The organism is Agromyces sp. NPDC056389 (genome assembly GCF_042262385.1).
Classification (GTDB): Bacteria; Actinomycetota; Actinomycetes; order Actinomycetales; family Microbacteriaceae; genus Agromyces.
Genome location: NZ_JBHJPN010000001.1, coordinates 1 through 55,446, shown reverse-complemented (window position 1 = coordinate 55,446; position 55,446 = coordinate 1). Strand labels below are relative to the sequence as shown.

The following is a 55,446-nucleotide window of genomic DNA, read 5'->3' as shown; positions in this document are numbered from 1 at the left end:
TACGTGCGACCTCCCCCATCGGGGGCGCCGCCGGCGCGGTTCAGTCGCCGCGGAGCACGCCGAGCGCGTGCGCGAGGTCGGCCGGATACTCCGACTCGAACGTCGTCCACCGGCCGTCGCCCGGGTGGGCGAAGGCGAGCTGCTTGGCGTGGAGCCACTGCCGGTCGAGGCCGAGCTTCGCCGACAGGCTCGGGTCGGCTCCGTACATGGAGTCACCGGCGCACGGATGCCGCTGCGCCGCCATGTGCACTCGGATCTGGTGCGTGCGACCGGTCTCGAGATGCACCTCGAGCAGCGACGCGTAGGGGAACGCCTCGATCGTCTCGTAGTGGGTGACCGCGTGCTTGCCGTCGGCGGTCACCGCGAACTTCCACTCGGAGCGGGGATGACGACCGACGGGCGCGTCGATCGTGCCGGCGAGCGGGTCGGGGTGGCCCTGCACGACCGTGTGGTAGATCTTCTCCACCTCGCGATCGTGGAACTGCCGCTTGAGCTCGGTGTAGGCGCGCTCCGACTTGGCGACGACCATGAGGCCGCTGGTGCCCGCGTCGAGGCGGTGCACGACGCCTTGACGCTCGGACGCCCCGGACGTCGAGATGCGGAAGCCCGCGGCCGCGAGCGCCCCGACGACGGTCGGCCCGTTCCAGCCCACCGAGGGATGGGCGGCGACGCCGGCCGGCTTGTCGACGACCACGAGGTCGTCGTCGTCGTGGATGATGCCGAGGTCGGGTACCGCGATCGGATCGATCGTGAGCCCGCGCGGTTCCTCCCAGCTCACTTCGAGCCAGGCACCGGCGCGGAGCCGGTCGGACTTGTCGACGGATGCCCCGTCGAGCGAGACGCCTCCGGCCGACGCGATGTCGGCCGCGAGCGTGCGTGAGAAGCCGAGCAGCTTCGCGAGTCCGGCATCGACGCGCGCGCCCTCGAGCCCGTCTGGAACGGGGAAGGAACGGTGCTCCATCAGGCTCCGGTCGCGGCTTCGCGAAGCGGAGCATCGCCGTCGGCCGCTGCCGCAGGCGTCTCGCGCTGCACGCTCTCGGCGGCGTCGCGCTTCGCGGGCCGGAGCTCGCGTGAACCGTCGAGGCCGATGCCGCGGATGGTGAGGATCATGAAGAGCACCATGCTCGACACGATGGCGATGTCGGCGACGTTGTAGATCGCCGGGATGAGCCATGGCGTCGAGATGAAGTCGACCACGTGGCCGAGGCCGAACGACGGCTCGCGGAAGAGCCGATCGGTCAGGTTGCCGAGCACGCCGCCGAGCAGGAGCCCGAAGACGACCGCCCAGGCGATCGAGCGGATGCGCCGCGCGAACCACACGATGAAGGTGATGACACCGGCGGCGAGGATCGTGAAGATCCAGGTCATGCCGCTCGCGAGCGAGAACGCCGCCCCCGGGTTCCGCACGAACTGCCACTGGAGCAGTGAACCGAGCACCGGCACGATCTCACCCTCGGTGAGGTTCGAGACGACGAGGAACTTGCTCAGCTGGTCGAGGCCGTACGCCGCCAGTGCGGCGCCGGCCACGACCAGGAGGGCGGTGGCGGAGCCGACCTTCGCGGCCGGCTCAGCCTCCAAAGCCCTGGAACGTCGGTGCCGGCTGCTCAGCGGGCGCACCGACCGGCGACGAGAAGCCCTGGTTGCCGGTGACCTGCACCGGCGCTGCGGTGTCGAGTTCGCGGAGCTGGCCCTCGATGTAGTTCTTCAGCTTCGCGCGGTAGTCGCGCTCGAACACGCGGAGCTCGTCGACGCGCTTCTCGAGCGCGACGCGCTCCTGGTCGAGCACGCCGATCTGGGCGCGCTGCTTGGCCTCGGCCTCTGCGACGACTCGCGCGGCAGTGGCGTGACCCTCGGCGATGAGCGCATCGCGCTTCTCGACGCCCTCGCGGACGTGCTCCTCGTGGAGTCGGCGCGCGAGCTGCAGGAGGTTCGTCGTGCTCGCCTGCTCGTCGAAGTCCGACTGCTGCGAGACGGGCTGCTGCATCGGCACCGCGACCGTGGGCGGCGGAGCCGCCGGCTCGGTGTAGACCGCGGCAGCTGCCGGCGCAGCGGCGGCGGGTGCCTTGGCGGCCTCCGCAGCACGGGCCTCGGCCGCGGACAGCCGCTGACGCAGCTCCTCGTTCTCCCCGTTCAGTCGACGAAGCTCCACCACGACCTCGTCGAGGAAGTCGTCGACCTCGTCTTGGTCGTAGCCTTCCCGGAACTTCGTCGCCTGGAAGCGCTTGTTGACCACATCTTCCGGAGTTAGCGCCATGGCTTTCCACCCTCAAATCTGTCGAACTTGTTCGATCACGTTCAGCTAACGGTAGCAAAGACATCCTCAGAGTCGTGAGTGCCGATCGTCTCGACCTCATCCCTCGCAGGAGATCATCAGCCGGGCATGGACGCCGCCTGCTGCAGAAAGGACACCACGGTCATCGCAACGATCACGACGAGCATGGCCAGACTCCACCCCAGATCCAATGCGACTTGGCCGATGCGGATCGGCGGCACGAGCCGCCGGAAGAAGCGCACGGGCGGGTCGGTGAGGCTGTAGACGGCCTCGACGACGACCAGCCAGGCACCACGAGGGCGCCATGACCGGTTGAAGGTGCGTACGAGATCCAGTACGAACCGCCCCCACATCACGAAGAAGTAGATGAGCAGCAGCAGGTAGAGGATGTTCCAGACGACGAGCAGCGCGCCCACGACGGGCTACGCGTGCGTGAAGAACGACGCGTCCACGTCGCCTTCACTCTCGCCGGTCTCCCCCGAGACGACCACGTGTGCGGGCGAGAGCAGGAAGACCTTGCTCGTCACTCGCTCGATCTTGCCGTAGAGGCCCTGCGAGAGGCCGCTCGCGAAGTCGATGAGACGACGCGCGTCGGCATCCGACATCTGCGAGAGGTTGATGATCACGGGGACGCCCTCGCGGAACGACTCGGCGATCACCTGTGCGTCACGATACTGACGCGGGTGGACGGTCAGGATCTCGTTCATCTCCGCCTGCGGTGTACTCGGTTGAACATGGTTCTTGCGCAGCGGCGTGACCGATGCACCAGCCCTCGGTGCGGGCGCCGCGTTCGCGACCGGGGTCACCGGTGCGGGCGCGTGGGCCTGCGTGGTCTCCTCTTCGAGCTCTTCATCGGCGAGTCCGAGATAGACCATCGTCTTCTTGAGCGGGTTCGACATCGCTGCCTCCGTCTGTGTTCCGTCTCTTCGAGGTTAACCGGCGACCGGCCGATTCCCGGTGATTGCCGTTCCGATTCTCAGGTGTGTCGCACCCTCCATGATCGCGTCGCGAAAATCGTGCGACATCCCCATGGACAGATCCTGTGCGGTCGGCTCGAGTTTCCGCACCTGCTCCGACAACGCGCGAACGCGCGCGAATGCGGGCCGGGCGGGCTCGCCGAGCGGCGCGACCGCCATGAGGCCGCGCAGGCGGAGCCCGGGCGCCTCGAGCACGCGCTCGACGAGCGCCTCGAGCGCATCCGGCGCGACGCCTCCGCGCCCGGGATCGTCGGTGAGGTTGACCTGCACGAAACAGTCGACGGATGCCTCGTCGGAACGCAGCGCGTCGACGAGTGCTGCACGATCGACCGAGTGGATCGCCGAGGCGTACGCGCGCGCCTGCCTGGCCTTCTTGCTCTGCAGCTGCCCCACGAAGTGCCAGCGCAGGTCGAGGTCCGCCAGCTCGGCTGCCTTCGCCTGCGCCTCCTGGTGGCGGTTCTCGCCGACATCGCGCACTCCGAGTTCCGCCAGCTGCGCCACGAGGGCCGCAGGATGGAACTTCGTGACGACGATCGTCGTGATCTCGGCAGGGTCGCGGCCCGCGTCGCGCGCGGCATCCGACACCTGACCGGCCACCCGTGCGAGGCGCCCGGCCAGGGAGTCCGCGGCCGGCGTCGCGTCGCTCACTTCAGGAAGTCGGGGATGTCGAGGTCGTCGTCGTCGGTGTCGAACGCGGGGTCCGAGACGATCTGATCGGCCGTCGCCGTCTCGACCTCGCCCCAGTTCGCCGTCTCGACGAGCTCGTCGATGTCGATCTCGGCGATGACGTCGGCCGCCTCGCTCGAGATGGCGCCGCCGCCGACCGCTGCACCGACGGCGGCGGGCACGAAGTTCGTGCGTCGCGCCTCGACCGGCTTCGCATTCGGCTCGCCGCCGTCGAATCCGGCGGCGATGACCGTGACGCGCACCTCGTCGCCCAGCGTGTCGTCGATGACGGCGCCGAAGATGATGTTCGCTTCGGGGTGCACGGCCTCCTGCACGAGTCGCGCGGCGTCGTTGATCTCGAAGATGCCGAGGTTCGACCCGCCCTGGATCGAGAGGAGCACACCGTGGGCACCGTCGATCGAGGCCTCGAGCAGCGGACTCGCGACGGCGAGTTCGGCCGCCTTGATCGCTCGATCGGCCCCCCGCGAGGAGCCGATGCCCATGAGCGCGGAACCCGCGCCCTGCATGACCGACTTCACGTCGGCGAAGTCGAGGTTGATGAGGCCGGGCGTCGTGATGAGGTCGGTGATGCCCTGGACACCCGCGAGCAGCACCTGGTCGGCGGTGGCGAAGGCCTCGAGCATCGAGATGCCGCGGTCGCTGATCTCGAGCAGGCGGTCGTTCGGCACCACGATGAGGGTGTCGACCTCTTCCTTCAGGCGCGCAACGCCCTGCTCGGCCTGCGTCTGGCGCCGCTTGCCCTCGAAGCCGAACGGCTTCGTGACGACACCGATGGTGAGCGCACCGATCGACTTCGCGATGCGAGCGACCACGGGGGCTCCGCCGGTGCCCGTGCCGCCGCCCTCGCCTGCGGTGACGAACACCATGTCGGCACCCGCGAGCGCCTCCTCGATCTCCTCGGCGTGATCCTCGGCGGCGCGACGGCCCACCTCGGGGTCCGCGCCGGCGCCGAGGCCGCGAGTGAGGTCGCGCCCCACGTCGAGCTTCACGTCGGCATCCGACATGAGCAGCGCCTGCGCGTCGGTGTTGATCGCGATGAACTCGACTCCGCGGAGTCCGAGCTCGATCATGCGATTGACGGCGTTGACACCGCCGCCGCCGATCCCGACGACCTTGATGACAGCGAGGTAGTTCTGGTTTGTCGACATGACCGGCCTTCCGTGCGAACTCTGAACCCTGAACCTCTAGTCGAAGGTTAAAGTTTTGCTGAGTATGCAATTCCTGTGATGACGGTAGGCTCCCGGCGGCCTCTCCCGCGAAAGGATCACCCGCGTGTCGCGAACCGACGGGCGGATCGGCGGAGATCCGACCGATTTCATGCCCCGGCTACCTCGTCACGGCACTCGCCGGCGATGACACGTCGTACTCGCCGACGGTGTCGGGTGGCGCGGCGACCATCAGTCGAGCGAGCACGGCCGCCTTCGCGGCGGACTCCTCAGCACTCCCCCAGACGACGGTCGCACCGGTTGACAACTCGAGTCGCACGTCGTCGGCCGTCGCGGCCGACGCGCCCACGAGTTGTCCGCGAACCTCGGCCGGCAGGCTCCGGATCACCGCGGCCGCGGCTCGGAAGCCCTCCCCCGCGACGCCGCCCTCGGTGACGATCAGCGGTTGCCCCTCCGGGCGTTCGGCCGGACGCTCGATGACGACACCGGCCGCGTCGACGAGTTCGAGGCCCGAGCCCGTGTCGACGACGCCGACCGGCACCCGCTCGACGATGCGCACGACGAGCGTGCCCGGCGGGATCGTCTCGGTCGAGTACGTCTCGATGAGCGGGAACGCCGAGAGCGCCGCGAGCACGTCGGCGCTCGCGATGAGCGGCAACGGCGTGCCGAGCGTGTCGTCGAACGCCGCCTGCACGTCGGCGACCGGGATGCGCGAGGCGCCCTCCACGCGGACCTCGCGGAGCGCCATGAGCGGCGAGTAGGCGCCGACGGCCACGACCACGACGAGCGCCACGATCGAACCGAGTACGACCGACCATGCGATCCGCCGTCGGCGCGAGCGCTTCGTGAACCGCCGCACCTCCTGACGCTCGTACTTGCGACGTTCCCTGCCCGCGGCGGCGAGCTCGCGTTTGGCAGCCCTCGCGCTCTTCTCGGTCGCAGGACGATCCCCAGCCTCGCCGAACTCGGGCGTGGTCGAATGCCCGGGCGTGCCGACGCTGATCGAACTGGCTCCCGCGCCCGCGCCCGCGACGAGCGGCGTCACGGGGGTCGAGACCACGATCGCGATCGGTTCCGTCGAGACCTGATCGGCCGCGGAGCCGGGCCCCGGACCGTTCGACCGGTGAGCGCCGGGCGCCGCGCGGCCGGCACGGGTTCCCGAGGTCGCCGACGGGCGCTGCCCCTGCGAAGCGCGCGCCTCCGAAGGCCGGACTTCGGAAGGCCGCACCTCGTCGGCGGCCGGACGAGACGCGCGGGGCGCACGTGCGGCCGGCCCGTCGAACCCCTGAGGCCGTTTCACGCGGGCTCCGGCGTCATCCGCGCTCGCGCTCGAGCGAGCCGAGCAGCTGGGGCACGATGCGGTAGACGTCGCCGCAGCCGAGCGTGATCACGAAGTCGCCGCTGCGGGCGATGCTCGCCGTGTAGTCGGCGGCCTGCTGCCAGTCGGGCACGAAGGCGACGTGTGCGGGGTCGGCGAAACGCTCGCTGACGAGCGCACCGGTCACCCCGGGCACGGGGTCCTCACGCGCACCGTAGACATCGAGCACGACGGTCTCGTCGGCGAACTGCTCGAGCACCTCGGCGAACTCCTTGGCGAAGGTCTGCGTGCGGCTGTACGTGTGCGGCTGGTGCACGGCGATGATCCGGCCCTCGCCGACCACCGTGCGCGCTGCAGCCAGCGCGGCGGCGACCTCGGTGGGGTGGTGGGCGTAGTCGTCGTAGACGCTGACGCCGCCGACCGTGCCGTGCAGCTCGAAGCGCCTGCCGGTGCCGGCGAACCGGGCGATGCCGGCGAGCGACGCCTCGGGGTCGAACCCGAGCCCGACGAGCACCGCGAAGGCACCCGCCGCGTTGATGGCGTTGTGCAGCCCGGGGATGAGCAGGGTGGCGCGGTAGGTCGAGCCTGCGTAGTCAACGGCGAAGGAGACGGGGCCGTCGGTCTCGACCGAGTGCACACGCACCGTGGCATCCGCTGCCTGGCCGAAGGTGACCACGCGATCGTGCGAGAGCTTCTCGGTGACCCGCTTGGCACCGGCATCGTCCGACGAGACGACGACGAGTTCGCGGGCGCCGTCGGCGAAGGTCACGAATGCCTGCTCGAAGGCGTCGCGCGACCCGTAGTGGTCGAGGTGGTCGGGGTCGACGTTCGTGATGAGTGCGACCGAGGTGTCGTAGAGCAGGAAGGAGCCGTCGGACTCGTCGGCCTCGACGACGAACAGCTCGCCGGCGCCCGCGGCCGACGAGACGCCGAGTCCCTCGATGACGCCGCCGTTGACGAAGTTCGGGTCCTCGCCGAGCGCGAGGAGACCAGTGACGATCATGCCGGTGGAGGTGGTCTTGCCATGGGCGCCCGCAACCGAGACGAGGCGACGGCCCGCGATGAGCGCGGCGAGGGCGAGCGAGCGGTGCAGCACCGGGAGGCCGCGCTCGAGCGCGAGGCGGTACTCGGGGTTGTCCTCCCAGAGCGCGCCGGTGACGACCACGGTGTCGATGTCGTCGGCGAGGTTCGCGGCGTCGTGGCCGATCGCGATCTCGGCGCCGAGCTCGCGAAGGGCTGCGATGTTCGCGGAGTCGCGAACGTCGGATCCGGTGACCCGGTGGCCATCGCCGAGCATGAGTCGAGCGATGCCGCTCATGCCGGATCCCCCGATGCCGACGAAGTGCACGGCGCCGAGTTCGGCGGGGATCTGGGCGGAGAGGTCGGGCTTGATCGTCACGGTGCTGCGGTTCTTCCTGGGTGCGGTCGAGTGCGGACGGGTGCGGGGCGCCGAAGCGCCGGGGTTCGTGCGAACGGATGTCGCGACATCCGCTCACTCAACGTTACGCGCCTTGCGGGCCGGCGCCGGCTGCCTCGCCGAGCGCCTCGTCGACGAGGGCGACCATGCGGTCGGTGCCGTCGCGGAAGCCCACGGATGCCGCGGCGGCCGCCATGGCGCGAAGGCGCTCCGTGTCACCGAGCATCGGCAGCAGTGTCGCATCGACCCATGCAGGCACGAAGTCGGCATCGTCGACGAGCACGGCGCCCCCCGCGGAGACGACGCCCGCGGCGTTGAATCGCTGCTCGCCGTTGCCCACCGGGTACGGCACGAACGCCGCGGGGATGCCGAGCGCCGAGAGCTCGCACACCGTCGCGGCCCCGGCGCGCGAGACCGCTGCGTCGGCGACCGCGAGGGCGAGGTCCATGCGATCGGCGTACTCGACCACGCGGTAGTCGTCGACACCGGGGTCGACGACCTCTGAGTTCGCGCCCGTCACGTGGAGCACCTGCCAGCCCGCAGCCGTGATCGCGATGGCCGAGTCGACCATCGTGCGGTTGATGCGACGTGCGCCGAGCGAGCCGCCCGTCGCAAGCAGCACCGGACGCGAGGCGTCGAGTTCGAAGTGGGCGGCGGCTTCAGCTCGCAGCGCGGCCGGATCGAGCGTCTCGATCTCGCGCCGGAGCGGCATGCCCACGAGCCGCGCCCGCGGCAGTGGCGTGCCCTCGAACGCGACGCCGACCGTCGCAGCGAATCGAGCGCCGAGTCGGTTCGCCAGACCAGGACGGGCGTTCGCCTCGTGGATCGCGACGGGGATGCCGGCGCGTCGCGCGGCGAGGTAGGCCGGTGTCGAGACGTAGCCGCCGAAACCCACGACGACGTCGACGCCGCGCTCGTCGATGATGCGGCGGACCGCGGCGATCGACTCGCGGAACCGCGCGGGGAAGGCCGCCGCCGCACGGTTCGGCCGACGCGGGAACGGCACCTTCGCGATCGTCAGGAGTTCGTACCCGCGCGCCGGCACGAGGCGCGACTCGAGGCCCTCCGCCGTGCCGAGCACGAGCACGGACGCCTCGGGGTCGCGTTCGCGCAGGCGGTCGGCCACGGCGAGCAGCGGGTTCACATGGCCGGCGGTGCCGCCGCCGGCGAGGAGGTACGTCGTCATCGAGCGGCCCGTGTCGCTGCGGGTCGGGCGCGCTTTCGTGCAGCCGCCCGGGCCGCGGCACGCGCCGGGGCCTCGGGATCGCGCGCGACCGACAGCACGATGCCGATCGCGAAGAGCGTGGTGAGCAGAGCCGTGCCACCCGCGGAAACGAGCGGCAACGGGACACCGAGGACAGGGAAGACGCCGAGCACGACACCGATATTGACACACGCCTGACCGATGATCCACACGAGCACCGCTGCGGACGCCGCGCGACCGAACGGTGTGCGTGCACCGCGCAGCACGCGCCCGAGGGCGACGGCGAGCACGACGAACATCGCGATGACGACGATCGCACCGATCAACCCGAGCTCTTCGCCGATGATCGCGAAGATGAAGTCGTTGTCGGCCGCGGGCAGCCACGACCACTTCGCGGCGGAGTTGCCGAGACCGACGCCGAAGACACCGCCGTTCGCGAGGGCGAACGATCCGTGCTGGATCTGCCAGCAGTCGCTGATCGCATCGCCCGTGCCGCCGCTCTCGCAGTTCGCGTCGAGGAAGGAGGTGATGCGCCGCATGCGGTTCTCACTCGACACCGCGACGATCACGAACAGCACGATGGCCGCGAAGATCGGCGGAAGCAGCAGTCGCAGTCGAACGCCGATCAGGAACAGGGCGCCGAGCAGCATGGCCCCCATGATCATGACCGTGCCGAGGTCGCCGCCGAGGAGCACGAGGCCGATGGCGCCGCCCCCGACGAGCACGATCGGCAGCACGCCGTGCACGAAGTCGCCGAGCAGCGCCTCCTTCTTGGTGACGATGAGGCCGAGCCACATGACGAGCGCCACCTTGATCAGCTCCGACGGCTGGAACTGCATGGGGCCGAGCTGGATCCAGTTCGTGTTGCCACCGACCTCGATGCCGAGCGGGGTCGCGATGACGAGAAGCTGCAATGCGCACGCGACGATGAGCGTCGGCCAGGCGAGCCGCATCCAGAACTTCTCGGGCATCCGACTCGCGATGAGCATGATCGGGATGCCGAAGACGGCGAAGAGTCCCTGACGCAGCGCCTGCGCGAAGAAGCTCTCGTCTTCGAGGTGCGACTGCACGACGGAAGCGGAGAGCACCATCACGAGGCCGAAGACGACCAGGAAGAGCGTCGTGCCGAGCAGCAGGAAGTAGTCGGCCGATTCGACGCGGAAGACGCGACCGAGACGGATCCTGGCGGCGGAGACGCCAGTCGGCTCAGGCTCCTGGGAGCGGTTCGCGCGGGGCGGAGTCGCCATCCGCCTCACCTCCCAGCATCGATCCGACCGCGTCGTGGAACCGCCGTCCGCGATCGCCGTAGTCGGCGAACTGGTCCATCGACGCCGCAGCGGGCGCGAGGAGTACGGTGTCGCCCTCTTCAGCGACCGCCGCGGCCATTGCGACCGCGTCAGGCATCACCGTCTCAGTGTCATCCGTGACGACTTCGAAGAGCGGCAGCTCGGGCGCGTGTCGGCGGAACGCCTCGACGAGCGCTGCGCGCTCGACCCCGATCACGATCGCGGCGCGGAGGCGTGCCACGTGGGCGGCGACGAGGGCATCGGCGTCGACGCCCTTCAACAGGCCGCCGACGATCCAGACCACTTTGCCGAATGCTCGCAGCGACGCCTCTGCCGCGTGCGGGTTCGTCGCCTTCGAGTCGTCGACCCAGCGGATGCCGCCGGAGACCGCGACCGTCTCGATGCGGTGCGCATCGAGGCGGAATGTGCCGAGCGCATCGTGGATCACGCCGACCGGCACGCCGAACGAGCGCGCGAGGGCGGATGCCGCGAGGATGTTCGCCACCACGTGCGGAGCGGTGAGCCCCCTCGGCTCCAACTCGTCGAGCGTGATGATCTCGAGTGCGGCGGAGTGACGGTCGTCGAGGAAGGCGCGGTCGCAGAGGATGCCCTCGACGACGCCGAAGTCGCTCGGCCCCGGCACGTCGAGACCGAAGCCGATGGCGCGCGCGCCCTCTTCGACCTCGGCGTCTTCGACCATGCGCCTCGTCGCCTCGTCGGCGCGGTTGAACACGCATGCGACCTTCGTGTTCTCGTAGACGGTCGCCTTCGCGGCGCGGTAGGCCTCGAACGAGCCGTGCCAGTCGAGGTGGTCGTCGGCGATGTTGAGCACGGTGCTCGCCCACGGGTGCAGTGCGCCGGGGCCGGACTTCGGCAGGTGGTGCAGCTGGTAGCTCGAGAGCTCGACGACGAGCACGTCGAACCCGCCGGGGTCGCGCACCGCGTCGAGCACCGGCACGCCGATGTTGCCGCACGGCGCGGCGCGCAGGCCGTTCGCCGCGAGGAACGTCGCCGCCATCTGCACCGTCGTCGTCTTGCCGTTCGTGCCGGTGACGAGGATCCACTCCGCGGTGTTCACCTTGTCGCGCACGCGCCAGGCGAGTTCGATGTCGCCCCAGACCGCGATCGACGACTCGGCCGCCCACGTGAGCACCGGATGGTCGGGGTGGAACCCTGGCGAGGCCACGACGAGCTCGGGCGCGAAGCCCGCGACTTCGGCGGGCACGGCATCGAGCGGATGCCGCAGCAGACCGGCCCCGATGACCTCGAGGATGCGCGCGCGGTCGTCGTCGACCTCGGGCGCGACGACGAGCACCGTGGCTCCGAGCTCGGTCAGTGTGTCGGCGACGGCGAACCCCGTGACGCCGAGGCCCATGACGACGACGCGGAGACCCGACCAGTCGGCGTTCCAGCTGGTCAGCGAATCGAGACGAGCAGCCAGGGGTGCAGCGGCATCCGCCATCAGCTCTGCAGCCACTCGAAGTAGAAGGCGCCGACGCCGGCCGCGACGAGCAGGCCGCCGATGATCCAGAAGCGCACGACGATCGTGACCTCGGCCCAACCCTTCAGTTCGAAGTGATGGTGGATCGGACTCATCAGGAAGATGCGCTTGCCGCGTGTGAGCTTGAAGTAGGCGCGCTGCACGATCACCGAACCGGTCTCGATCACGAAGAGGCCGCCGATGAGCAGCAGGAGCAGTTCGGTGCGGCTGACGATCGCGAGGGCGGCGAGGGCGCCGCCGAGGGCGAGCGAACCGGTGTCGCCCATGTAGATCTTCGCCGGATTCGTGTTCCACCAGAGGAAGCCGATGAGGCCGCCGACGATCGCGGTCGCCACGATCGCGATGTCGAGCGGGTCGCGAACGTCGTAGCAGCGGTACCGGTCGTCTGGATTCAGGCCGACCGAGGCGCAGGACTGGTTGAACTGCCAGAAGCCGATGATGACGAACGAACCGATCGCGAGGATCGAGGCACCGCCCGCAAGCCCGTCGAGGCCGTCGGTGACGTTGACCGCGTTCGAGGTGCCGACCGCGAGCAGGCAGATCCAGATGACGTAGAGAACCACGCCGACGATCGTGCCGAACACCATGAAGTCGAGCGGCAGGTCGCGGATGAACGAGATCTTGGTGTCGGCCGGTGTGACGCCGCGATCGTTCGGGAACTGGAGCGCGAGCAGGGCGAACGCTCCGGCGATGATCACCTGCCCTGCGACCTTCGCCCAGCCGCCGAGCCCGAGGCTCTGCTTCTTGCGCGTCTTCAGGAAGTCGTCGATGAAGCCCACGATGCCGAGTCCGACCATCATGAACAGCACCAGCAGACCCGACGCCGTGGGCTTCTCATCGCTCACGAGGAGCGTCGCCACGAAGTACCCGAACAGCGTGCCGAGGATGAAGATGATGCCGCCCATGGTGGGCGTGCCGCGCTTGACGTGGTGGCTCTGCGGCCCGTCGTCACGGATGAACTGCCCCCACCCGAGCCGCGTGAACAGCCGGATGAACAGCGGGGTCAGAAACAGCGTGAAGGCGAGCGACAACGCCCCAGCGGTCAGCAGTGCTCTCACGCGAACCATTCTCCCAGTCGGTCGCCCAGCAGGCGGATCATCAGTGCTGCCCCGCCGCTCATGCGAACCATTCTCCCAGTCGGTCGCCCAGCAGGCGGATCATCAGTGCTGCCCCGCCGCTCATGCGAACCACTCTCCCAGTCGGTCGCCCAGCAGGCGGATCATCAGTGCTGCCCCGCCGCTCATGCGAACCATTCTCCCAGTCGGTCGCCCAGCAGGCGGAGACCCGCCGAGTTGGACGATTTCACCAATACCGTGTCGCCGGGGCGCACCGACGACGTGACGAGGTCGAAGGCCTCGTCGGCGGACTCGACGAACGCGGATTCGCCGTCCCATGAGCCCTCGTTGATCGCCGTGATGTGCAGGCGACGCGCGCCCGCCCCCACCACGACGAGCTGCGAGATGCCGAGTCGCACTGCGAGCAGGCCGATCCGGTCGTGCTCCTCGCCCGAGAACTCGCCGAGCTCGCTCATCTCTCCGAGCACCGCGATCGTGCGGGCCTCGGGGTTCTTCACCTGTGCGAGCGTCTTGAGCGCCGCCGACATCGAGTCTGGGCTCGCGTTGTACGCGTCGTTGATGATGGTGACGCCGTCGCGACCGCCCATGACCTGCATGCGCCAGCGTTCGGCGAGGGTCACCTGCTCGAGCGCGGCGACGACCGACGCGAGAGGGACGCCGAGTTCGACGGATGCCGCGATCGCCGCGAGTGCGTTCATGACGTGGTGCTCCCCCAGGACCGAGAAGCGCACGTGCGCGGTCTCGCCACCGGCGATCGTCACGGTGAACTCGGTGCCGCGGGCATGGGCGCGGATGTCGGTGGCGCGGACATCGGCGGACTCGCCGAAGCCGAACCAGACGACGCGCGCCGGCGTGAGTCCCGCCATGGGCACCACGCGGGGGTCGTCGGAGTTCAGCACCGCGACATCCGTCTCGAGGAGGTCGGTGACCATCTCGGACTTGGCGCGCACGGTCTGCTCGATGCCGCCGAACTCGCCGGCATGGGCGAGCCCCACCTTCAGCACGATGCCGACGTCGGGCCTGGCCATGCGCACGAGGCGCGCGATCTCGCCGACGCCGGAGGCGCCCATCTCGGCGACGAGGAACTCGGTGTCGTTCGTGAGCTCGAGCATCGTGATCGGCGCACCCACCTCGTTGTTGAACGAGGCGCGCGCTGCGACGGTCGGGCCGACCTGCTCGAGCACGGTGCGGAGGAGGTTCTTCGTGGTCGTCTTGCCGTTGGAGCCGGTCACGCCGACGATGCGGAGGCGACCGAGTGCGCGTACCCGCCGCACGACCTCGGTCGCGAGGGCGCCGAGGGCGTCGACCGAATCGGCGACGATGATCTGGGGCACCGCCAGGTCGAGCGCATGCTCGACGATCAGCAGTGCGGCGCCCCGCTCGGCGGCGGTGGGCGCGAAGCGGTGGCCGTCGTCGAACTCGCCGCGCTTGGCGACGAAGACGCCGCCGGGCTCGACCTCGCGCGAGTCGGTCGTCACGACGCCGTCGATCACGGTGTCGTCGGCCGCCGCCGTGCCGTCGAGTCGGAGCATGCCATCGACGGCCGAGGCGATCTCGGCCAGCGTCAGGGCGATCATGCGAGCCACCCCGCGTCGCGCAGTGCCTGCCGGGAATCGTCTCTGGCGGAATACGAGATCTTGACGCCCTTCACTTCGTGGTAGTCCTCATGGCCGGGGCCGGCGTAGAGGATCGCGTCGCCTTCGCCCGCGAGGGCGAGCGCGACGCGGAACGCCTCGCGCGGATCTGCGATCTCGTGGATCTCGCGGTCGGGGACCGCCTCGCGTGCGCCCGCGATGAGCGCGGCGCGGATCGAGGCCGGGTCTTCGAACCGGGGGTGGAAGTCGGTGATGACGACCGCATCGGCACCTCGTGCCGCGATTGCACCCATCTCGCCGCGCTTCGTGGTGTCGCGGTCGCCGTCGGCGCCGAACACCATGATGATGCGCCCGTCGGTCGAGCGACGGATCGCACCGAGCGTCTGCAGGAACGCGTCGGGGCTGTGGCCGTAGTCGATGTAGACGACCGGGCCGCGGTCGCCCGAGATGCGCTCTGCGCGGCCGGGGATGTACGCGTCGACGCCTCCGTCGCGCTCGAGCGCCTCGGCGATGCGGTCGAGGTCGTACCCGGCCTCGACGAGCATGACGATCGCGAGGGCGGCGTTCGCGGCCATGTACCAGCCGAGGAGCGGCACACGTGTCTCGAGACGCCGACCGCCGGGCCCCTCGAGCAGGAACGAGGTGTGGTCGGCGCCTTCTTCGAGCACCGTGATGCGCCAGTCGGCCTCGACGCCGTCGATCGAGGTGAGCGTCGTCACCGGGATTCCCGACTCCGCGAGGAGGCGCCGGCCCCACTCGGAGTCGACGGTGACCACGCCGCGCCGAGCGCGTTCGGGCTGGAAGAGGTCGCGCTTCGCTTCGAAGTACTCGTCCATCGAGGCGTAGTCGTCGAGGTGGTCGTGCGTGAGGTTCGTGAACCCGACGACGTCGAAGACGAGGCCGTCGACGCGGTGGCGGGAGAGCGCCTGAGCCGACACCTCGATACCGACGGCGCGCACATCGACCTCGCGCATCCGGGCGAGGAGCGCATGCAGTTCGCTCGCCTCGGGGGTGGTCAGCGAGCTCGTGACGGCCTCGTCGCCGATGCGGCGCTCGGCGGTCGAGGTGAGCCCTGCGGTGACGCCGAGCTGGCGGAGCATGCCGTAGAGCAGGTACACGACGCTCGTCTTGCCGTTGGTACCGGTGACCGCGAACATCGTGGCGGGGTTGTCGGCGGTTCCATGGATCCAGGCCGCGACGTCGCCGAGTGCGGCGCGCACGTCGTCGGTCACGAGGATCGGCAGGCCCGCTCGGGCAGCGCGGTCCGCGCCGGCCGGGTCGGTCAGCAGCGCGACGGCGCCCGATTCGCGGGCGGCGGCGGCGAAGTCGGCACCGTGGGCGTTGCGGCCGGGAACTCCGACGTAGAGGTCGCCGGGCTGCACGGTCTTCGAGGAGAGCCCCGCGCCGGTCACCTCGAGACCGTCGATCTCGCCGAGCACGGCGAATCCGAACGCTTCGGCGAGGCCGGAAAGCGATCGAGGACTCGGGTGCTTCGGCCGGAGAGCCGTGAGAGGCGATCCGGTCACGAACCCAACTTTCTCACCAGGTTGCTGGCAGCTCGGGCGCCTGGGCGCCGGATGGAACGGTCCGGTACTTCTTCAGCACCTGGCTCATCACCTCTTGGAAGACGGGAGCGGATGCGGCGGACGAATTCATCTTAACGGGATTCATGATGCTCACCGAAACGACGAACTGCGGATCGTCGGCCGGGGCGAAGCCCGAGACCGAGACGAGGTACTCCTTGCGATAGCCGCCGTTGCCGTCGGGGAACTGGGCGGTGCCGGTCTTCGCGGCGACCCGGTAGCCCGGAATGTTCCATTCGTCCGAGAGCCAGGCGTCCTGGTAGACGCGCTCGAGCATCTGGCTCGTCTCGTTCGCGGCCTCTTCCGAGATCACGCGTTCCCCCTGCGTCGGTGCGGCCGTCGCCGTGCCGTCATCGCTGACGCAGCCGTCGACGAGAGTGACGGGCATGCGCACTCCGCCGTTCGCGATGGTCTGGTAGACGCTCGCGATCTGCACCGCCGTCGTGGTCAGGCCCTGACCGAACATCGTTGCGTACTTGGTCTGGTTGTCCCAGTCCTCGTCGGGGTCGCCGTGCAGGTCGCCGGGCTCCTCCGCCGGGAAACCGACCTCGGTCGTGGCGCCGAGTCCGAACTTCAGCATGTCGTCGTAGCGTGCCCGATCGGTCATCAGCTCGCCGAACTGCGACATCCCGGTGTTCGACGATTCGATGAGCACGCCCGTGAGCGTGAGGTTCTGATCGTCATGACGCGAGCTGTCGTTGACGTTCGCGCCGTTCGGGAAGATGATCCGGTACGGGGCGACGATCTTGCTGAACGGGTCGGCGAGACCTGCGTTGATGACGGAGGCCGCGGTGAGCGCCTTGAACGTCGACCCCGGTTCGAACGGTGCGGTGAACGAGCGCGATCCGCGATCCTCCTCGTCGATCGCCGCCGGATCGTTCGGATCGACCGTCGGCACATCGGCGACCGCCAGGAGTCGTCCGGTCTTCGCCTCCATGACGGTGACCGTCGCCCATTCGGCTCCGGTCTCCTGCACACGGGCCTCGGCGATGCGCTGCACGGCCCACTGCAGGTCGGTGTCGATCGTCAGCTTCAGCGTGCCGCCGTCGTGCGCCTGCTTGTGCACGATCTCGGTGCCGGGGATCCGCACCCAGTCCTGCAGGCTGTGCAGGTAGCTGACCTTTCCGTCCTCACTCGCGAGGCACTGGTCTTCCGAGAGTTCGAGGCCCGCGAGCGGGTCCCCGTCCTCACCGACCCAGCCCACGAGGTTGCCGGCCACGGCTCCGTTCGGGTAGCGCCGGCTGGGGTGCTGATACGGCTCGACCCACGGGATCCCGAGCGCCTTCACCTTCTCGTACGTCTCGGTGTCGACGAGCTTGGCCACGTACGCGAAGTCGGAATCCGGGTCTTCTGCCAGAGCCGCGCTGATGATGCCCTGCACCTGATCGCCCGTGAGTCCGACGACCGCGCCGAGCTCGGCCGCGACCTGCTCGAGCGGGACGTCGACCTTCCTCGTCTTCTCGGGGTCGTCGGGGTCGGCCACTTCGCGTGCGACCGGCCCCTTGGACGCCTGCTTGGGCGACAGCGCGATGTCGTAGCGCATGACGCTGTCGGCGAGCACCTTGCCGTTCACGTCGACGATGTCGCCACGCGCCCCGTACACGGTGACCGGCTCGGAGCGCGCCTCCTGGGCCTGTTCGTTCAGCTCGGCCGCGCGCACGATCTGGATGTCGACGAGGCGCACGACGAAGACGCCGACCAGTGCGACCAGCACGGCGGCGGAGAGCAGGATCCGCCGCATCGGGTGACGGCTGGTTCGATTCATCGAGTCGGTCCTTGCAAGCGATCGATCGGTCAGTGCGTGGCGGGCGTCGGAAGCCCACCGTCGGGTGTCCCGGTCGGAGTCTCGGGTGCGGCACCCTCGACCTGACCGGGAGTTCCCTCGGTCGGAGTCTCCCCCGCCTGCGGCTGGTCGCCGAGCGGCACGCCGTCGATCAACGCATTCGGGACGAGCGGAGCTGATGCCCCGGCCCCGCCCTCGGCCGCCGTCGGCTGGCCGAGCACGGCACCGTCCGAGAGCCGGAGGTAAACCGGGTCGGAGTTCGGCACCATCCCGAGTCCCTCCGCCTTGGTGGCGAGGAACTGGGGCGATTCGACGCGGTCGAGGTCTTCGGAGAGCTTCTGCTCGTCACGGGTCAGCGTGGTCTGCTGCATCTGCAGCGCGTCGATCTCATACGCACCCTGCGTCACCGCGATCGAGAGCAGCAGCTGCGCCACGATGATGACCGCGACGCCGCCCAGCGCGATGACCGCATAGGCGAGTCTCGGCTTCGTCCGGGTGGCTCGCTCGGGTGCGGGGCGGAGCCGCCGCTGCGGACGCTCGGGACCGACCCGCCGTGGCGCGGGGACGGACTGAGCCTGCACTGCGCTCATGATGCCCTCCGCACGCGCTCCGCGGCTCGGAGCCGCACGGGCTTGGCCCGCGGGTTCTCCGCCTGTTCGTCTTCGCTCGCGAGTTCGGCGCCCCGCACCAGGAGCTTGAACTCGGGCCGGTGCTCGGGCAGCTCCATCGGCAGGCCGGCCGGAGCCGACGAACTCGACGCCGCGGCGAGCGAACGCTTCACGATGCGGTCTTCGAGCGACTGGTAGGCCAGCACGACGATGCGACCGCCGACGGCGATCGTGTCGAGCGCCGCGGGCATCGCCCGCTCGAGCACCGAGAGCTCTTCGTTGACCTCGATGCGAAGCGCCTGGAACACGCGCTTCGCAGGGTGCCCCTGACGCTGCACCGCGACCGGCGTCGCCGCCTGGATGACCGCGACGAGCTCGGCCGAGCGCGTGATCGGCGATTCGGCTCTTGCCCGGACGATCGCCCGGGCGTACCTGGCGGCGAGCTTCTCCTCGCCGTAGTCGAGGAAGATGCGGCGGAGTTCGTCTTCGCTCTCCTCAGCGATCACCTCGGCTGCCGTGCGTCCGCTCGTGACGTCCATCCGCATGTCGAGCGGCGCATCCTTCGAGTAGGCGAAGCCGCGCTCGGCGCGGTCCAACTGGAGGGACGAGACGCCGAGGTCGAAGAGCACGCCCTGCACCTCGCGGAAGCCCTCGCCGCGAACGGCCTCGATGATGCCGTCGTAGACCGTGTGCACGAACCGTGCACGGTCGCCGAACTTCGCGAGGCGTTCCCGCGCGATGCCGAGCGCGTCGGTGTCGCGATCGAGGCCGACGACGGTGAGTTTCGGGAACCGCTCGAGGAACGCGGCCGTGTGGCCGCCCATGCCGAGGGTCGCGTCGACCATCACGGCACCGTCGCCCTCGAGGGCGGGGGCCAGGAGTTCGAGCGTGCGCTCGAGCATGACCGGTGTGTGAATGCGTTCGATGTCCATGATTCCGCCTTGCCTTCGTGGCCTCGGGTTCCGATCCCCATCCGTTCGTCCTGATGCGGGGAAGTGCACCAGGCGCGGCCGGCTGGGAGTCGGAGCCCGAGGACTAGAAGAGTCCGGGGATCACCTCCTCCGCCGTGTCCGCGAAGGCCGCCTCTTGCTCGGCGAGGTAGCTCGCCCATGCCGTCGCGTCCCAGATCTCCACCCGGCTGCCCGTTCCGATGACCGTGAGGTCGCGGTCGAGGCCCGCATACGCGCGGAGCGTGGCGGGGATGGTGACGCGATGCTGCTTGTCGGGGGTCTCCGCGGAAGCCCCCGAGAGGAAGACGCGCATGTAGTCGCGCGCCTGCTTGCTCGTTACCGGGGCTTGGCGGATCTTGTCGCTCATGTTCTCGAACTCCCGCGCACTGAACACGTAGATGCAGTGCTCCTGCCCGCGCGTGAGCACGAGGCCGCTCGAGAGCTCCTCCCGGAACTTCGCCGGAAGAATGACGCGGCCTTTCTCATCGAGCTTTGGTTCGTAGCTACCGAGGAACACCGCACCACCCCCTTTCCTCCGGCCAGAATCCAGGTAACCCCACTTTACTCCACTCTCATCCACCGATCAACGACATTCGCTCGTTTTGGCGTGTTGCGGGCTTCGAGTTCCCTGTGAACACTGGGATCGGACTGGTGGAGCGGAGTGGAGGAACCGGGATCGGAATCGACGAATCGAGCCCGATCTCAGCGATTCAGGGCAGCGGATGGCGCGCCGAGACCACGGTCACCGGCCCGATCGCCTCAGCGCGCGCACGAAAAAACGGGCCGATCCGAAGATCGACCCGTTCAGGTGGTGCGAAGTGGAGGGATCAGCCCTGGCCGTCCTGGCGGCGGTCCCAACGTTCGTTCATGCGGTCCATGAAGCTGCCGCCCGAAGCGGCGCGACCTCGACGGCCGGCCGTCGAGGGCTCGGAGGGGGCGGCTGCCGCGGCGCCGCGTTTGGATGGGGTGATCGCGACGAGCACTCCTGCGAACATGAGCGCGAAGCCGATGACTCCGACGATGAGGAGCTGCGATGCGACGCCCGCGATGAGGGCACCTGCACCGGCGACGGCCAACAGCACTCCGAGCACGATGGCCCGGTAGTTCGGTCGTCGACCACGAACACCGCCGACCGCTTGCACGAAGTCGGCGTCATTGCGATAGAGGTTCCGCTCCATCTCCTCGAGAAGACGTTGCTCCTGCTCTGAAAGCGGCATCTCATTCCCCTCAGGCTCGGGATCGACGCATCCGAGTCCATTCTAGCCCTGCTCAGCCTCGCTAGGCTAGGCGGGTGGCTCACGGTTCCCGACTGGTCGATATGGTGCACGAACGCATCGAGGGTTTCCTCGCCGAACGCACTTCCATTCTCCGCGAGATCAGCCCCGACCTCGCACCGCTCGATGCGTTCTCAAGGCGATTTCTCAGCGGAGGCAAACGCTTCCGGGCGCTGTTCTGCTACTGGGGCTGGGAAGCCGTCGGCGGGCGGGGTTTCGATCCGTTCGCCCCGGAGGGCGGACGGGACAAGTTCCCCGTGGTGTCTGCGGCATCCGCTCTCGAGCTCTTCCACGCGGCGGCGCTGCTGCACGACGACATCATCGACAACTCCGACACCCGCAGAGGCGCCCCGTCCGGACACCGTCTCTTCGAGCAGCTGCATGCGGATTCCGGCTGGGCGGGCTCGGCGCCCGAGTTCGGCCGCGCTTCGGCGATCCTCCTCGGCGACCTGTTGCTCGGCTGGAGCGATGAATTGCTCGACGAGGGGCTCGCGGCGCTCCCCGACCGCGACGCGGCACGCATGGCTCGCTCGGAGTTCATGCGCATGCGCACCGAGGTAACCGCCGGTCAGTACCTCGACATCCTCGAGGAGCGCGCGTGGCGGAGCCAGGCCGAGTCCGAGCAGCGGCTCCGTGCCGAGCGCGTGATCGTCTACAAGTCCGCCAAGTACAGCATCGAGGCTCCGCTCGTGATCGGCGGCGCCATCGCCGGCGCCTCGACGGCGCAGTTCGACTCGCTTCGCGCATTCGGCCTGCCGCTCGGCATCGCGTACCAGCTCCGTGACGACCTGCTCGGCGTGTTCGGCGACCCCGAGGTCACCGGAAAGCCGAGCGGGGACGACCTCCGCGAAGGCAAGCGCACGATGCTCATCGCGATCGCCCGCGAGCGACTCGCGCCCGGCCAGCGCCGACTGCTCGACGAACTCCTCGGAGATCCCGACCTCGCACCCGAACAGGTCAGGATGCTGCAGCAGACGATCCGCGAGTGCGGTGCCGTCGACGAGGTCGAGGCCCTCATCACCGCGAACGTCGACACGGCCGCGACAGCGCTCGAGGCGGCGCCGATCAGCAGGGACGCCCGGGCGGAACTCGGCTCACTCGCGCGGGCGGTCACTCGCCGCACGAGCTGACGCTCCGAGCACTTCAGGCGATCGCCCGACGGCGGACGTCGCCCGTCGGCGGATCAGGCGAGCGCCTGCGCCACTCGGCGAACCTCGGCCTTGCGCCCGGCGAGCAGCGCGGCGATCGGCGAGGTGCCGAGGCTGTCCTCCTCGGCGAGCATCCACTCGAGCGCCTCTTCGTCGGTGAAGCCGTTGTCGGCGAGCACGTTCGCCGTGCCGTACAGCTCGGGCAACGGGGCGTCGTCGCGCAGGAACACCGCGGGCACCTTGAGCACCCCATCGACGCGGGCGGCGAGCAGGTGGCGGTCGTCGATGAGTCGACGAATGCGGCTCGGGCTCTGCCCGAGCATCTCGACGAGATCGGGAACGGTCAGCCATTCGGTTTCGGCAGCATCGGTCACGTGTCAAGACTGCCACGAGCCGGGCATCTTGCGGAACCATCGATGACGACACGCCCCTGCGCCCTCCCGCCGACCGCTTCACGAGACTCGCGGGGAGGTGTTTGACTCCCCCATATCGCTATGCGACGGTTGCCGCGGGGGCCGGGAGCACCATGCCGGGCGTAAGGGGGCAACGATGATGTATGACGCCGAGACTGCGAACGGAGACGTCGACCATCCTCGTCGGCAGGCGCGCGAGGCGAACGATCGGCGCCGGGGCATCCGCCGCCTGATCACGCTGCCGCTCGCCGTCGTCTCGACCATCGCCGTCACGCTCGGCATCGCACAGCCCGCCGAGGCGGCGCCGCAGTCGGCCAAGCGCATGCCCAAGGCGAAGGCCGCGAACGACGGACCCGCCCGGAACACGGCGTCGGCGCCCGCATCGACCGGGGCCGTGCCCGCGGAGGTCACCGTGGCCGACGGCGACACCGTGAGCAGCATCGCAGAACGGTACGGCGTGGCCACCGCCGACGTCCTGGCGCTCAACGGGCTCGGCTGGTCGAGCCTGATCTTCGCCGGGCAACGTCTGGCATTGCCCGGGGGCGTCGCCGCCCCTGCGCCGGTGCCGGTCGCCGCCGAACTCCCCCGTCATACCGTCGTCGCCGGCGACACCATGAGCGGCATCGCCGCCGCGTACGGGGTCGCACTCGACCAGATGCTGAGCGCGAACGGTCTGAGTCGCCAGAGCCTGATCTTCCCGGGACAGTCGATCGTGCTGCCTCCCGGCGGCGCGGAGGCCGTGGCACCGCCCGCGCCCGCGCCGGTTCCGCCCACGCCGAACGCCGAGGAGTACACCGTCGTCGACGGCGACACCCTCTGGGACATCGCCGTGCGGCACGACCTCGAGGTCGCCGAACTCGTCGCGATCAACGGCCTCGAGCCCGCCGCGGTGATCCGCGCCGGCCAGGTGCTGCGAGTGGCACGACCGGTCGCCGTCGTCACCGTCGCTTCGGTGAGCGTCGCACTCACTGAAGAGATGCGCGGCAACGCGAGCATCATCGTGGACGTCGGGCGCGCACTCGGCGTGCCCGACCAGGGCATCGTCATCGCCCTCGCCGCCGCCGCACAGGAGTCGGGCCTGAAGAATCCCGAGTACGGAGATCTCGACTCGCTCGGGCTGTTCCAGCAGCGCCCGAGCCAGGGCTGGGGCACCGTCGAGGAGGTGCTCGACCCGGTGCGATCCGCAACGGCGTTCTATGGCGGCGCAGCGAACCCCAACGCCGGACGCACGCGCGGGCTGCTCGACATTCCCGGGTGGGAGGCGCTCACCCTCGCCCAGGCCGCGCAGGCCGTGCAGTTGAGCGCCCACCCCGACCACTACGCGAAGTGGGAGACATCCGCGCGGGCGTGGCTCTCGGAACTGGGCTGAGCGGGCCTCCCCGGATCACGATGGGGTTGCGATCGGCGCGCCGTCGGCGTTTGCAACGGTTACGGCATATAGCTCTTCGTAGACTCTCAGAGTGACCACTGCGCCCGTCGACCCCATGATCGGCCGTCTCATCGACGGCCGCTATCAGGTGCGCTCCCGAATCGCCCGGGGCGGCATGGCGACGGTGTACCTCGCGACGGACCTGCGCCTCGAGCGCCGCGTCGCGATCAAGATCATGCACGGTCACCTCGCCGACGACAACACCTTCAAGACCCGGTTCGTGCAGGAGGCCCGCTCGGCCGCACGACTCGCGCACCCGAACGTCGTGAACGTCTTCGACCAGGGTCAAGACGCCGACATGGCGTATCTCGTCATGGAGTACCTGCCGGGCATCACCCTGCGTGAGCTGCTGAAGGACTACAAGAAGCTCACCCCCGAGCAGACCGTCGACATCATGGACGCCGTGCTCGCCGGCCTCGCCGCCGCGCACAAGGCCGGCATCGTGCACCGCGACCTGAAGCCCGAGAACGTGCTGCTCGCCGACGACGGCCGCATCAAGCTCGGCGACTTCGGCCTCGCGCGCGCCGCGAGCGCCAACACGGCGACAGGCCAGGCACTGCTCGGCACGATCGCCTACCTCTCCCCCGAGCTCGTCACCCGCGGGGTGGCGGATGCCCGCAGCGACATATACGCCGTCGGCATCATGATGTACGAGATGCTCACCGGTGAGCAGCCCTACGTCGGCGAGGCGCCGATGGCGATCGCCTACCAGCACGCCAACGACCAGGTTCCGACCCCGAGCTCGAAGAACCCCGCGGTTCCGGTCGAGCTCGACGAACTCGTGCTGTGGGCCACCAACCGCGACCCCGAGGCTCGCCCGAACGACGCCCGCGAGATGCTCGAGCGACTGCGCGAGGCCGAGCCGTCCATCCGATCCTCGCACCGTCCGCTGCACACGCAGGCGACGATGGTGCTGCCCGGGGGGGCGCTTCCGGTCGCTGCGGCGACCGCCGAGACACGCGTGCTCGGCGCAGGCGGGGCGCCTTCCGCCACGTCGACGCTCGAGGCATCCGACGGCGACGACACCGAGGCGCTCGCGAAGAGCGCCGAACGCCGCAAGCGCCGCGGCTACTGGATCGTCGCCCTCGTGCTCCTGCTGACCGGTCTCGCCGCCGGCACCGGCTGGTACTTCGGAGCCGGTCCCGGCGCCCTCGTCTCGGTGCCCGAGACGGCGACGTTCACGCCCGCTGCTGCGACGGACGTCCTCGAAGAGGCCGGGTTCTCGGTCGAACCCGCCGAGCGCAACGACCCGGTCGTGCCCGCGGGTCAGGTGTCGGGCACCGACCCCGCAGGCGGCGAGCAGGCCCAGCGCGGCTCGACCGTGACGCTCTTCGTCTCGAAGGGACCGAGCATCCTCGCGGTACCCGAGGTGCGCGGTTCGCCGTCGGCCGATGCCCGTGCAGCACTGAACGACTTCACCGTGGTCGAGCCGAACGTGCTGCAGTTCTCTGCAGATGTGCCGGCCGACACGGTCCTCGACGTGCTCGATGTCGAAGGCAGCTCCGTCGGCGCGGAGTACGCCGAGCTCGGAGAACTCACGCTCGTCGTCTCCGCCGGCCCGATTCCCGATGTCGTCGGCCTGTCCGCCTCCGATGCGGAGGCGGCACTCGCCGCCGTCGAACTCCAGGTCGCCTACGGCGAACCCGAATTCAGCGATGACATCGCGGCGGATCTCGTGCTCTCGCAGTCGGCGACGAGCGATCCCGTGCGCCCGGGTGACACGCTGACGCTCATCATGTCGAAGGGCCAAGACCTCGTCGAGGTGCCGAACGTCATCACCGGACAGACCGTGGCCGCGGCGCGGGCGCAGCTCGAGGCGCTCGAATTCGAGGTCGGCTCGAATGTGCCGGCCTTCCTCGAAGGCGCGGTCATCGCGTCCGTTCAGGATCCTGCCGCCGGCACGAAGCTCAAGCGCGGCTCGAAGGTCAACGTCAACTTCGGCTGAGCCGGGCCGAGACGAGCTGCACGACGCGGCGCCGCGCGCTGCCGAGCTTCGCACGACATCACCCTCACGTCCTCGAGGATGCCGTCGTTTCTCGCTGTGTTGCCGACGACGGGAATGCAGAAGCGGGGCATCCGAGCCGGATGCCCCGCTTCTGCTCGAGTCAGCGTGCCGCGAGCTCCTCGGCCACGAGGAACGCGAGCTCGAGGGACTGCAAGTGGTTCAGCCGCGGGTCGCAGAGCGACTCGTAGCGGGTGGCCAGCGTCTCTTCATCGATGTGCTCGGAACCGCCGAGGCACTCGGTGACGTCGTCGCCCGTGAGCTCGACGTGGATGCCGCCCGGGTGGGTGCCGGCATCGCGGTGCGCCTCGAAGAAGCCCTTGACCTCGTCGACGACGTCGTCGAAACGACGCGTCTTGTAGCCGTTGGGCGTCGTGATGCCGTTGCCGTGCATGGGATCGGTGACCCACAGCGGGTTGGCGTCGCTCGCCTTGATCGCCTCGAGCAGGGGCGGCAGCGCATCGCGGATCTTGCCGGCGCCCATGCGCGTGATGAACGTGAGTCGGCCCGGCTCGCGCTCGGGGTCGAGCTTCTCGACGAGCTCGAGCATCGTCTCGGGCGTCGTCGTCGGGCCGAGCTTCACGCCGATCGGGTTGCGCACGCGCGAGAGGAAGTCGACGTGCGCGCCGTCGAGCTCGCGGGTGCGCTCGCCGATCCAGATGAAGTGGCTCGACGTGTCGTACGGCGTGCCCGTGCGCGAGTCGATACGGGTCATCGGCCGCTCGTAGTCCATGAGCAGACCCTCGTGGCCCGTGTAGAACTCGGTGTGCTTGATCGCCTCGAAGTCGGCGCCGCAGGCCTCCATGAACTTGATCGCGCGATCGATCTCGCGAGCCATGTTCTCGTAGCGGGCGTTCGCCGGGTTCGCCGCGAAGCCCTGGTTCCAGGAGTGCACCTGACGGAGGTCTGCGAACCCGCCCTGCGTGAACGCCCGGATGAGGTTCAGCGTCGACGCCGCCGTGTGGTAGCCCTTGATGAGCCGTGCGGGATCGGCTGCACGCGACTCGGGGGTGAAGTCGTAGCCGTTCACGATGTCGCCGCGGTAGGCCGGCAGCGTGACGTCGCCGCGGGTCTCGGTGTCGCTCGAGCGGGGCTTGGCGAACTGGCCCGCCATGCGGCCCATCTTCACGACCGGCATCGAGGCGCCGTAGGTGAGCACGACCGCCATCTGCAGCACCGTCTTCACACGGTTGCGGATCTGGTCGGCCGTGGCACCGGCGAAGGTCTCGGCGCAGTCGCCGCCCTGCAGCAGGAACGCCTCGCCACGCGACGCGGCGGCCAGCCGGTCGCGGAGGATGTCGACCTCGCCCGCGAAGACGAGCGGCGGCAGGGTCGCGAGCTCAGCGGATGCCGCGTGCGCAGCTTCGACGTCGGGCCACGTGGGCTGCTGCTTGATGGGGAGGGTGCGCCAATAGTCGAGGCCGGCAATCACGGAGGGATCTGCATTCACGACCGGCTCGACGAGCTGTACCACGGGGAACGTCCTGAGGGTTCGGGGCGCGCTTGGCGCCGAAAAGAGAAACGGCGACGCACGTCGCGTCCCCGCAGAACCGAGCCTATCGCGATTGCGAGGCGCGCTTCTCCTTCACCGAACTGGCGTAGACGTCGACGTATTCCTGGCCGCTCAGGCCGCGGAGGTCGTAGACGAGCTCGTCCGTCACGGAACGCAACACGAACCGGTCACCCTCGAGCCCCTCGAACCGGCTGAAGTCGACCGGTTCGCCGAGGATGATGCCGATGCGCCGCACCTTCGGCAGGCGCGAGCCGATCGGCATGACGTGCTCGGTGCCGATCATCGCGACCGGGATCACGGGTACGCCCGCTTCGAGCACCATGCGTGCGACACCCGTGCGGCCTCGGTAGAGCTTGCCGTCGGGGCTGCGGGTGCCCTCGGGATAGATGCCGAGGATCTTGCCCTCGCCGAGCACCCGGAGACCGGTCTCGAGCGATGCTTCAGACGCCTTGCCGCCGGAACGGTCGATCGGCAGCTGGCCCGCGGCCTGGAAGAAGACCTTCGTCGCCCAGCCCTTCAGCCCCTTGCCCGTGAAGTACTCGCTCTTGGCGAGGAAGACCACGGGACGGTCGACGATGAGCGGCAGGAAGATCGAGTCGATGAACGAGAGGTGGTTCGATGCGAGCACGACCGCGCCCTCTTTCGGCACGTTCTCGAGGCCGACGACCCACGGCCGGAAGATCGAGAGGAGGATCGGGCCGATCACGAGGTTCTTCATGATCCAGTAGAACAACGTGAACCTCCTTCCCTCTGCAGCACCGACTCAGCCTAGCGTCGCGCGGCTCAGGCGTGCTCGGCGACCCACACGCGAGCGAGGTCGGCCGCGCCGACCACACCGGCGTCGTTGACGAGTTCGGCGATCACGAAATCGGGCTCGGGGTGATAGCCGCGGGCGGGCAGGTGCTCGAGATAGGCGGCGCGGATCGGCTCGAGCAGGAGCTCGCCGGCGACGGCGACGCCGCCGCCGAAGACGAAGCGCTGCGGATCGAGCACGGCGGAGAGGCTCGCGGCGGCCTGGCCGAGCCAGTGGCCGAGCTGCCGCACGGCCGCGATCGCGCCGGCATCGCCCGAAGCGATCAGCTCGCCCACGAGTCGGCCGTCGAGTTCGCCGTGCTCGGCTCGCACGCGCGCCAGGCCCTGGCCGATGCCACCGGCGTCGGCGATCTCGTTCGCCATGCGCAGCAGCGCCCGACCCGAGCCGTACTGCTCGATGCATCCGCGCTGGCCGCACCCGCACGCGAGGCCGTCGGGAACGACGCGAAGGTGACCGAGCTCCGCTCCTGCTCCGAAGCCGCCTCTGAACAGGCGGTCGCCGGCGACGATCGCGCCGCCGACCCCGGTGCCGATCGTCAGCATGACCATGTCGCTCACGAGGCGGCCCGCGCCGAACCGGAACTCGGCCCAACCCGCCGCATTGGCGTCGTTGTCGACGACGACGGTCGTACCGACCCGCGCCTCGAGCTTCTCGCGGAAGGGTTCGTTGCGCCAGTCGATGTTGGGCGCGTAGTAGACGGTGGACTGGGCGGCATCGACGAAGCCCGCCGCCGCCACGCCGATCGCGACGATCTCCTCTGCTGCGCGAGCGCGGAGCGATTCGATCATCTGCACGACCGCGTCTTCGAGGAGCGTCGCGTCGCCTGCGGGCGTCGGCACGCGCTCGCTCGCGACGATGTTGCCGAGCTGGTCGACGATCGCGCCGGCGATCTTCGTTCCACCGATGTCGATACCGATCGCATGCACCGGAAGGCTGCCTTTCAGAAGGGGGACGAAGCGTGATGGAGCTGAGACCTGGGGCGGCCGTGAGCAACGACTAGAGTGTAATCGACCCCAATGCCGAGGTTCGCGCTGGTGCCCGAGCCGCGTGCAACCCTCCCGGTGCCGAAGGAGCTACCGTGATCGAATTCGCTACCCCACCCGTGGTCGCAGCTGACCCAGAAGCGAACACCACCGACCTGCTCGTCGACCGCGTCGCCGCGACCCCCGACTCCGTACTGTTCTCGCTTCCCACCGCCGACGGCGGCTGGTCGCCGGTCACCACCAAGGAGTTCTACGACCAGGTGATCGCCCTCGCGAAGGGTCTGGTCGCCGCCGGCATCCAGCCCGGCGACAAGATCGGCCTGATGTGCAAGACCCGGTACGAGTGGACCCTGATCGACTTCGCCACCTGGTTCGCGGGTGCCGTGCTCGTGCCGATCTACGAGACGAGCTCCCCCTCGCAGGTGCGGTGGAACCTGAGCGACTCGGGTGCCATCGGCGTCATCGTCGAGACCCCCGACCACTTCGCCCGGTTCGACGAGGTCCACCCCGACCTTCCCGCCATCCGCGGCGTCTGGCAGATCGACCTCGGCGACCTCGACAAGCTCGTCGCGGGCGGCACCGACGTGACCGACGAAGAGATCGAGCGACGTCGCAACCTCGCCGTCGGCTCCGACATCGCGACGCTCATCTACACCTCCGGCTCGACCGGCAAGCCCAAGGGCTGCGTCCTGACGCACTCGAACTTCGTCGAGCTCTCCCGCAACGCCGCGGTCGCACTCGACGAGGTCGTGCTCGACCCCAACGGCGCCTCCACGCTCCTCTTCATCACGACCGCGCACGTGTTCGCCCGCTTCATCGCGGTCCTCTCCGTGCACGCCGGCGTGCGCGTCGGCCACCAGGCCGACACGAAGCAGCTCCTGCCCTCGCTCGCGAGCTTCAAGCCGACCTTCCTCCTCGCAGTGCCTCGAGTGTTCGAGAAGGTCTACAACGCCTCCGAGCAGAAGGCGGAGGCCGGCGGCAAGGGCAAGATCTTCCGTGCGGCCGCCGAGACCGCCGTGGCGTACTCCATGGCGAAGGAGGCCGGCTCGGTGCCCCTCGGTCTCAAGCTCAAGTTCAAGGTGCTCGACGCGCTCGTGCTGTCGAAGCTCCGCGCGGCCATGGGCGGCAACGTCAAGTACGCCGTCTCGGGCTCTGCGCCGCTCGGTCCGCGCCTCGGTCACTTCTACCACGCGCTCGGCATCACGATCCTCGAGGGCTACGGCCTCACGGAGTCGACGGCGCCCGCAACGGTGAACCTGGCGAGCAAGTCGAAGATCGGCACCGTCGGCCCCACCCTTCCGGGTGTCTCGGTGCGGCTCGCCGACGACGGCGAGGTCCAGATCAAGGGCATCGACGTCTTCAAGGAGTACTGGAAGAACCCCGAGGCGACGGCCGAGGCGTTCGACGGCGAATGGTTCAAGACGGGTGACCTCGGCTCCTTCGACGCCGACGGCTTCCTCACCATCACCGGTCGCAAGAAGGAGATCATCGTCACGGCCGGAGGCAAGAACGTCTCCCCCGCCGCGCTCGAAGACCCCATCCGTGCGAACCCGCTCGTCGGCCAGGTCGTCGTGGTCGGCGACAAGAAGCCGTTCATCTCGGCGCTCATCACGCTCGACCCCGAGATGCTCCCGGTGTGGCTCAACAACAACGGTGAAGACGCCGGCATGACGGTCGACGAGGCCACGGTCAATCCCGCGGTGCTCGCCGAGGTGCAGCGGGCCATCGACGCGGCGAACGAGACGGTGTCGCGTGCGGAGTCGATCCGCAAGTTCACCATCCTCGCGACCGAGCTCACCGAAGCCAGCGGCCACCTGACGCCGAAGCTCAGCATCAAGCGCAACATCATCCTCGAGGACTTCAGCCCGAACATCGAGGCGATGTACTCCGGAGCGCCGGCGACCGAGGGCCACTCGATCGTGCACTGAGCAGCCCGAACATGACGAAGGCCCCGCGGTTTCCGCGGGGCCTTCGTCATGCCATGGGGTGTCAGAACCAGTCCGACTCCCGCACCTCTTTCATGGCGAGTCGGCGCTCGTCCTTCTCGAGGCGGTCGAGATAGAGCAGCCCGTCGAGGTGATCGGTCTCGTGCTGGAGGGCCTGGGCCATGAGCCCGGTGCCCGAGAGCTCGATCTCGTTGCCGTCGAGGTCGATGCCGCGCACACGCGCGAACGGATGCCGCGGCGTCTTGTGCCAGAGGCCGGGCACCGAGAGACATCCCTCGTCGATCAGTTCCTTCTCACCCGTGACCTCGAGCTCGGGGTTCAGGATGTACCCGACTTCGCCGTCGACGTTGTAACTGAAGGCGCGCAGGTTCACGCCGATCTGGGATGCCGCGACGCCGGCGCGGCCGGGCAGCCTGACGCTGTCGAGCAGATCGGCCACGAGACCGCGCACGCGATCGTCGACCTGTTCGACGGGGGCGGAGACGGTCTTCAAGACAGGGTCGCCGAACAGGCGAATGGGGCGTTCCGGCAAGGGTTCTCCGTTTCAGTGCTCGCGCTCGGCGGGCATGCCTTCCACCACGAGCGCCGCGAGCTCTCGAGCCGCGTGCTGGGTGACGGGTCGCAGCTCGTGCCAGTTCACGACGGAACCTGCGGCGAGCTGGGGGTCGTATGGGATGCGCACGATCTCGCGCACCCTGGATTGGAAGTGCGCTTCGATCTCGTCGACCTTCACGAGGTGCGTGCCCTGCGTGGCGAGGTTGATCGCGACGACCGCGTTGCGCACGAGTTCGCCGTAGCCGTTCGCTTCGAGCCAGGTGAGCGTCTCCGACGCGAGCCGTGCCTCGTCGACGCTGCCGCCCGAGACGATCACGACGGAATCCGCGCGCTGCAGCGTCGCCCGCATGACGGAGTGCACGATGCCGGTGCCGCAGTCGGTGAGCACGATCGAGTAGTACCGGGCGGCGAGGCCGGCGACGACGTTGTAGTCGTTGTCGTCGAACGCCTCGGAGAGCGTCGGATCGGTGTCGGACGCGAGGATGTCGAGGCGCGTCTCGTCGCGTGAGACGAATCGCGAGAAGTCGGTGTAGCCGCCGATCGACGAGGCCTTCGCCACGACGTCGCGCACCGTCTCACGAGTCTGCCGGTCGACGCGCTCGGCGAGCGTGCCCCGGTCGGGGTTCGCGTCGATCGCGATGATGCGATCGTCGCGAGCGTCGGCGAGAGCCATGCCCAGGAGCGCGGTGATCGTCGTCTTGCCGACGCCGCCCTTGCGCGTGAGCACGGGCACGAACCGCGCGCCCCCCTCGAACCGTCGCTGGATGCGCTGGCTCATGGCCTTGTACGCCTGCACCTTCGGCGAGTCGCCGAGGTTCACGAGGTGGAGAGAGGCCTCGTAGACGAGTCGGTTGAAGCCGCCCTGCGGTGCCGGACGGGTCGTGCGGTTCAGGTCGATGAGCCGGTCGGCGGTGAGCGAATCAGCCGTCTCGGGCACCTCGGCGGGCAGTGCGGGCTCGCCCGGGACGTCGACGATCGCGACATGGCTGCCCGTATCGGTGCTCACGCGCTCTCGCCGCGTCTTCGTCGCGTCGGAGGCGAGCAGCGCACTGTAGGGCGACGGTTCCCGCCGCGACGCCCCTCGATAGCCTGCACCGGCAAGAGCCGGGGTGATGACCTCGACCGACGTGGTGCTCGTGCCGCCGCCGACGAGACTGCCGGGGTTGACCGCGACGTCGTCGATGGCCACCGCCACCTCGTCGTCGGGCATCTCGTGCACCGGTGCCGGTGGCAGGTCGACGCGAACGCTCGGGTTCGCCGCCGCGTCGTCTGCCGAATGCGCACCGGACGCCGCCGACCTGCGAGCGCGGTCGAGTGCGGACGTGCCTGCTCCCGAGCCTCGACGCGCCGCGACGCCGTCGTTGAAATCGTCTTCAGTCACCGATACCCCTCCTCATCAGTGCCAACCGCTACCCAGCCTAGCGCGGGCGAACCGCCGAGCGAGGGTGCATCGCCTAGCGAGGGCGCACCACGACGAGCAGGTCGCCCGCCTCGACCTGCTGCGTCTTGGGGATCGCGACACGCTCGACGACGCCTGCGACCGGCGAGGTGATGGCGGCCTCCATCTTCATCGCCTCGATGGAGGCGACGCTCTGGCCGGCCGCGATCTCGGTGCCCGCTTCGACCTGCAGCGTCACGACGCCGGAGAACGGCGCAGCGATCTGCCCGGGCTGGGAGGCATCCGCCTTCTCGGCCGTGCGGGTCTCGACGACGATGGAGCGGTCGCGGACGAAGACCGGGCGGAGCTGGCCGTTCAGGATCGTCATGACCGTGCGCATGCCCTTGTCGTCGGCCTCGCCGATCGCCTCGAGCCCGGCGTAGAGCCGCACTCCGGTCGCGATCTCGACGACGTGCTCCGCACCCTGCCGGAGTCCGTACAGGTAGTCGGCGGTGTCGACGACCGACAGGTCGCCGAACAGTTCGCGGATCTGCTCGTACTGGCGGGTCGGTGCAGGGAACAGGAGCGCGTTCAGCATCGCACGACGCGTCGTGCTGTCGGCTTCGAGGGCTTCGCGCTGCTCGGCCGTGAGCTCGGTCACACCGATGCGGACGTCTTTGCCTGCGAGCACCTTCGTGCGGAACGGCTCGGGCCACCCGCCGGGCAGGTCGCCCAGCTCACCGGCCATGAAGCCGATGACCGAATCGGGCACGTCGTACTTCTCGGGGTTCGCCGCGAAGTCGTCGGGGTCGGCCTTGACGGCGGCGAGGTGCAGGGCGAGGTCGCCCACGACCTTCGACGACGGCGTGACCTTCGGCACGCGGCCGAGGATGCGGTCGGCCGCGGCGTACATGTCCTCGATGAGCTCGAAGTCGTCGGCGAGGCCGAGGGCGATCGCCTGCTGGCGCAGGTTCGACAGCTGACCACCGGGGATCTCGTGGTGGTACACACGACCAGTCGGGCCCGGCAGGCCCGACTCGAACGGGCGGTACAAGCGGCGCACGGCCTCCCAGTACGGCTCGAGGTCGGAGACGGCGTCGAGCGAGATGCCCGTGTCGCGCTCGGTGTGCGCGAGCGCGGCGACGAGCGACGAGGCGGAGGGCTGGCTCGTGGTGCCCGCCATCGGCGCGCTCGCGACGTCGACGGCGTCGACGCCGGCCCGACTCGCGGCGAGGAGCGTCGCCAGCTGGCCGCCGGCGGTGTCGTGGGTGTGCAGGTGCACGGGAACGTCGAATCGCTCGCGCAGGGCGCTCACGAGCTTCTCAGCAGCCGTGGGCCGCAGGAGACCCGCCATGTCCTTGATCGCGAGCACGTGCGCGCCCGCCCCGACGATCTGATCGGCGAGCCTGAGGTAGTAGTCGAGCGTGTAGAGATCTTCGGCCGGATCGAGCAGATCGCCCGTGTAACACAACGCAACCTCGGCCACCGCATGGCCGGTCGAGAGCACCGAGTCGATCGCCGGTCGCATCTGCGAGACGTCGTTCAGCGCGTCGAAGATGCGGAAGATGTCGACACCCGTCGCAGCCGCCTCGCGCACGAACGCGTCGGTCACCTCGGTCGGGTACGGCGTGTAGCCGACCGTGTTGCGCCCGCGGAGGAGCATCTGGATGTTGATGTTCGGCAGGGCCTCGCGAAGGGCGGCGAGGCGATCCCACGGGTCTTCGCCGAGGAAGCGGAGGGCGACGTCGTACGTCGCGCCGCCCCACGCCTCGACCGAGAGGAGCTCGGGGGTCATGCGCGCGACGTACGGTGCGACGGCAACGAGATCGCGCGTGCGCACTCGGGTCGCGAGCAGCGACTGGTGCGCGTCGCGGAATGTGGTCTCGGTCACGGCGAGCGGCGTCTGGGCGCGGAGCGCCGCCGCGAAGCCGGTCGGGCCGAGCTCGAGGAGGCGCTGGCGCGAGCCTGCCGGAGCCGGAGCCGAGAGGTCGATCACCGGCAGCTTCTCGGCCGGGCTGACGGTCGTCGGAGCCGGTCCGTTCGGCTGGTTCACCGTGACGTCCGCGAGCCAGTTGAGGATCTTGGTGCCGCGGTCCTTCGAGACGCGTCCACGCAGCAGCTGCGGACGCTCATCGATGAACGAGGTGCTGAGGTCGCCGGCGACGAACGCCGGGTCTTCGAGCACGGCCTGCAGGAAGGGGATGTTCGTCGAGACGCCGCGGATGCGGAACTCGGCGAGAGCACGCTTCGCGCGAGCGACCGCGGCCGGGTAGTCGCGGCCGCGGCACGTGAGCTTGGCGAGCATCGAGTCGAAGTGCGGGCTGATCTGGGCGCCCGGGTTGATCGTGCCGCCGTCGAGGCGGATGCCCGCGCCGCCCGGCGACCGGTAGGTCGTGATCTTGCCCGTGTCGGGGCGGAACCCGGCGGTCGGGTCCTCGGTCGTGATGCGGCACTGGAGTGCGGCACCGCGGAGCCGGATCGAATCCTGCTGCAGACCGAGCTCGGCGAGCGACTCCCCCGCGGCGATGCGGATCTGGGAGACGACGAGGTCGACGTCGGTGACCTCTTCGGTGACCGTGTGCTCGACCTGGATGCGCGGGTTCATCTCGATGAACACGTGCTCGCCGGCACGCTCGCCCGCGGTGTCGAGGAGGAACTCGACCGTGCCGGCGTTGACGTACCCGATCGACTTGGCGAACGCGATCGCATCCCGGTAGAGCGACTGGCGCACGTCGTCGGAGAGGTTCGGGGCCGGAGCGATCTCGATGACCTTCTGGTGGCGGCGCTGCACCGAGCAGTCGCGCTCGAAGAGGTGCACGGTCTCTCCCGAGGCGTCGGCGAGCACCTGGACCTCGATGTGACGGGGCCGCAGCACGGCCTGCTCGAGGAACATGGTCGGGTCGCCGAAGGCGCTGTCGGCCTCGCGCATGGCCTCTTCGAGGGCTGCGCGAAGGTCTTCCTTCGCCGCCACGCGACGCATGCCGCGACCGCCGCCGCCGGCGACCGCCTTGGCGAAGATCGGGAAGCCGACCTCGTCGGCCTGGGACACGAGCTCTTCGATGTCGCGCGAGGGCGGCGTCGACTTCAGCACCGGCACGCCGGCGGCGATCGCGTGCTCCTTCGCGGTGACCTTGTTGCCCGCCATCTCGAGCACGCGCTTGGGCGGGCCGATGAAGGTGATGCCCGCGGCTTCAGCCGCCTGCGCGAGTTCGGGGTTCTCGGAGAGGAATCCATAACCCGGGTAGATCGCGTCGGCGCCGGACAGCTGCGCCACGCGGATGATCTCCGCGACGTCGAGGTACGCGCGCACCGGATGACCCGGCTCACCGATCTGGTACGCCTCGTCGGCCTTCAGCCGGTGCAGGGAGTTGCGGTCTTCGAACGGATACACCGCGACCGTCTTCGCACCGAGTTCGACGGCGGCTCGGAACGCTCGAATGGCGATCTCGCCGCGGTTGGCAACCAGGATCTTCGTGAACATGCAGACCTTTCAGACTGGATTCCGCACAGCGAACGTTTAGGTATCGCCCGAGTAGTAAAGGTAACGTATCTGCCGTGCACGTACTCAGCGTCAGTTCTCTGAAGGGCGGTGTCGGGAAGACCACCGTCACCCTCGGACTGGCGTCGGCGGCGTTCGCCCGCGGCGTCCGTACCCTCGTGGTCGACCTCGACCCGCAATCCGACGTCTCGACCGGCATGGACATCCAGGTCGCCGGCCACCTCAACGTCGCAGATGTGCTCGCCTCCCCCAAGGAGAAGATCGTGCGCTCGGCGATCGCGCCGAGCGGATGGGCCCGTTCCAACCCGCAGTCGACGATCGACGTCATGATCGGCAGCCCGTCGGCGATCAACTTCGACGGTCCCCATCCGTCGATCCGCGACATCTGGAAGCTCGAGGAGGCGCTCGCCAATGTCGAGGCCGACTACGAACTCGTGCTCATCGACTGCGCACCGTCGCTGAACGCGCTGACCCGCACTGCGTGGGCCGCGAGCGACCGCGTCGCCGTCGTGACCGAGCCCGGGCTCTTCTCGGTGGCCGCAGCCGACCGCGCGCTCCGAGCGATCGAGGAGATCCGGCGGGGGCTCTCGCCGCGACTCCAGCCGCTCGGCATCATCGTGAACCGTGCGCGCGTGCAGTCGCTCGAACACCAGTTCCGCATCAAGGAGCTGCGCGACATGTTCGGCCCCCTCGTGCTCTCCCCGCAGCTGCCCGAGCGCACCTCGCTGCAGCAGGCGCAGGGCGCCGCGAAGCCCCTGCACATGTGGCCGGGCGAAAGCGCCGAAGAGATGTCGGCGAACTTCGATCAGCTGCTCGAGCGCGTGCTGCGCACGGCCCGCATCGGAGAATTCGCCGGGCTGCCGCTCGAAGCTCCGAGTCCTACCGCCTGATCTGACGTGCCTGCGGGGCGCTCGCGGGCACGCCGATCGTCTCTGGGACCGCTCGGCCGCGCAGAGCGCGACTCAGGAGATCTTGCGCGAGCGCGCGCCGCGTCGCGCGGCGAGTTCGTCCATCGGGTCGGCCGGTTGCGTGCCGATCTCGACGAGCGTCGACTCCACTTCGCGGAGCACCTTGCCCACGGCGATGCCGAACACGCCCTGGCCGCGGTTGACGAGGTCGATGACCTCGTCGTCGGACGTGCAGAGGTAGACGCTCGCACCGTCGCTCATGAGCGTCGTCTGCGCGAGGTCGTCGATGCCGGCCTCGCGGAGCTGCGTCACGGCCGTGCGGATCTGCTGCAGCGAGATGCCGGTGTCGAGCAGTCGCTTGACGAGCTTCAACACGAGGATGTCGCGGAAGCCGTAGAGACGCTGCGAACCGGAGCCCGCTGCACTGCGAACCGTGGGTTCGACGAGTTGCGTGCGGGCCCAGTAGTCGAGCTGGCGATAGCTGATGCCTGCGGCGCGGGCCGCGACCGCGCCCCGATACCCCGTTGCGTCGTCGTGCTCGGGCATGCCGTCGGTGAACAGCAGCCCGAGGTCGTACCGCGAGCGTGGAGTCCGGTCGAGCTCACTCATCCGATTCGCCCCTCACTCTTGCGCCGGCACCCCGTCGGCGCGAGTCCCACGCTACCGAGGGCAGCAGGCTCTGTCGAACACATCCGGCCGAACGTCACGGCGTGTCGCGAGATCATCGCGCGAGTCGACCGAGCGAGGCTCGAACCACGCTCGCGTGCACGGCCTCGAGATGCTCCGCGAGTTCGAGGCCGCGCTCGACGGCCCGGGCCTTGTCGGCGGGATCCGCTCGTCGTGACGGCGTGATCGCACGCTCCACGAGCGCCGCCTCGCGTTCTGCCGCTGCACGCACACCGCGAAGGTGTCGCGGCTCGATGCCGACGGCCCGGAGCGCCACCAGCGAGCGCAGCACGCCGAGGGCCTCATCGCCGTAGTACTCGGCCGCGGGAAGGAGTGACGCCGAGACGGCATCGTCGAGCAAGCCCGCCGTCGCCCTCGCCTCGGCGATGAGCTCGTCACGCCGGAACCTGCGGGCTCCCGCGAGGAACGCCGCAGCGCTCGTGGCGCCGGGCAGCGCCGGAGTCTCACCCGCGTCGATCGCCTCGAGGTGGGTGCGGATGACCTTCAACGGAAGGTAGTGGTCTCGCTGCATGGAGAGCACGACCGTGATGCGCTCGACGTCGGCCGTCGAGAACTTCCGGTATCCGGCCGCGGTGCGTGCCGGTGAGACGAGACGCTGTTCTTCGAGGAACCGCAGCTTCGACGGGGTCAGTTCTGGGAACTCGGGCTGAAGCCGTGCCAGCACCTGACCGATGCCCAGCAGTGGCGCCTGGCCGCTCGCGCGCGTCGACGCAGCGGGAGCCGCCACTATTCGCTCGCCACCGGAGCCAGGTCGCGCCGGGATGCGTAGAAGGTGAGCCGGAACTTGCCGATCTGCACCTCTGCACCATCGCTCAGGAGCGCCGTCTCGATGCGGACTCCGTCGAAGTACGTGCCGTTCAGGGAGCTGAGGTCACGCACCTCGAACGCCGAACGGTGCCGAACGAACTCCGCGTGCCTGCGGGAGACGGTCACGTCGTCGAGGAAGATGTCCGCGTCGGGATGACGACCCACGACGGTCACATCGGTGTCGAGGAGGAACCGGGCACCGCTGTTGGGTCCGCGACGCACGATGAGCAGCGCAGAACCCGAGGGCAGCGCGGCGATCGCCTCCTGCTCTTCAGCCGAGACATCGGCGTCGAGCGCGCTCAGTTGCGCTGCCGCCTCTCGACTGAATCCGATGGTCGTGTCGGTGGCCCCGCCGACCGTAGCGTTCGTCGACGTGGTCGTCGAAGGCTCGCTCCCGGTCTCGGCACCATCGGCCTGAGTGTTGTCGCTATCCGCCACACTAACCTCCCTGTCCCAGCGTATCCGATCGAGGCTCGTCCGCCACCCGCGGAATGCGGATGACGCGAGCGGTCTCGATCGCGTAGATGATGCCCGCCCACCAGTACAGGAACGCACCCCACAGGGTGATCGCCCAGCCGATGGGCTGGCTGACGACGGCGACGGCGGGGAAGGCGAGTCCGAGCATGATCACCGGCAGGCCGAAGAACAGGGCGAAGGTCGCGACCTTGCCGAGTTGATGCACGGGCAACGGCCCGAATCCGTGGTTGGCGAGCACGACGCCCAGCACGAGGAGGAACACGTCACGGGCGACGATGACGATGACGATCCACCACGGCACGAGGCCTTGTGCGGCGAGGCCGACGAGCGCGGCGAAGATGTACAGCCGGTCGGCGGCGGGGTCGAGCAACTGACCGAGACGGGTCACCTGTCCGAGCCTGCGTGCGAGGTACCCGTCGAGCAGGTCGGTGAGGCTCGCGACGACGAGCACGATCAGCGAGACCACGTAGTCGCCGCGCACGATGAAGACCAGGAAGACCGGAACGAGTGCCAGTCGGAGCATGCTGAGGATGTTCGGGATCGTCCAGATCTCCGAACCGACCTCCCCCGAGCGTTCCCCAGCCACGGTCCGATCCTATCGATCCGTAGAATGCCGCCATGGGTCCGCTCATCGTGTGTCTCGTCATCTGCGCCGCGATCACGCTCGCGACATGGATCGCCTCGCTCGCCACTCGCGAGTACTCGTGGGTCGATCGCATCTGGTCGATCGCGCCGATCGTCTACGTGTGGGTGTTCGCCGTCTCGTCGGGGTTCGCCGGCCGGCTCGTGCTCATGGCGGTGCTGGTCTCGGCATGGGGCATCCGCCTGACCTTCAATTTCGCACGCAAGGGCGGGTACCGCCCCGGCGGCGAGGACTACCGCTGGGCGGTGCTGCGCGGCCGGATGTCGCGTGCCGGGTTCGCCGCGTTCAACCTGCTCTTCATCTCGATCTACCAGAACGCGGTGATCCTGCTGTTCTGCCTCCCGGCCGCGACGGTGTTCACCGCCGGAGTGGTGCCGCTCGGCACGGCCGACGTGGTACTCGCCGTGCTGTTCCTCGCGCTGCTCGCCGGTGAGACGGCCGCCGACCAGCAGCAATGGGCGTTCCACCGGTGGAAGGCCGCCGAGCGAGCCGCGGGCCGCACCCCGCAACCGGAGTTCCTGCGGACCGGGCTCTTCCGTTTCTCACGGCACCCCAACTTCTTCTTCGAGCAGGCCCAGTGGTGGGTCTTCTACGGATTCGCCGTGGCGGCGACCGGCGTCTGGCTGCACTGGACCATCGCGGGAGCAGTGCTGCTCACGACACTCTTCATCGGTTCGACGATCTTCACGGAGTCGATCACGCGAGCGAAGTACCCCGACTACGACGACTACCGCGCGCGCACCTCGCCGATCGTGCCCTGGTTTCCGCGGCGGGCGATGACCCCGGCCGATGAGCGCACCGGCTGACGCGGGCGCGCCTCAGAGACGAACGGCGAGTCCGGACCAGGCTTCGGCGAATCGCGGATGCAGCGGCAACTCGGTGACCCGGTCGATCGCGATCCACCGCAGTTCGATGCTCTCAGGGTCGCTGACGACGGGAGCGAACCGCGCTGCGACATCGGCGACGACGGTCGTGTACGACCAGTAGCCGAGGTCGAGCACCGTGCTGAACCGCACCTCGAGGAGCGCCGGAGGCACGCCCGCCTCTTCGCCGGCCTCACGGACGGCGGCCTCCACGGCGCTCTCGTGCTCGTGTCGCGCACCCCCCGGCATGCCCCAGGTGCCGCCGAAATGGCTCCACAGCGCCCGATGCTGCAGCAGCACCTCGCGCTCGGGATTGACGACCAGCAGGCCGGCAGCTCCGTACCTGCCCCAGTACTTCGCGCCATCGGGGCCCACGACCCATTCGTCGCCGCTCGCTCCGCTCATGAGACCAGCATGCCGCACGAACATCCCGTGCCGGTGCGGCGCGTAGGCTGTCGACATGAACGGCGAGTCCCCCGTGCGCGTCGATGCCTGGCTCTGGGCGGTGCGGCAGTTCAAGACGCGATCCGCGGCCACGGCGGCATGCCGGGCCGGGCATGTGCGAGTGAACGGCGAACGCGCGAAGGCGGCGCAGTCGGTGCGTCCCGGCGACGAGGTCCGCGTGCGCGTCGACGGGTTCGACCGAATGCTCGTCGTGCGGCAGACGCTCGTGAAGCGGGTCTCGGCGACCGTTGCCGCGACGGCGGTCGACGACCGCACGCCTCCCCCGCCGCCGCGCGAGACGGTGGCCGTCGTCGCGACCCGCGACCGGGGCGCAGGGCGCCCGACGAAACGGGAACGGCGCGACCTCGAGCGCCTTCGCGGGCGCTGATCGCACACGGCGTAGCCTGATGGTCGTGCACACCGAACTGAGCCACGAACCCGACGCCCGCCGATACGTCCTGCGGGTCGACGGCGACATCGCGAGCGTGCTCGACTACCGGGAGCTCGGCGACTCGGTCGCGTTCACTCGCACGTTCACGAACCCGCCGTACCGGGGCAGCGGCCTGGCCGGCGAGCTCGTCGAGTTCGCGGTCGACGATGTCGAAGCGAACTCGACGAGGCGCATCGTGCCGAGCTGCTGGTACGTGGGCGAGTGGTTCGACCGCCATCCCGATCGAGCCGGCCTGCTCGACCCGCGCACCGTCTGACCCGAGGTAGACGCCCTGACCCGAGGTAGACGCCGTCGCAGTTCGAACGGATACCGGTCGACGGCACTCGAGCGCCGTCCACGGCATCCGTCCGAACGTTCGCGACGTCGGTGCTGCGAGGGGACCCGCCCCGCGCTCGCCTTTCTCAGCGACTCAGCGCTTGCGATGCGTCGCTTCGGTCACCGCGTCACTGTTCGACCGGTTCTCGACCTTGGCCTTCTTGTCGGCGCGCTTCTCTTTGAGGGTCTTGCTTGCAGCCGTCTTGGACGACGACTTCTTCGGCGACTTGTCTGACATGGATGACGCCCTTTGATCGGAGGCCTGGGCGGCCCCGTGCCGGCAACCCTACGCGAGATACCCGGGGCTCAGTACCAGTTCATCGACTGCGAGTGCGACCACGCGCTGCAGGGCGTGCCGTAGCCGCGCGCGATGTAGTCGAGCCCCCAGCTGATCTGCGTTGCCGCGTTGGTCTGCCAGTCGGAGCCGGCCGAGGCCATCTTGCTGCCCGGCAGCGACTGCGGGATGCCGGTGGCACCGCTCGACGCGTTGTAGGCGGTGTACGACCAGCCCGACTCCTTCTGCCACAGCTGGTTCAGGCACTGGAACTGCGATTCGTTCCAGCCGTACTTCGACGCTGCGAGAGCACGGGCGGTGGCTCGCGCGCCGTCGGGAGTGTTCGCCTGAGCGAGTGCAGCGGCTGCCGCGGCGGCCTGCTCGGCCTGCACGCGGTCGAACTCCGCGGCCGCGGCCTCGGCCCTCGCCGTTTCGGCGCGCGTCTGCTTGGTCAGGTCCACGATCGAATCGATCGGGAGTCGCTCGTACTCGCCGAGCGACGCGACGGATGCCGCGAGGCCGCTGGCGTCGACCTTGCCGTCGACTGCGGCGAGCGTGGCATTGGCGACCGTGAGCGTGTCCTCCGCGCTGTGGCGCGTGCGGGCCTCGGCGATCGTGGAGTAGGCGCCGAGCTGTTCCGAATGGACGCCGGTCGATTCGGCGAGTGCGGTCGTGGCGTCGATGCTGGCCTGCGTGCTGATCGCCGACTGCACGGTGAATCCGGTGCCGACGACGAGGCCGGCGGCGATGACGGCGCCGGCGGCGATCAGCCGCTTGCGTCCGATGCGGCGCTTGCGGATGCTGCGGCGAGGGTGTCGTTCTTCGGGGGCGGTTTCGGTTTCGGGCGTGGTGATGTCGTTGCGCATAGATTCTGGGTTGCTCGGATCAGGTTGGGGGACGCCCCCGAGCGAGGGCAGAAGTCAGACACTCTGCCCCGAGTTTCTGAAGGGTTCCTCATTTCTTCCTGTGCAGACCATGAAGACGGCTCCCTGAGCCGTGGATACTGGGAGGATGCCCAGCAACACTCCGCAGCACCGACCCGCCGACGCCGACCGGTGTCCCTGTCGGAGCGGGAGCACGTTCGGCGAGTGCTGCGGCCCGCTGCTCGCGCGCACCGTCGAGGCTCCGACCGCAGTGCAGCTCATGCGTTCGCGGTACACGGCCTTCGCGGTCGGCGACGCCGAGTACCTCCGAGCGACGTGGCATCCCGAAACGCGACCGGCCGATCTCGACCTCGACGATGAGACGACGTGGCTCGCCCTGGAGATCGTGGCGACCGAGCGCGGCGGCCCGTTCGATCGCGACGGCGAGGTCGAGTTCCGCGCCACGCACCGTTCGGCCGACGAGCGCGGAGTCCTGCACGAGCGGAGCCGGTTCCTCCGCGAGAACGGCCGATGGTTCTACGTCGACGGCGACGTCTGAGCGCCCACGCTCAGTCGCGCCCGCCTCAGTCGCGCTCGGCTTCCGTGCTGAATCCGTCGCGCAGCGCGCGTTCCTCGGACCCCTCGAGTTCTTCGAAGACCGTGATCTGGAGCCCTGCCGGCGCATCGAGACGTGAGTTGAGCGAGCGCCACGGCGTCTCGACCGGTTCGGCGACGACGGCTGCGCCGGCCTCTGCGAGGCGCCGAGTGGTGCCCGCGCCATCCGTCACCTCGAAGGCGAGCCGGATGCGCTGGCTCGGGCGGCCGTCGGCCTCGAGCTCGTCGATCACGCGCTTGTGGGTCGGATTCGCGATCTCGAGTGTCGCCCTCCCGGCCTCGAGGATCGTCACCCGATCGTCGTCGCCCTCGGCGTACGCCATCAGCTCGGGCATGCCGAGCGCATCGCGGTAGAACGCCACCGCCCGTTCGTAATCCTCCGCCTCGATCACCACGCGGAGTTGCAGGACCGGTGAGTGCGCGGCATCCGTCATGACTGCATCATCCCAGATGGGGGCGCTCCCGGTCAGGACGCGTCGCGGGCGACGGGCCAGCACCGCGTCGTCACTCCGATCGCATCCCACACGTTGATGGCGATGATGAGCGAGACGAGCGCAGCCGTGCGCTCCTCGCCGAAGACGGAGATCGTTGCGGCGAGGTCCTCCTCCGGCACGTGGGTCTCCGAGAGTCGGGTGATCGACTCGGTGAGGTGGAGGGCGGCCCGTTCGGCCGCGGTGAACAGCCCCGAGTCTCGCCACACGGCGACGGCGTGCAGCTTCTGCTCGGTGACCCCGGCGGTGCGCGCATCCTTCGAGTGCATGTCGACGCAGTAGACGCATCCGTTGATCTGCGAGGCGCGGAGCCGCACCATCTCGCGAAGCTGCGTGTCGAAGCCGACCCGGTCGAGTTCGGCGGTGGCGGCATGATCGAGCGAGGCGACGGCGCGGGAGAAGCGCGGAACGATCGCGTCGAAGTCGAGGCGGACGGGGATGTCGACGAGTGCATCGGTGATGGTCATGGTTCGACGGTACGAGACGAGCGGCCCACTGCTACAGTCCAATTCCATGGGAGATTCCTGGGCCATTCCCGGTCTCGATCTGCATCTCGATCTCGACCGGCGCCGGAAGGCGGCATCCCTTGAAGAGGGGCTGCGCGCTGCGGTGCGCGACGGGCGGCTCGAGGCGCGCACCCGGCTGCCCGCGAGTCGCACCCTCGCCGCCGACCTCGACATCGCCCGCAACGTCGTCGCAGAGGTCTACGGCGGTCTCGTCGCCGAAGGGTGGCTGGAGGCCCGCGTCGGCGCCGGCACCTGGGTCGCCGAGCGTCCCGGAGCCGGAACGGCGGTGTCGAGCGTCGAGACGCCGCCGAGTCCGCCGTGGGCGGGCCTCGACCTGCGTGGCGGCATTCCGGATGCCTCGTCGTTCCCCCGCCGCGAATGGGCGGCGTCGGCGCGGCGCGCGGCACTGGATCTCCCGGCGTCCGCATTCGGGTACGGCCCGCCCGAGGGCTCCCTCGCCCTGCGCTCCACACTCGCCGAGTACCTCGCTCGCACCCGGGGCGTCTGGGGCGATCGCGCTCGCATCGCCGTCACCCGAGGGTTCGGCGCCGCCCTGGCGACGGTCGCGCGCGCACTCGTGGCCCAGGGCGCACGGCGGATCGCCGTCGAGGAATACGGTCACGAGGAGCATCGGGGCATCCTCCGCACCGCCGGCCTCGAAGTGGTGCCGCTCGCCGTCGACGAGGACGGCGCCGTCGTCGGCGGGTTGGGCGGCCTCTCCGTCGATGCTGTGCTCCTCACTCCGGCGCACCAGTTCCCGACCGGTGTCGCGCTCTCCGCATCGCGACGGCTCGAGGTCATCGCCTGGGCGGAGCGCACCGGCGCCCTCATCGTCGAAGACGACTACGACGGCGAGTTCCGCTACGACCGTCGGGCGATCGGCGCGCTGCAATCGATCGCCCCCGACCTGGTCGTCTACCTCGGCACGGCGTCGAAGAGCCTCGCCCCGGCCGTCGGCCTCGGGTGGGCCGTGGTGCCCGAGCGCCTGGCCACGGAGTTCGCCGCGCAGCTCGTCGCGGTGAACGGCATCGCCGACGTGTTGAACCAGTCGACGCTCGACGCCTTCATGAAGGCGCACGAGTACGACCGGACCGTGCGCCGTCGTCGCGCCGAGTATCGCTCACGCCGCGAGTTCCTCGAGGTTCGCGTCGCGGCAGAACTCCACGGATGCCGGGTGAGCGGGATGCGTGCCGGCCTGCACTGCCTCATCGAGATGCCGGCCGGCCTCGACGAACGCGGTATCTCGGCCGCTGCCCTGCAGCTCGGCGTTCGGCTCGACGGACTCGGCTCCTTCCGGCTCGGCGTTCCCGCGGCACCTCGGGCGCCTGCGATGGTCGTCGGCTACGGAGCACCGGCGCCGCACCGCTTCGAAGCGGCCGTCGACCGTGCGATCGCCGCGATCCGTGCGGAGCTCGAGCGGTCGACCGCGACCGATCGCCCCTGACAGCGACCGCGTCCGAGGTCGCGCGCGGTGGCGTCAGCTCGCGTGCGGACGGGCGTGCTCGTCGAAGAACGCCGCGAGATGACCGGCGAGCAGTTCGGGCTCCTCGTGAGCCATGAAGTGACCGCCGACCGTCGCCGGATGCCACACCCTGATGTCGCTGCAGGCGCGTTCGGCGATGCTCTTCGGGACGTCCCGGATGATCGCCTCGGCACTGAGCGTGAAACCGGCCGGCACGGTGATCACGGGTCTCGGCGCGTTCGCCGGGAAGTCGAAGTACTGGCGGAACGAGGTGCCGATCGAACCGGTCGACCAGTACAGGGTCGCGAGGGTGAGGAGCGTCTCGCGATCGAACCGGCGCTCGAGGTCGCCGCCGGCGTCGCTCCAGTCGCGCAGCTTGTCGATGATCCAGGCGAGCAGCCCCGCCGGCGAATCGATGAGCGCCGCCCCGATCGTGTCGGGCCGCGTGCCCATGATGGCGCTGTACCCCTGATCGCCCTCGTCGAACTCGGCTTCGGCCTCGAGCACCGCACGCTCCGCAGGCGTCAGCGGCTCCGTGAACGCCGCAGGGAACGGCGGATGGATCATGTACAGCCCGAGCACCCGGTCGGGATGCTTCGCGGCGATCCATGCGGCCACGGTGCCACCGATGTCGCCGCCGAAGACGCCGAACTTCGCCTCGCCGACGAGCTGCAGCATCAGCTCGGACATCAGGTCGGCCATGATCTCCCGCGTCAATGGGGCTTCGGGCAACTCCGAGAAGAGGAAGCCGGGCATCGACGGGATCACGAGGTCGAATCGGAGGCCGCGCGACTCGCCGGCGGCGTGGAGCGCACGAATGAGCGGCAGCATCTCGAGAAAACTCGACGGCCAGCCGTGCATGACGAGCAGCGGGATGGGCTCGCCGTCGGCCGCACCGGCGCTCGCCCGAACGAAGTGCAGCCGGGTGCCCTGCACCAGTGCCAGTCGGTGGTCGAGCCGGTTCAGGCTCCTCTCGACCGCACGCCAGTCGAAGGTCTCCGCCCACTCGGTGACGAGGCCCGCGAGAGCACCGGGATCGACCCCGCCGGCCCATGGGCGGCTGCTGCTGGCATGGATGAACCTCGTGCGACGCAGTCGGTCGCGCAGGTCGACGAGCTCGGCGTCGGGGAGGTGGATCGTGAACGGATCGCCTGCTGTGGTCATGCCCGTGCCTCCCGCTGCGCGTCGAGTGCATGATAGGCGCGTTCGACGGCGCCGCCGAGCGCCTCGACGGGGATGGACCAGTCGTCGTGGGAGCCCAGGGCTTCGTCCGGAGTCAGCCCCGACGCATGCGCCGCACGGAACCGATCGGCGATGAGTCCCAGCTGCGTCGCCTGCCGCTCCACGAATGCTCGGTCGACGACTCGGCCGTGGCCGGGCACCACGCGATCAGTCGGCCGCATGGCGGCGGCGAGGTCGACGAGCACCCCGGGCCACTCGAGCGGATAGCTGCCCGACCCGTACATCACGGGCCCCGACTCCTCGATGAGGTCGCCGAGGATCCAGACGCGCTCGTCGGGCACGAAGAGCACGAGGTCGGTGTCGGTGTGCGCCGGCGACTGCGGTCGGAGTTCGACCACGCGGTCGCCCAGATTCAGCATGTGCGGCTCGACGAGCGGATGCGTCGGGGGTGTCAGCACCACGTCGTCCCACTGCCGATCGGGCTCGCGGCTCGGATCCGCACGCCAGGCCACGAGACGCGGCCCCTCGAACTCATCGAAATGGGCGACGATGTTCGCATGGCCGTAGATCGCGGCATCCGTCGCCGTTCCGGGCCCGAAGACCTGGTTGCCGAAGGTGTGGTCGAAGTGCGCGTGCGTGTTCACGACCCAGCGCACCGGGCGGTCGAACCGTGCCGCGATGTCGTCGGCGAGCTCCTCGGCCTCGCTCGGCTGCACACGAGTGTCGACGAGGAGCAACCCGTCGGAACCCTCGATCACGACGATCGAGATGTCGAAGGGGTCGTACCGGCGCTGGTGAACGCCTCGAGCCACGGTGCGCCATGCTTCCATGCCTCGAGCGTAGCGACGCGCCGGCGCCTGAACGCTGCGCCTGGGGCGAACGCGGCGCAGATCGGGCGCAGATCAAAGGAAATGCAGAGCTTCGCGTCGTAGCGTGGCATCCGTGACCCCGCTCGACGGCACCCCGCCCACCCGGCACTCGACTCCGCCCATGCTCACGGCGCGCGCGCAGCGCACGCTCGAGACCATCGACGGCCAGACACTCGATGAGATGCGCGCCCTCCGCGACGAGACCGAGCGCTTCATGCTGCGATACAAGTTCGGCATGGACGAGGTGATCACGAAGCTCTCGATCCTGCGCGAGGAGTTCAATCAGACGCACGACTACAACCCGATCGAGCACATCTCGAGCCGGTTGAAGAGCCTCGACAGCGTCGTCGAGAAGATGCAGCGCAAGGGCATCGACCCGACGTTCGACACCATCCGCGAGACGATCACCGACATCGCCGGCGTGCGCGTGACGTGCAGCTTCGTCTCCGACGCCTACCGCATCTTCGAGTTGCTGACCGCGCAGCGGGACATCAAGGTGCTGCGGGTGAAGGACTACATCGAGGAGCCGAAGTCCAACGGCTACCAGAGCCTCCACGTCATCGTCGAGGTGCCGGTGTTCCTCTCGACCGGGGCGCACCCGGTCGCCGTCGAGGTGCAGATCCGCACGATCGCAATGGACTTCTGGGCGAGCCTCGAGCACAAGATCTACTACAAGTACGACCGTCAGGTGCCGCAGGAACTGCTCGATGGGCTGACGGATGCCGCGCACACCGCCGCAGAGCTCGACGCGCGCATGGAACGGCTGCACCGCGAAGTGCACGGGGCGCCTCGGTCGCCCATCGGCGCCGACGTGCATCCCGTCGCCGGGCGGCCGGGCAACGCCGTCTGATCGCGCCGTTCAGCCGCGAGCGAGTGCGGCGAACTCCCGCGACCCGTTCTCGGTGACCCGCAGCGAGCGATCGCCCCGGCGACGCTCCACCCAGCCTTCGGCGATCATGCGTTCGAGCAGGTGAGCGCCGAGCCGCCCGGCGACGTGCGGGCGGCGCTCGGTCCAATCGAGGCATCCGCGCAGCGCCGGCCGCCGCGACGAACCGATGACGCCGACACCCTCGGCGATGCCGAGCCGGCGCGCGAGCGGCGCACCGGGGTCGAGCACGCCACCGGGCTCTCCTGCGACGAGCGGCGCGATCGCCCCCTCTCGCACGAGCGCGTCGGCGAGGTCGAGCGCGAGCCGCCCCGCGAAGTGGTCGTAGCACGAGCGTGCGAGGGCCAGCCGCTCCGCTGAGGCGGACTGCGCGTACGACGAGACCGTGCGGCGGGGCGCGATCAGCTGCAGCGCCTCGACGGCGTTCGCCACGTCGGCGCCCGCGAGCGTGAAGTAGCGGTGCCGCCCGAGCTTGCGATGGGTCACGAGGCCGCCGGCGAGCAGCTGCGCGAGATGCGTGCTCGCGGTCGAGGCGCTCACCCCTGCGACGGACGCCAGCTCGCTCGCGGGCAGCGACCTGCCGTCGAGGAGCGCCACGAGCATCGCGGCACGGGCGGGCTCTCCCATGAGTCGGGCGGGTTCGGCGAGATCGGCGTCTCCGTGCATGCCTCCACGATACGTCGGTGACACTTCGCCCGGCATCGAAGCGTCGTGGGCATAGCGTCGAATCATGATCGAGATCATCGAACGGGCCGAGGTCGAACGCATCCTCGGCGACCCCGCATCGCACGTTCCCGAGGCCGCCGTGCCGCCGGGCGCCTCGGCATCGCCGCTGACACGGTTCCGCGCCGACGTCTCGCGCTTCGTGAACGGCGCCGCGCACGACGCCCGGCGAGCGCGTCTCGACGATCTGCTCGACGGCGTCGATCCGGCCGCCCTCGCCGGTGCGGCCCGTGTGCGAGCACGTGCGGGCACTCCCACCTGGCACATCCCCGTCGAAGTGCTCGCAGAGGCCATCGGCTTCGACGACGTCGACGGGCTGCCGCTGCTGGCGGCGACGGTGGCGGCCGCCTACCCCACCGGCGAGTCATCCGACCGCGATGCAGCGGATGCCGCCGTCTCCGCGCTGCTCGACGCGTCCGGCTCCACCGACCCCGGCGAGCGGGCGCTCCGCGTACAGCTCCTGGTGCAGGCGCACACGGCGACCACGACGCTCGTCGAGCGCGCCCTCGCCCTCGCCCGCTCGCAGGATCCCGCCGTGTCGACTCGGACGTTGCTGGAGTCCGTGCTCCGCGACGACTCCCCCGTGCCCGTCACGCGGCGACTGGTCCCAGCTCGATTCGGCGGTGACGAGTCACTCGTCACCCTCCGCCTCGACGGCCCCGACCGCGAGGCGACCGACGACCGCCCGGCCCGGATCCTCGCGTTCGGCGCCGGCCACCGAGCCTGCCCGGCACCCCACCATGCCCTGGCCATCGCCGCCGCGATCGTCGAGGCGATGCGCGCCGGCGGGCGCCGAGACGAGGAGATCCCCCGTGATGCTGACCACCACTGAGTTCCGCGCCCTCCATCGACCCGGTTCACCGGTGCTGCTGCCGAACGCGTGGGATCTCGCGTCCGCGCGATGGCTCGCCGCCGCCGGCCACCGTGCGATCGGCACCACGAGCCTCGGGATCGCCGTCGACGCCGGCAAGCGCGACGGCGCCGGCGAGATCGCCGCCGAGTCCCTCGCACTTGCGAGAGCGGCTGCGGCACACGGCATCGCACTCAGCGTCGACCTCGAGGCCGGCTTCTCGGACGACCCCGACGAGGTGGGCCGCTACGTCGGAGAACTCGCTGCGATCGGCTGCGTCGGCGTGAACATCGAGGACTCGACCGAGCACGGCGACCTGGTCGACCCCGAGCACGCCGCGGCGAAGGTCGCTGCGATCTCGGCAGCGGCACCCGGGCTCTACCTGAACGCCCGCACCGACGGGTACTGGGTCGCGAGCGAGCGCGATGCCGCAGATCGCTTCGACGACGCGGTGGCCCGTGCCCGGCGATATCTGGCGGCCGGGGCATCCGGTGTCTTCGTGCCGGGTGCCCTCGAGACGGCGACCGTCTCAGACCTCGTCCGCGCGATCGAGGCCCCGCTCAACGTGCTCGTACAGGCGGACGTGCCGCTCTCGCGGCTCGCCGAACTCGGCGTCGCACGGGTGAGCACTGGCTCGCTGCTCTTCCGCACCGCGCTCGGATCGATCACCGCAGCCGTCGAGGCGCTCGTCGCCGATGCCGAGACGTCGAGTGGACCGCCCGGCACGCCGCCAGGGGCGCCCACTGCCCCGTCGTACGCCGCGATCGCGGGGCTGCCCCTCGCACCACGCTGACTCAGGGTTGCTGCTTGGCCCGGCTCGGCTGCACGCGCATCGGTTCGCCCGGCATCTTCGGGAAGTCGGGCGGGAAGGGCAGTTCGCCGAGACCGTCGTCGAGATCGCGCTGCCACCATTCGAGGAGCGTGTCGATGCGGCCGGGTGCGTCGTGCATGCCGTGCCACGGATCGCCGACCCGTCGGAGTCGATCGGGCACGGTGCGCACCGTGTGGTCGCCCGGATCGGTCGAATCGAGTTCGTCCCACTCCAACGGGCACGACACCGATGCCTTGGGCAGGGGGCGCGGGCAGTACGCGCCCGCCATCGTGCGGTCGCGGTTCGCCTGGTTGTAGTCGATGAAGATGCGGTCGCCGCGCTCCTCCTTCCACCAGTTGGTGGTCACCTCGTCGGGCATGCGCCGTTCGAGCTCTCGCCCGAGGGCGATCACGGCGTGACGCACGTCGAGGAACTCGTGTTCGGCCTCGATCGGCGCGAAGACGTGGATGCCGCGACTGCCCGAGCTCTTCACGAATGCCGTGAGCCCGACCTCGCCGAGCAGCTTCCGGAGCTCCACGGCGACGGGCACCGCCTCGGCGAAGCCCGTGCCGGGCTGCGGGTCGAGGTCGATGCGCAATTGGTCGGGGTTGTCGGGGTTCTCGGCCCGCGACGCCCACGGGTGGAAGACGATCGTGTTCATCTGCGCGGCCCAGACCGCCGCGGCCGGCTCGTCGATGACGAGCTGCGGATGCGTGCGCCCGCTGGGGTAGGTGACCGGCACCGATCGCACCCACTCGGGCGCCCCCTTCGGCGGGTTCTTCGAGAAGAACTGCTCGCCGTCGACGCCGCCCGGGAATCGCTGCAGCGAAACCGGTCGGTCGCCGTTCGCCTCGACGAACGGCTCGCCCACGGCGATGAAGTACTCGGCGAGCTCGAGCTTCGTGATGCCGGCCTCGGGCCAGATCACCCGCGACGGACTCGAGATCCGCACGTCGCGATCGCCGTGCGGACCAGGGACGGAGAGAGTGACGGCGTCGGCCATGCAGGCGACGCTACTCCCCTCGCACGTGTGACGTCACGCGGGCTGCGACACGACTACGCGGCACCGCGGCGCGTCACGCGATCTGCGCGGTCGCCTGCGTCGCGTATCGGCGCGCCGCCCGCTCCCTGGCCTTGGCGGCCTCCTCCTCGCGGTTCTTCGGCGGCGCGGCGGTCACGAGGTCGTCGAGCAGGTGGCGGGTCACATGCGCGATCTCGGCCACTGCGCGGTCGAACGCCTCGGCGTTGGCCTTCGAGGGTTTCGTCGAACCGCTCACCTTGCGCACGAACTGCAGCGCCGCGGCGTGCACCTCGTCGTCGGTGGTCGCCGGCTCGAAATTGTGGAGGGTGTGGATGTTCCTGCACATGCCCCGAGCTTAACCCGCAGCGTCGAGGATGTCTCGGCTCAGTGCCGCTCGTCGCGTGCAGCCCGGGCCGCCTCGCGGGCGGCATCACGTGCCGCGTCGGCAGCTGCCGCCGCTTCGGGCGTCGGTGCCGTGCCGCCGAGCGAGCGCGGCTGCCACCACTTGCCGGTGCCGTCGACCGGGTACTCGGCCTGCAGTCGATCGACCATGCGCTGCAGCGTCGCACGGAGCCGCTCGGTGACGGTGTGCGGGTCTTCATCGGCACCGACGGCGATCGGCTCGCCGAACGCGAAGCTCACCGGCACCCCGAATCGCTCGAAGAACCGGACCTTGTGCCCCTTGGTCATGAGGCGATGGCCGCCCCAGACGGCGACCGGGATGATCGGCACGCCGGCCTCGGCCGCGAGACGGGCCGCGCCGGTCTTGAGCTCGCGCACGGTGAAGGACGCGCTGACACCCGCCTCGGGGAAGACGCCGAGGAGCTCGCCGTCGCGCAGCGCGGTGACCGCTTTCGCGTAGGCGGCGGCACCGGCCTTCATGTCGACCGGGATGTGCTTCATGCTGCGGAGCATCGATCCGACGATCGGCTTGTCGAACACGCCCTGCTTCGCCATGAAGCGGATGCGACGGCGGTTGGCGAGCCAGGTCGCCCACTCGACGAGGGCGAACTCGAAGTAGCCGAAGTGCGTCATGGCGACCACGGCGCCGCCCGTCGTCGGCACGTGCTCGGCACCGGCCACGCTGCGCTTCAGGCCCCAGAAGCCGAACAGCGCGCGCCCCGCGACGATCGCCGTGCTGTAGATCGGGTCACTGGGGCGTCGCGTCATGTTCCCAGCGTACGGCGTGGCGCTGAGCGCAGCCTGCGCTCGCGCGATCCTACTGACGCGTCACATCGACGCGTGATGCGCGCCGGCGACCGGCTGCAGTCGGAAGAGCCGCACGACCCGGCCCGACTCCCGTTCGTATGCGCGGTATCCCGGCCACTGCGCCTCGATGAGCGCCCACGCGGCGTCGCGCTCGTCGTCGGCGATGCGGCTCGCGCGCACCGGCATCCGTCTGCCTCGCACCGTGATCGCCGCCTCGGGATGCGCGAGCAGGTTGTACGTCCAGCCGGGATGACGGTCTCGGGCGAAGCTCGTGCCAGCGACGATCGCGCGGCCGTGCCCGTCGGGCGTGTACATGAGCGCCGAGTCCCGGGGCTCGCCCGATTTCGCGCCCGTGGTGTGGAGGACGAGCGACGGCACGAGCAATGCGCTGAGCTGCACCCGCCCGCCGGACACCGCGGCGACGACCCGCTCGATCGGCGGGAGGAGTCGCGGAGCGCACCAGCGGAAGAGTCGGGTCCGGGTCAGCGGCGAGACCACGGAGCGGACGAGATGCAGCACGGTCGGCATCCACCCATTGTGTCGTGCCGGGAGGTCCACGTCACGAGCCCGCGGCGCGCTCCTTCTCGACCGCCTCGCGCGCGGCGACGAGTTCGGCCGCGGCATCCGTCGCCCGTCGCTCGGCTCGCTGCATGCGGCGGATGGCCATCGTCGGGGCGCCGTACCGGGCACTCACGCGATCGTGCTCGTCGTCGACACCGGTCACGATGTAGGCCCCGGCGATGAGGATGACCTGGCTCGAGAGGTTCAGCCAGATGAGCAGCGCGATGAGCGAGCCGAACGAGGCGAGCAGCGGGTTGCTCGTCGCGCCGCCCACGAAGAGTCCGGAGAGCACCTGCAGCACCGAGAGTCCGACGGCGCCGAGCAGTGCTCCGCTCCAGAGCGATCTGGCGCTCGGACGCATGCCCGAGAGCACGCGGAACATGACCGCGATGAGCAGGGCGTCGATCAGGTAGGTCACCGCGATCGTGATGATCCGGGACGACGCGTCGAAGACCGCGTCGTGGCTCGAGATGCCGAGCCAGCCGAGCATCGTGCCGAGTGCCGACGTGCTGAAGACCGTGACCGCGGCCGCCGCGGCGAATGCGGCGCCGAACCCGATCGCGAGGAGCAGGTCGCGGAGCATGACCCAGATGAAGAAGGTCTGGTCGTCGGGCTGCGATCCGAGCCGGCGGAAGGCGGTGCGGAGCGATCCGATCGCACCGATCGCGGCGCCCACGAGGCCCACGAGGGCGAGCACGCCGGCGATGCTGAGCGTCAGCGGCTGCACGACGTCTCCGGGCGCGATCAACCCGCCCTCGCCGAACAGTCCGGGAATCGCCGCATCGACCGTCTCGACGATCGCGTCGAGCGCGTCGGGATTGCCCGAGAGCCAGATCCCGGCGATCGCGAAGCCGAGGAACACGCCCGCGAAGATCGAGAAGAGCACGCGGTAGGTCACGCTGTCGGCGAGCATCGCGCCATGGCGCTCGAGGTAGAGCAGGAACGCCCGCACCGGCTTCAGCGCAAGGGCCCAGGCCGTCGCCCGAGTGCCGAACGCGACCAACCCGGCGAACGGCTTCCGCTTCGCAGGCACTCGGTCGTCTCCCCCGTGCTCGCTCATGCCGTCAGGCTATCGAGCCGCGGATGCCTCGCGCAGGTGGTTGACACGGAGGTACGGAAACGGCGACGACACCGGGCGCGGGGCCCGGTGT

57 protein-coding genes are annotated in these 55,446 nt (G+C 69.6%); 13 read left to right on the top strand and 44 right to left on the bottom strand.

Annotated elements, in window-relative coordinates; all coding sequences use genetic code 11:
• Nucleotides 1-40: 40 nt before the first annotated feature.
• The 20 genes from ACFCVM_RS00285 to ACFCVM_RS00190 all read right to left on the bottom strand — a co-directional run bounded on the left by ACFCVM_RS00285 (nucleotide 41) and on the right by ACFCVM_RS00190 (nucleotide 20,640).
• On the bottom strand, nucleotides 41-961 hold the full coding sequence (locus ACFCVM_RS00285; protein WP_375832553.1) for an RluA family pseudouridine synthase: 921 nt from the start codon (nucleotides 959-961) through the stop codon (nucleotides 41-43).
• Entirely contained in the window at nucleotides 961-1,578 is a 618-nt protein-coding gene (gene lspA / locus ACFCVM_RS00280; RefSeq protein WP_375832551.1) for a signal peptidase II, read from the bottom strand. The genes ACFCVM_RS00285 and lspA overlap by 1 nt, the downstream gene beginning before the upstream one ends.
• Entirely contained in the window at nucleotides 1,568-2,254 is a 687-nt protein-coding gene (locus ACFCVM_RS00275; RefSeq protein WP_375832549.1) for a DivIVA domain-containing protein, read from the bottom strand. The genes lspA and ACFCVM_RS00275 overlap by 11 nt, the downstream gene beginning before the upstream one ends.
• Before the next feature lie 116 nt (nucleotides 2,255-2,370).
• A complete protein-coding gene (locus ACFCVM_RS00270) occupies nucleotides 2,371-2,688 on the bottom strand; it encodes a YggT family protein (protein ID WP_375832547.1) in 318 nt (105 codons plus the stop codon).
• A 6-nt stretch (nucleotides 2,689-2,694) separates the two neighbouring features.
• Entirely contained in the window at nucleotides 2,695-3,171 is a 477-nt protein-coding gene (locus ACFCVM_RS00265; protein ID WP_375832545.1) for a cell division protein SepF, read from the bottom strand.
• Between the two features lie 33 nt (nucleotides 3,172-3,204).
• A complete protein-coding gene (locus ACFCVM_RS00260) occupies nucleotides 3,205-3,897 on the bottom strand; it encodes a YggS family pyridoxal phosphate-dependent enzyme (protein ID WP_375832543.1) in 693 nt (230 codons plus the stop codon).
• A complete protein-coding gene (ftsZ, locus tag ACFCVM_RS00255; RefSeq protein ID WP_074259252.1) occupies nucleotides 3,894-5,084 on the bottom strand; it encodes a cell division protein FtsZ in 1,191 nt (396 codons plus the stop codon). Before ftsZ ends, ACFCVM_RS00260 begins: the two co-directional genes overlap by 4 nt.
• Before the next feature lie 178 nt (nucleotides 5,085-5,262).
• Nucleotides 5,263-6,162 (bottom strand): FtsQ-type POTRA domain-containing protein, encoded by a 900-nt coding sequence (locus ACFCVM_RS00250; RefSeq protein ID WP_375832540.1) that lies wholly within the window; start codon nucleotides 6,160-6,162, stop codon nucleotides 5,263-5,265.
• A 253-nt stretch (nucleotides 6,163-6,415) separates the two neighbouring features.
• Entirely contained in the window at nucleotides 6,416-7,819 is a 1,404-nt protein-coding gene (gene murC, locus ACFCVM_RS00245; protein ID WP_375832538.1) for a UDP-N-acetylmuramate--L-alanine ligase, read from the bottom strand.
• A gap of 103 nt (nucleotides 7,820-7,922) precedes the next feature.
• Nucleotides 7,923-9,023, bottom strand: coding sequence for a glycosyltransferase (locus ACFCVM_RS00240; protein WP_375832536.1), 1,101 nt, complete (start codon nucleotides 9,021-9,023; stop codon nucleotides 7,923-7,925).
• Nucleotides 9,020-10,288 (bottom strand): putative lipid II flippase FtsW, encoded by a 1,269-nt coding sequence (ftsW, locus tag ACFCVM_RS00235; RefSeq protein ID WP_375832534.1) that lies wholly within the window; start codon nucleotides 10,286-10,288, stop codon nucleotides 9,020-9,022. Before ftsW ends, ACFCVM_RS00240 begins: the two co-directional genes overlap by 4 nt.
• Entirely contained in the window at nucleotides 10,248-11,789 is a 1,542-nt protein-coding gene (gene murD, locus ACFCVM_RS00230; protein ID WP_375836605.1) for a UDP-N-acetylmuramoyl-L-alanine--D-glutamate ligase, read from the bottom strand. The genes ftsW and murD overlap by 41 nt, the downstream gene beginning before the upstream one ends.
• Nucleotides 11,789-12,886, bottom strand: a complete 1,098-nt coding sequence (gene mraY / locus ACFCVM_RS00225) for a phospho-N-acetylmuramoyl-pentapeptide-transferase (RefSeq protein ID WP_375832532.1) — start codon at nucleotides 12,884-12,886, stop codon at nucleotides 11,789-11,791. Before mraY ends, murD begins: the two co-directional genes overlap by 1 nt.
• Before the next feature lie 182 nt (nucleotides 12,887-13,068).
• Nucleotides 13,069-14,481, bottom strand: a complete 1,413-nt coding sequence (gene murF / locus ACFCVM_RS00220; RefSeq protein ID WP_375832530.1) for a UDP-N-acetylmuramoyl-tripeptide--D-alanyl-D-alanine ligase — start codon at nucleotides 14,479-14,481, stop codon at nucleotides 13,069-13,071.
• On the bottom strand, nucleotides 14,478-16,025 hold the full coding sequence (locus tag ACFCVM_RS00215) for a Mur ligase family protein (RefSeq protein WP_375832528.1): 1,548 nt from the start codon (nucleotides 16,023-16,025) through the stop codon (nucleotides 14,478-14,480). Before ACFCVM_RS00215 ends, murF begins: the two co-directional genes overlap by 4 nt.
• A 13-nt stretch (nucleotides 16,026-16,038) precedes the next feature.
• A complete protein-coding gene (locus tag ACFCVM_RS00210) occupies nucleotides 16,039-17,847 on the bottom strand; it encodes a peptidoglycan D,D-transpeptidase FtsI family protein (RefSeq protein ID WP_375832526.1) in 1,809 nt (602 codons plus the stop codon).
• A gap of 29 nt (nucleotides 17,848-17,876) precedes the next feature.
• A complete protein-coding gene (locus tag ACFCVM_RS00205) occupies nucleotides 17,877-18,455 on the bottom strand; it encodes a hypothetical protein (RefSeq protein WP_375832524.1) in 579 nt (192 codons plus the stop codon).
• The gene (gene rsmH / locus ACFCVM_RS00200) at nucleotides 18,452-19,405 is read right to left on the bottom strand and encodes a 16S rRNA (cytosine(1402)-N(4))-methyltransferase RsmH (RefSeq protein ID WP_375832522.1); all 954 of its coding nucleotides are present in this window, start codon (nucleotides 19,403-19,405) and stop codon (nucleotides 18,452-18,454) included. The genes ACFCVM_RS00205 and rsmH overlap by 4 nt, the downstream gene beginning before the upstream one ends.
• Nucleotides 19,406-19,508: 103 nt before the next feature.
• A complete protein-coding gene (mraZ, locus tag ACFCVM_RS00195; protein ID WP_139418416.1) occupies nucleotides 19,509-19,940 on the bottom strand; it encodes a division/cell wall cluster transcriptional repressor MraZ in 432 nt (143 codons plus the stop codon).
• Between the two features lie 310 nt (nucleotides 19,941-20,250).
• On the bottom strand, nucleotides 20,251-20,640 hold the full coding sequence (locus ACFCVM_RS00190) for a DUF3040 domain-containing protein (RefSeq protein WP_375832520.1): 390 nt from the start codon (nucleotides 20,638-20,640) through the stop codon (nucleotides 20,251-20,253).
• A 74-nt stretch (nucleotides 20,641-20,714) separates the two neighbouring features.
• Between ACFCVM_RS00190 and ACFCVM_RS00185 the strand changes: the two genes are divergently transcribed.
• A complete protein-coding gene (locus tag ACFCVM_RS00185) occupies nucleotides 20,715-21,827 on the top strand; it encodes a polyprenyl synthetase family protein (RefSeq protein WP_375832518.1) in 1,113 nt (370 codons plus the stop codon).
• Nucleotides 21,828-21,880: 53 nt separating this feature from the next.
• Here the strand turns inward: ACFCVM_RS00185 and ACFCVM_RS00180 are convergent, their stop codons facing one another.
• Nucleotides 21,881-22,219, bottom strand: coding sequence for an Rv2175c family DNA-binding protein (locus tag ACFCVM_RS00180; RefSeq protein WP_375832516.1), 339 nt, complete (start codon nucleotides 22,217-22,219; stop codon nucleotides 21,881-21,883).
• A gap of 175 nt (nucleotides 22,220-22,394) precedes the next feature.
• On the opposite strand from ACFCVM_RS00180, the gene ACFCVM_RS00175 reads away from it, so the two are divergent.
• Entirely contained in the window at nucleotides 22,395-23,627 is a 1,233-nt protein-coding gene (locus tag ACFCVM_RS00175) for a LysM peptidoglycan-binding domain-containing protein (RefSeq protein WP_375832514.1), read from the top strand.
• A 91-nt stretch (nucleotides 23,628-23,718) separates the two neighbouring features.
• Nucleotides 23,719-25,632, top strand: coding sequence for a Stk1 family PASTA domain-containing Ser/Thr kinase (gene pknB, locus ACFCVM_RS00170; RefSeq protein ID WP_375832512.1), 1,914 nt, complete (start codon nucleotides 23,719-23,721; stop codon nucleotides 25,630-25,632).
• Between the two features lie 160 nt (nucleotides 25,633-25,792).
• Here pknB and ACFCVM_RS00165 read toward each other — a convergent pair whose 3' ends face one another.
• The 3 genes from ACFCVM_RS00165 to ACFCVM_RS00155 all read right to left on the bottom strand — a co-directional run bounded on the left by ACFCVM_RS00165 (nucleotide 25,793) and on the right by ACFCVM_RS00155 (nucleotide 28,942).
• Nucleotides 25,793-27,121 (bottom strand): class II 3-deoxy-7-phosphoheptulonate synthase, encoded by a 1,329-nt coding sequence (locus ACFCVM_RS00165; RefSeq protein WP_375836604.1) that lies wholly within the window; start codon nucleotides 27,119-27,121, stop codon nucleotides 25,793-25,795.
• Between the two features lie 124 nt (nucleotides 27,122-27,245).
• Nucleotides 27,246-27,935 (bottom strand): 1-acyl-sn-glycerol-3-phosphate acyltransferase, encoded by a 690-nt coding sequence (locus ACFCVM_RS00160; RefSeq protein ID WP_056008212.1) that lies wholly within the window; start codon nucleotides 27,933-27,935, stop codon nucleotides 27,246-27,248.
• 50 nt (nucleotides 27,936-27,985) lie between these two features.
• The gene (locus ACFCVM_RS00155; protein ID WP_375832510.1) at nucleotides 27,986-28,942 is read right to left on the bottom strand and encodes an ROK family glucokinase; all 957 of its coding nucleotides are present in this window, start codon (nucleotides 28,940-28,942) and stop codon (nucleotides 27,986-27,988) included.
• A 152-nt stretch (nucleotides 28,943-29,094) separates the two neighbouring features.
• On the opposite strand from ACFCVM_RS00155, the gene ACFCVM_RS00150 reads away from it, so the two are divergent.
• The gene (locus ACFCVM_RS00150) at nucleotides 29,095-30,927 is read left to right on the top strand and encodes an AMP-dependent synthetase/ligase (protein WP_375832508.1); all 1,833 of its coding nucleotides are present in this window, start codon (nucleotides 29,095-29,097) and stop codon (nucleotides 30,925-30,927) included.
• A 61-nt stretch (nucleotides 30,928-30,988) separates the two neighbouring features.
• On the opposite strand, the gene def is transcribed toward ACFCVM_RS00150, so the two are convergent.
• From def to ACFCVM_RS00135, 3 genes are all read right to left on the bottom strand, one after another.
• On the bottom strand, nucleotides 30,989-31,477 hold the full coding sequence (def, locus tag ACFCVM_RS00145) for a peptide deformylase (protein WP_375832506.1): 489 nt from the start codon (nucleotides 31,475-31,477) through the stop codon (nucleotides 30,989-30,991).
• A 12-nt stretch (nucleotides 31,478-31,489) separates the two neighbouring features.
• Complete coding sequence (locus ACFCVM_RS00140) at nucleotides 31,490-32,881, bottom strand: MinD/ParA family protein (RefSeq protein WP_375832504.1); 1,392 nt, start codon at nucleotides 32,879-32,881, stop codon at nucleotides 31,490-31,492.
• Nucleotides 32,882-32,954: 73 nt separating this feature from the next.
• Nucleotides 32,955-36,359: a pyruvate carboxylase gene (locus ACFCVM_RS00135; RefSeq protein ID WP_375832502.1), complete on the bottom strand. Its 3,405-nt coding sequence runs from the start codon at nucleotides 36,357-36,359 to the stop codon at nucleotides 32,955-32,957.
• A gap of 74 nt (nucleotides 36,360-36,433) precedes the next feature.
• Here ACFCVM_RS00135 and ACFCVM_RS00130 point away from each other — a divergent pair, with 74 nt between their 5' ends.
• The gene (locus ACFCVM_RS00130) at nucleotides 36,434-37,267 is read left to right on the top strand and encodes a ParA family protein (RefSeq protein WP_375832500.1); all 834 of its coding nucleotides are present in this window, start codon (nucleotides 36,434-36,436) and stop codon (nucleotides 37,265-37,267) included.
• A gap of 72 nt (nucleotides 37,268-37,339) precedes the next feature.
• Here ACFCVM_RS00130 and ACFCVM_RS00125 read toward each other — a convergent pair whose 3' ends face one another.
• The 4 genes from ACFCVM_RS00125 to ACFCVM_RS00110 form a co-directional block, all read right to left on the bottom strand.
• Nucleotides 37,340-37,894 carry a MerR family transcriptional regulator gene (locus tag ACFCVM_RS00125; RefSeq protein ID WP_375832498.1) on the bottom strand — a complete coding sequence of 185 codons (555 nt, stop codon included), beginning with the start codon at nucleotides 37,892-37,894 and terminating at the stop codon, nucleotides 37,340-37,342.
• A gap of 112 nt (nucleotides 37,895-38,006) precedes the next feature.
• Nucleotides 38,007-38,702: a MerR family transcriptional regulator gene (locus ACFCVM_RS00120; RefSeq protein ID WP_375836603.1), complete on the bottom strand. Its 696-nt coding sequence runs from the start codon at nucleotides 38,700-38,702 to the stop codon at nucleotides 38,007-38,009.
• Nucleotides 38,699-39,217: an FHA domain-containing protein gene (locus ACFCVM_RS00115; protein WP_375832496.1), complete on the bottom strand. Its 519-nt coding sequence runs from the start codon at nucleotides 39,215-39,217 to the stop codon at nucleotides 38,699-38,701. Before ACFCVM_RS00115 ends, ACFCVM_RS00120 begins: the two co-directional genes overlap by 4 nt.
• 1 nt (nucleotide 39,218) lies before the next feature.
• Nucleotides 39,219-39,842: a CDP-alcohol phosphatidyltransferase family protein gene (locus ACFCVM_RS00110; RefSeq protein WP_375832494.1), complete on the bottom strand. Its 624-nt coding sequence runs from the start codon at nucleotides 39,840-39,842 to the stop codon at nucleotides 39,219-39,221.
• Between the two features lie 32 nt (nucleotides 39,843-39,874).
• Between ACFCVM_RS00110 and ACFCVM_RS00105 the strand changes: the two genes are divergently transcribed.
• Complete coding sequence (locus ACFCVM_RS00105) at nucleotides 39,875-40,705, top strand: DUF1295 domain-containing protein (protein WP_375832492.1); 831 nt, start codon at nucleotides 39,875-39,877, stop codon at nucleotides 40,703-40,705.
• A 12-nt stretch (nucleotides 40,706-40,717) separates the two neighbouring features.
• Here the strand turns inward: ACFCVM_RS00105 and ACFCVM_RS00100 are convergent, their stop codons facing one another.
• Nucleotides 40,718-41,167 (bottom strand): NUDIX domain-containing protein, encoded by a 450-nt coding sequence (locus tag ACFCVM_RS00100; RefSeq protein ID WP_375832490.1) that lies wholly within the window; start codon nucleotides 41,165-41,167, stop codon nucleotides 40,718-40,720.
• Between the two features lie 55 nt (nucleotides 41,168-41,222).
• Between ACFCVM_RS00100 and ACFCVM_RS00095 the strand changes: the two genes are divergently transcribed.
• Entirely contained in the window at nucleotides 41,223-41,594 is a 372-nt protein-coding gene (locus ACFCVM_RS00095) for an RNA-binding S4 domain-containing protein (protein WP_375832488.1), read from the top strand.
• A gap of 19 nt (nucleotides 41,595-41,613) precedes the next feature.
• Nucleotides 41,614-41,913 carry a GNAT family N-acetyltransferase gene (locus ACFCVM_RS00090; RefSeq protein ID WP_375832485.1) on the top strand — a complete coding sequence of 100 codons (300 nt, stop codon included), beginning with the start codon at nucleotides 41,614-41,616 and terminating at the stop codon, nucleotides 41,911-41,913.
• A gap of 153 nt (nucleotides 41,914-42,066) precedes the next feature.
• Here the strand turns inward: ACFCVM_RS00090 and ACFCVM_RS00085 are convergent, their stop codons facing one another.
• Together ACFCVM_RS00085 and ACFCVM_RS00080 are read right to left on the bottom strand one after the other, a co-directional pair.
• Nucleotides 42,067-42,210 carry a hypothetical protein gene (locus tag ACFCVM_RS00085; protein ID WP_332064289.1) on the bottom strand — a complete coding sequence of 48 codons (144 nt, stop codon included), beginning with the start codon at nucleotides 42,208-42,210 and terminating at the stop codon, nucleotides 42,067-42,069.
• A gap of 68 nt (nucleotides 42,211-42,278) precedes the next feature.
• Nucleotides 42,279-43,112, bottom strand: a complete 834-nt coding sequence (locus ACFCVM_RS00080) for a hypothetical protein (protein WP_375832483.1) — start codon at nucleotides 43,110-43,112, stop codon at nucleotides 42,279-42,281.
• A 145-nt stretch (nucleotides 43,113-43,257) separates the two neighbouring features.
• On the opposite strand from ACFCVM_RS00080, the gene ACFCVM_RS00075 reads away from it, so the two are divergent.
• Nucleotides 43,258-43,668, top strand: a complete 411-nt coding sequence (locus ACFCVM_RS00075) for a YchJ family protein (protein WP_375832481.1) — start codon at nucleotides 43,258-43,260, stop codon at nucleotides 43,666-43,668.
• A gap of 25 nt (nucleotides 43,669-43,693) precedes the next feature.
• Here the strand turns inward: ACFCVM_RS00075 and ACFCVM_RS00070 are convergent, their stop codons facing one another.
• On the bottom strand, nucleotides 43,694-44,158 hold the full coding sequence (locus ACFCVM_RS00070; RefSeq protein WP_375832479.1) for a VOC family protein: 465 nt from the start codon (nucleotides 44,156-44,158) through the stop codon (nucleotides 43,694-43,696).
• Between the two features lie 32 nt (nucleotides 44,159-44,190).
• Nucleotides 44,191-44,682, bottom strand: coding sequence for a carboxymuconolactone decarboxylase family protein (locus ACFCVM_RS00065; RefSeq protein ID WP_375832478.1), 492 nt, complete (start codon nucleotides 44,680-44,682; stop codon nucleotides 44,191-44,193).
• A gap of 46 nt (nucleotides 44,683-44,728) precedes the next feature.
• Between ACFCVM_RS00065 and ACFCVM_RS00060 the strand changes: the two genes are divergently transcribed.
• Nucleotides 44,729-46,165 (top strand): PLP-dependent aminotransferase family protein, encoded by a 1,437-nt coding sequence (locus ACFCVM_RS00060; protein ID WP_375832476.1) that lies wholly within the window; start codon nucleotides 44,729-44,731, stop codon nucleotides 46,163-46,165.
• A 33-nt stretch (nucleotides 46,166-46,198) separates the two neighbouring features.
• Here ACFCVM_RS00060 and ACFCVM_RS00055 read toward each other — a convergent pair whose 3' ends face one another.
• The gene (locus ACFCVM_RS00055; RefSeq protein ID WP_375832474.1) at nucleotides 46,199-47,347 is read right to left on the bottom strand and encodes an epoxide hydrolase family protein; all 1,149 of its coding nucleotides are present in this window, start codon (nucleotides 47,345-47,347) and stop codon (nucleotides 46,199-46,201) included.
• Nucleotides 47,344-48,195 (bottom strand): MBL fold metallo-hydrolase, encoded by an 852-nt coding sequence (locus tag ACFCVM_RS00050; protein ID WP_375832472.1) that lies wholly within the window; start codon nucleotides 48,193-48,195, stop codon nucleotides 47,344-47,346. The genes ACFCVM_RS00055 and ACFCVM_RS00050 overlap by 4 nt, the downstream gene beginning before the upstream one ends.
• Nucleotides 48,196-48,355: 160 nt before the next feature.
• On the opposite strand from ACFCVM_RS00050, the gene ACFCVM_RS00045 reads away from it, so the two are divergent.
• Nucleotides 48,356-49,084 (top strand): GTP pyrophosphokinase family protein, encoded by a 729-nt coding sequence (locus ACFCVM_RS00045; protein ID WP_375836601.1) that lies wholly within the window; start codon nucleotides 48,356-48,358, stop codon nucleotides 49,082-49,084.
• Nucleotides 49,085-49,093: 9 nt separating this feature from the next.
• Here the strand turns inward: ACFCVM_RS00045 and ACFCVM_RS00040 are convergent, their stop codons facing one another.
• Complete coding sequence (locus tag ACFCVM_RS00040; RefSeq protein ID WP_375832470.1) at nucleotides 49,094-49,786, bottom strand: ArsR/SmtB family transcription factor; 693 nt, start codon at nucleotides 49,784-49,786, stop codon at nucleotides 49,094-49,096.
• A gap of 64 nt (nucleotides 49,787-49,850) precedes the next feature.
• On the opposite strand from ACFCVM_RS00040, the gene ACFCVM_RS00035 reads away from it, so the two are divergent.
• Together ACFCVM_RS00035 and ACFCVM_RS00030 are read left to right on the top strand one after the other, a co-directional pair.
• Nucleotides 49,851-50,675, top strand: coding sequence for a hypothetical protein (locus ACFCVM_RS00035; RefSeq protein ID WP_375832468.1), 825 nt, complete (start codon nucleotides 49,851-49,853; stop codon nucleotides 50,673-50,675).
• Complete coding sequence (locus tag ACFCVM_RS00030) at nucleotides 50,659-51,486, top strand: isocitrate lyase/phosphoenolpyruvate mutase family protein (protein ID WP_375832466.1); 828 nt, start codon at nucleotides 50,659-50,661, stop codon at nucleotides 51,484-51,486. Before ACFCVM_RS00035 ends, ACFCVM_RS00030 begins: the two co-directional genes overlap by 17 nt.
• A gap of 1 nt (nucleotide 51,487) precedes the next feature.
• On the opposite strand, the gene ligD is transcribed toward ACFCVM_RS00030, so the two are convergent.
• The 5 genes from ligD to ACFCVM_RS00005 form a co-directional block, all read right to left on the bottom strand.
• Complete coding sequence (ligD, locus tag ACFCVM_RS00025) at nucleotides 51,488-52,507, bottom strand: non-homologous end-joining DNA ligase (protein ID WP_375832464.1); 1,020 nt, start codon at nucleotides 52,505-52,507, stop codon at nucleotides 51,488-51,490.
• Between the two features lie 73 nt (nucleotides 52,508-52,580).
• On the bottom strand, nucleotides 52,581-52,871 hold the full coding sequence (locus ACFCVM_RS00020; RefSeq protein ID WP_074259289.1) for a DUF2277 domain-containing protein: 291 nt from the start codon (nucleotides 52,869-52,871) through the stop codon (nucleotides 52,581-52,583).
• 38 nt (nucleotides 52,872-52,909) lie between these two features.
• Complete coding sequence (locus ACFCVM_RS00015; RefSeq protein ID WP_375832462.1) at nucleotides 52,910-53,695, bottom strand: lysophospholipid acyltransferase family protein; 786 nt, start codon at nucleotides 53,693-53,695, stop codon at nucleotides 52,910-52,912.
• Nucleotides 53,696-53,755: 60 nt separating this feature from the next.
• On the bottom strand, nucleotides 53,756-54,262 hold the full coding sequence (locus tag ACFCVM_RS00010) for a nitroreductase family deazaflavin-dependent oxidoreductase (RefSeq protein ID WP_375832460.1): 507 nt from the start codon (nucleotides 54,260-54,262) through the stop codon (nucleotides 53,756-53,758).
• 31 nt (nucleotides 54,263-54,293) lie between these two features.
• Nucleotides 54,294-55,355 carry a YihY/virulence factor BrkB family protein gene (locus ACFCVM_RS00005; protein WP_375832458.1) on the bottom strand — a complete coding sequence of 354 codons (1,062 nt, stop codon included), beginning with the start codon at nucleotides 55,353-55,355 and terminating at the stop codon, nucleotides 54,294-54,296.
• Nucleotides 55,356-55,446: the final 91 nt, after the last annotated feature.

Bases quoted from the DNA above. Each gene is read 5' to 3' on its own strand.
- ACFCVM_RS00285 (WP_375832553.1), bottom strand. From the start codon at position 961: ATGGAGCACCGTTCCTTCCCCGTTCCAGACGGGCTCGAGGGCGCGCGC.
- ACFCVM_RS00275 (WP_375832549.1), bottom strand. From the start codon at position 2,254: ATGGCGCTAACTCCGGAAGATGTGGTCAACAAGCGCTTCCAGGCGACG.
- ACFCVM_RS00265 (WP_375832545.1), bottom strand. From the start codon at position 3,171: ATGTCGAACCCGCTCAAGAAGACGATGGTCTATCTCGGACTCGCCGAT.
- ftsZ (WP_074259252.1), bottom strand. From the start codon at position 5,084: ATGTCGACAAACCAGAACTACCTCGCTGTCATCAAGGTCGTCGGGATC.
- ACFCVM_RS00240 (WP_375832536.1), bottom strand. From the start codon at position 9,023: ATGACGACGTACCTCCTCGCCGGCGGCGGCACCGCCGGCCATGTGAAC.
- ftsW (WP_375832534.1), bottom strand. From the start codon at position 10,288: ATGGCGACTCCGCCCCGCGCGAACCGCTCCCAGGAGCCTGAGCCGACT.
- murD (WP_375836605.1), bottom strand. From the start codon at position 11,789: ATGGCGGATGCCGCTGCACCCCTGGCTGCTCGTCTCGATTCGCTGACC.
- murF (WP_375832530.1), bottom strand. From the start codon at position 14,481: ATGATCGCCCTGACGCTGGCCGAGATCGCCTCGGCCGTCGATGGCATG.
- ACFCVM_RS00210 (WP_375832526.1), bottom strand. From the start codon at position 17,847: ATGAATCGAACCAGCCGTCACCCGATGCGGCGGATCCTGCTCTCCGCC.
- ACFCVM_RS00205 (WP_375832524.1), bottom strand. From the start codon at position 18,455: ATGAGCGCAGTGCAGGCTCAGTCCGTCCCCGCGCCACGGCGGGTCGGT.
- rsmH (WP_375832522.1), bottom strand. From the start codon at position 19,405: ATGGACATCGAACGCATTCACACACCGGTCATGCTCGAGCGCACGCTC.
- ACFCVM_RS00190 (WP_375832520.1), bottom strand. From the start codon at position 20,640: ATGCCGCTTTCAGAGCAGGAGCAACGTCTTCTCGAGGAGATGGAGCGG.
- ACFCVM_RS00175 (WP_375832514.1), top strand. From the start codon at position 22,395: ATGATGTATGACGCCGAGACTGCGAACGGAGACGTCGACCATCCTCGT.
- ACFCVM_RS00135 (WP_375832502.1), bottom strand. From the start codon at position 36,359: ATGTTCACGAAGATCCTGGTTGCCAACCGCGGCGAGATCGCCATTCGA.
- ACFCVM_RS00125 (WP_375832498.1), bottom strand. From the start codon at position 37,894: ATGAGTGAGCTCGACCGGACTCCACGCTCGCGGTACGACCTCGGGCTG.
- ACFCVM_RS00105 (WP_375832492.1), top strand. From the start codon at position 39,875: ATGGGTCCGCTCATCGTGTGTCTCGTCATCTGCGCCGCGATCACGCTC.
- ACFCVM_RS00100 (WP_375832490.1), bottom strand. From the start codon at position 41,167: ATGAGCGGAGCGAGCGGCGACGAATGGGTCGTGGGCCCCGATGGCGCG.
- ACFCVM_RS00095 (WP_375832488.1), top strand. From the start codon at position 41,223: ATGAACGGCGAGTCCCCCGTGCGCGTCGATGCCTGGCTCTGGGCGGTG.
- ACFCVM_RS00090 (WP_375832485.1), top strand. From the start codon at position 41,614: ATGGTCGTGCACACCGAACTGAGCCACGAACCCGACGCCCGCCGATAC.
- ACFCVM_RS00085 (WP_332064289.1), bottom strand. From the start codon at position 42,210: ATGTCAGACAAGTCGCCGAAGAAGTCGTCGTCCAAGACGGCTGCAAGC.
- ACFCVM_RS00080 (WP_375832483.1), bottom strand. From the start codon at position 43,112: ATGCGCAACGACATCACCACGCCCGAAACCGAAACCGCCCCCGAAGAA.
- ACFCVM_RS00075 (WP_375832481.1), top strand. From the start codon at position 43,258: ATGCCCAGCAACACTCCGCAGCACCGACCCGCCGACGCCGACCGGTGT.
- ACFCVM_RS00070 (WP_375832479.1), bottom strand. From the start codon at position 44,158: ATGACGGATGCCGCGCACTCACCGGTCCTGCAACTCCGCGTGGTGATC.
- ACFCVM_RS00065 (WP_375832478.1), bottom strand. From the start codon at position 44,682: ATGACCATCACCGATGCACTCGTCGACATCCCCGTCCGCCTCGACTTC.
- ACFCVM_RS00060 (WP_375832476.1), top strand. From the start codon at position 44,729: ATGGGAGATTCCTGGGCCATTCCCGGTCTCGATCTGCATCTCGATCTC.
- ACFCVM_RS00055 (WP_375832474.1), bottom strand. From the start codon at position 47,347: ATGACCACAGCAGGCGATCCGTTCACGATCCACCTCCCCGACGCCGAG.
- ACFCVM_RS00050 (WP_375832472.1), bottom strand. From the start codon at position 48,195: ATGGAAGCATGGCGCACCGTGGCTCGAGGCGTTCACCAGCGCCGGTAC.
- ACFCVM_RS00045 (WP_375836601.1), top strand. From the start codon at position 48,356: ATGCTCACGGCGCGCGCGCAGCGCACGCTCGAGACCATCGACGGCCAG.
- ACFCVM_RS00040 (WP_375832470.1), bottom strand. From the start codon at position 49,786: ATGCACGGAGACGCCGATCTCGCCGAACCCGCCCGACTCATGGGAGAG.
- ACFCVM_RS00035 (WP_375832468.1), top strand. From the start codon at position 49,851: ATGATCGAGATCATCGAACGGGCCGAGGTCGAACGCATCCTCGGCGAC.
- ACFCVM_RS00030 (WP_375832466.1), top strand. From the start codon at position 50,659: ATGCTGACCACCACTGAGTTCCGCGCCCTCCATCGACCCGGTTCACCG.
- ligD (WP_375832464.1), bottom strand. From the start codon at position 52,507: ATGGCCGACGCCGTCACTCTCTCCGTCCCTGGTCCGCACGGCGATCGC.
- ACFCVM_RS00020 (WP_074259289.1), bottom strand. From the start codon at position 52,871: ATGTGCAGGAACATCCACACCCTCCACAATTTCGAGCCGGCGACCACC.
- ACFCVM_RS00015 (WP_375832462.1), bottom strand. From the start codon at position 53,695: ATGACGCGACGCCCCAGTGACCCGATCTACAGCACGGCGATCGTCGCG.
- ACFCVM_RS00010 (WP_375832460.1), bottom strand. From the start codon at position 54,262: ATGCCGACCGTGCTGCATCTCGTCCGCTCCGTGGTCTCGCCGCTGACC.
- ACFCVM_RS00005 (WP_375832458.1), bottom strand. From the start codon at position 55,355: ATGAGCGAGCACGGGGGAGACGACCGAGTGCCTGCGAAGCGGAAGCCG.